Genomic DNA, 57,671 nt, shown 5'->3' on the forward strand with positions numbered 1-57,671 from the left:
CGCATTCTCCGTTTCTAAACGGCCCCAGCCGACTGTCAGCGGCCCACTCTTTCCCTTCCGGGCCAGAAGATTCTTGCCACAGAGTTCACCGAGGCCACAGAGAATTCTCTAGGCACAGTTCCCTAACTTTCTCTTGGTGCCATTTCGCGTTTTTCGTGGCCACCTCTCCTAGCCATTCGGCACAACACTTCGCGATCCGCACTTTCCCCGATTCATCATTCGTCACTCTGCATTTACTTCCCTTCTGCGGTCTCTTCGCCGAGTTCGCGCAGTAGATCGAACGTGTAGATGCCCGTGTCGTGGCCGTCGCTGAATTGGATCGCATAGGCGTAATTCCCCATCGGCTTCATGCTGGCCAACGTCAAAGGCTTGGCCTCGGCCGGCGAGAGAACATTCAGCGATGTCGCCGGCGGTGGCGGAGCCGCCCGTTTCTCACGGCACGTCGCACACGGGCATTCGTCGCGCAGTTGCCGGACCAGATAACGGCGCGTCACGCCGTCACTCCACTCGATGCGCACGGCACCGTCGGCGAGCAAGGAGAGCTTTGTGGGATGCACAGGCATAGGAAACTCGATGATTGCTTTCCGAAATCGACTTGAAACTGATCGCCGTTTGGCGAGGAAGCTCTAATAGTCACGCTCCCTCACCCTGCCCTATCCCGGAGGGAGAGGGGTTTGTGCGCGGCTCCTCTAACACAGCGGGCATTACGCAAGACGCCCCTTCTTATCCTTCTCCCTTTGGGAGAGGTTAGGCGAGGGTCCCCTTAAAAACATCTAACGAAAAAAAGCGAACACCAAACTCTAACTCGTCCTTCGCATTCAACCGAACTCGGCCAACGCGGCCAGCAGCCGATCAACCTCGCCTGCCGTGTTGTAATGCAACAGGCCAATCCGCACGACCCCCTCGGGCTCGAGGCCCAGCGTCTCGGTCAGCGGCAGGGCGTAGAAGTTGCCGTGCCAGACAAAGATGCCCTGCTCGGCGAGTCGCTCGGCAACATCGTGCGCAGTTCGTTCGGCATGCTTGATGGCTACGGTCGGAACACGCTCGTGCAGTCGCGCGGTGCCGGGGATGCCCCAGACCTCGAAGCGTGGCAGCTCGGCCAGTCCGGATAGCAGGCGCGCGGCGAGTTGCGTTTCGTACTCTGTGATCGCCGCGAAGGCGGTCGTTAGCGCAGCACGTCGTGCCGCGCGCGTAGGGTCGGCGGTGCGGCCGAGATCGGCCAGGTATTCCACCGCGGCCAGTGCACCAGCAATCCCTTCGTGGCTCTGCGTGCCGGTCATCCAGCGATCCGGCAGCATGTCGCCGGCTGGACGAAGCTTGTAGGCCGGCAGCGATTCAAGCAATTCGCGCCGTCCCCACAGCACCCCGACGTGCGGGCCAAAGAATTTATAGGCCGAGCAAGCCAGGAAGTCGCAACCCCAGGCATCGACTTCGATCAAGCGATGCGGTGCGTAATGAACGGCATCGAGGAAGACGAGCGCGCCGGCTTCGTGCGCCAGCGCAACGATCTCGGACACCGGATTCACTGTGCCCACGGCGTTCGACGCACAGCCTACGGCCACCAGGCGCGTGCGGGGCGAGAGGAGCGAACGAAATTCATCAAGGTCCAGCGTGCAGTCGTCGCGTCGCACGCCGATATGACGCACGATCACACCGGCATCGCGCGCGGCGAGCACCCAAGGTGTGACATTGGCGTCGTGATCCAGCCGGCTAACGATGATTTCGTCTCCCAATTTCCACGTGCGGGCCAGGGCGCGGCTGAGCGCGAATGTCAGCGTGGTCATATTCGCGCCAAAAGCCACGAGCGATGGATCGCCCGAGCCCAACAGGTCGGTCATCGCCTCGCGGGCCGCGGTAAGCAGGGCATCGCTTTCCCGGCTCGTGGCGAACAGTCCGCCATGATTAGCGTTGCACTCAATCAAGTAGCGGGAGATGGCGTCGATCACGCGCTGCGGCACCTGGCTGCCAGCCGGTCCGTCGAAAAACACAGCCGGTTGACCTGCGATTTCGCGCGCGAGCGCCGGGAATTGACGACGGCAAGCGGCCACATCCAGCGGCGCGAGCTTGCCTTCCGATTTCACATTTTGCAAAACGCTTCCTCCTTCCAATCCGTGACGAACATGTGGCCAGGGCTGTGCGTGATCGCGATCTCGGGCGCGGCGGCCAGCAGCGCCAGTTGTGGCGTAACACCGCACGCCCAAAAGACGGGAATCTCATCCTCGTGAATCGTGACGGCGTCGCCGAAATCGGGGCGCGCCACATCCGTGATACCCAGCGCGGCCGGATCCCCCACGTGCAGCGGGGCACCGTGCATCGTCGGGTAACGGCTCGTGATCTCGATGACTTGTTCGATTTGCTCGGCGCGATAGGGGCGCATGCTGACGACCATCGGTCCGGCAAACCGGCCCGCCGGCTGACAAGCGATCGCGGTGCGATACATCGGCACATTGCGCCGCTCGTGAATGTGGCGCACCGACAGTCCGGCGGCTTCAAGAGCCGCTTCGAAAGTGAACGAGCAGCCCAGCAGAAAACCAACGAAATCATCACGCCATAGCGAGGTCACCTCAGTGGGTTCGACCGGTTCATGATGCCCGTGACGAAAGATTCGATAGCGCGGCACATCGCGTCGCAGATCGGCGCCAAGGGCGCTTTGCACCGGTTCGGGATTGCCCATCTCGGTCTGCTCCAGCAGCGGACAGGGGCGCTCGTTCAAACGGCAGAACTGGGCGAAGTCGTCCGCATCGCGCGCCGGCAGGATCACGAGATTTGCCTGCACATAACCGCGGGCCAATCCGGCCGTCGGCGTCAAGAGTTTTCCGGCGCGTGCGGCGGCGCGAACTTCGCGCGGATGAGCCGTGGATAAATCGGCGGCAGTGGTCATCGGCGATCGATAAAGCGCGAGCCTTTCCCTTCGAAACGGGGCAGCGAGCCCAGCGGGACCGTGCGGACGTCGATCTTCAATCCCAGCCGTAATTGCAATTCTTCGGCGACGCGTTGCGGCTCGTCCAGATGGTCTTCGATCTCGACCGATAACTGGTCCATCTCGGCAACCTTGAAGGCCGTGACGCGATACTCGGGCACTTCCGGAAAGCTGCGTATGATCTGGTCGAGCGCACTGGAAAAAACATTCACGCCGCGAATGATCATCATGTTGTCAGCGCGTCCTAACACGCCGCCGTCGAGCAGCACAAAGCGGATCGGCCGATCGTGCGGCCAGGTCGGGCACACCAGGTCGCCGGTGCGATAACGAATCACGGGACAGCCGGTGCGGCCGAGCGTCGTGAGCACCAACTCCGACAGTTCCCCGTCGTTCGCTGGACCGCCATGTTCGAGCGATAGGAATTCGGCCAGGAACTGCGTTTCGTTGATATAGAGTCCCGTGGCGGCTTCGTCGGCAAAGCCCCACGGACCGATTTCAGTGGCGCCGGCATGATCGAAGACGTGGGCTTGCCAGGCATCTTCGATCCGACGTCGGACCGCGGGAATCGATCCTCCTGGTTCGCCGGCCAGTATCAGCACGCGGACCGGAAAAGCGCCGACGTCGATTTGCCGCTCGCGCGCGACCTCGGCCAGGTGCAAGGCATAGCTCGGCGTGCAAAAGACGACCGTGGCTTGCGTGCTGCGCAGCATTTCCAACCGAGCGATCGTATTCATGCCTCCGCCTGGAACTACCTGGCAGCCCCGCGCCAGTGTCGCGTCGTGCGCACTCCAAAAACCGACAAACGGTCCGAACGAGAAAGCGAAGAAAGCCACGTCCTCGTGAGTCACTCCGGCCGCGTCGAGGATGTACTGCCAACATTCCATCCACCACGCCCAATCGTCGGCCGTGTCGAGCACAGCCAGTGGCCGGCCGCGCGTGCCCGAGGTGTGGTGATAGCGCACATAGCGCTCGCGCGGCCAGGTAAGATTGGCGGCGTATCCGCCCGAGCCTGGCGGGCCGAGCAATTCGTTCTTGAACGTGAAAGGAAATTCAGCCAGCTCGTCGAGTGACGAAAGCGGCAGCTTCACGTTGGCCACCTTGCCGGCGTAGAAGCCGTTCGCGGGCAGGATCTCGGCCAGCAAGGCGTTCAGCCGCTCAAGCTGGTGCGCCGCCAGTTGCTCTGCGGGAAGAGATTCCAAGCGGCGGCGATCTTCGGGCGAAGCAGGCGACATGTCAAAATCATAGAAGGACCCGCCGCGGGTGACCAGCGGTTGCTAAGCGGGCCCGGACTAGGGTAAGGTTGCACACGCCCGGCTCACTACCACCGTTAACTATTGCTCTGCCGCTCCGCTCGAAAATCCACGCCATGTCCGCGCCCCCACGCAAGTCCGCGCTGTTGATCATCTTCCTGACGGTCTTTATCGACCTGTTGGGTTTCGGCATGGTGTTGCCGCTGTTGCCGATCTATGGCGAACACTTCGCCGAGATGCATGGCTTCAGCGAGCAGCAAACCGGCCTGATCGTGGGACTGCTGATGTCCAGCTTTTCGGCGATGCAGTTTTTGTTTCTGCCGATCTGGGGGCGTTTGAGCGATCGTTTCGGCCGACGGCCGGTCGTGATCCTTGGACTGGCTGGCTCGACGTTCTTCTATGCGATGTTCGGATTGGCTACGGCCTGGCGCAGCCTGGCAGGGTTGTTCATCACGCGCATCGGGGCAGGCATCGCCGGCGCCACGATCTCGACCGCGCAGGCCTACATCGCGGATTGCACTGGCAGGCACGAGCGTGCCAAAGGAATGGCACTAATCGGTGCGGCCTTCGCGCTCGGCTTCACTGTGGGGCCGGTACTTGGCGGAGCGGCACTGTTGGCCGGAGGCGAAGCGGCCACGAGCCCCTGGCCCGGCTTTCTGGCCGCGGGCCTATCCGGCGCGGCGCTATTGCTGGCGATCTTTCGCCTGCCGGAATCACTCACGCACGACAGCGAAAGCGCGGGACGCACGCTGTTCGATCGGCGCGGATTACGGGCCGCGCTCTCAAGACCGTCGATCGGCCTGCTGCTCGTGGCCTCGTTCGTAGCGGTGTTTTCGTTCGCGAATTTCGAATCGACGCTGTCGCTGCAAATCAAACAATTGGTGGGGAATGAACGTGACGGCGGTTTCGTCGAGCACATGAAAGATGCGCTCGAACCACTGCCAGACGCCACGGCCGAGACTTCATCGGCGCCAGTGCGCTCGGCGGCGCTTGTGCGAATTCTCGCCTTGGGAAAAAGCCTGGGCTATCGGGACGCCGACAAGCTGACGCTGTTTGTCGTGTTGGCAACGTTCACGTACTTGGGAGTCATTCTGACGCTGGCCCAGGGATTCTTGGTGCGCCGGCTCTCGGGACGCTTGTCCGAAGGGGCGATGGCCACCGGCGGCGCCGTAACGGCCATGGCCGGCTTCGTACTGCTAGCCTTCGCGGCGCAGCGTAACGACTTTACGCTGCTCATCGAGGCCATGGCCCTCGAGGTCATAGGCTTTGCCTTTGTGAACCCATCGCTGCAATCGTTGCTTTCGCGGCGGACCGACCCGCGCGAGCAAGGGAGCATCCTCGGACTGGGTCAAAGCATGACGTCGTTGGCCCGCATCATGGGGCCGGTGTTCGGCGTCAGCCTGTTCGCACGAAGCCGCGACTTTCCCTACTGGGCCGCCACGGGGCTGATGGCCGTAGGGCTGGTGATGATCGTCGCCGCGGCCCGGGGCGGCCGTGATTTCGCCGACACGGGCGAAGGATGAATCGCAAACTATGTTGCATACTGTAGCTGGCCTCTGCGAGGCCGGTCTTCTGCTTTGCTCCTAACCGCCGCTCTACCGCTCCGGGGCCGCAGACCCCGGCTACAAAGGAAGATCGCGCACGACGCACCGCCGACATGCACAACGGCGGGCGCCGCACGCGACGTCTCGCGCCTCGCTACGGTAGCGGTTCGAGCACTTCACCGTCGTTGGCCTTAAAGAGTCGGCCCAGGTTCTTCACGTCTGTTTTGTCCGAGACCAAACGCACACTACCGTCGCAAACCGCGACGTAGAAACCGTGTAGCGCCGGGTTGACCAGCCCACGCATCGGATCGGTCAGATCGATTTCAATATCGTCGGGCTTGGTCCAGATCACGGCGTGATCGTCATCAGCTTCGACCACGGCAACCGTATTGCTAGTTCCATCGGTGATTTCCTTCAGCTGCAACGTCTCTTTACCGGCGAAGACCCCCTTCTCGACCACCGGAACCATGTACGTCGTGCGACCAGCCGGGGCGGACGATAGCGGGCTGCGCAGCGTCTCGGGCATACGTTCGATCAGTTTGCGGTTGTGCTCACTGTCCCACGGCTCGTCGAGGTGGAATTCCTTGTAAAGCTTGGCTTGATCCAGGTACGGTAAGATATGCACGCGCCAGCTCAATAGCGGCTTGCCGTCGGCCGTGTAAGTGGCGCGCGGCGGAAAGGACTGAGGCTTTGCCGCGTCCAGATAGTTGAACATCCCCAGCATGATCTGCTTGAGGTTGTTCATCGAACGCGATCTGCCTGCTTGCAGCCGGGCCGCATCCACCGGCGGCGCCATTAGTGCCGCTAGCGCGGTGAGACTTCCCATTTTAAATGTGAGGCGATCCCCCGCAACGGTCGGTTTGAATTGCTCGACAAGGCCTCCGAATTTGGGCATCGCTTGTTGTACGGCTCCAAACTGGCTGATCGCTTTCAAAATCTGCACGAGACTGACTTCGAACGCCTGGGCCGCCTCGGCATTGGCGGATTGAACCACCAGCCGGGCATCGAGCTTCTTCGGAGCGAGATCGATTCCTAACGCGGCCCACTGCATCCCCTGCGTCAGCACGCGGCTGGCTGCGCCGCCAAGTTCAGCCGGAAGGACAGGCATGATCTCTTCGATGATGCGTCGAGTTTGAGCCGAGGGAATCAGCAGGATCTGCACCGTCCGCCCTTCGATGGATGCAAAGGGGGCCGAAAGATCGGGGCGCTCAGCGTTGAGGAGGTCGAGACCACTTCGGCTAACAAGCGGCGGACCGATCAAGACGTAATCATCCTCGCCGCGCACATCACTCCTTTGACGTGGCGCCGCTGAGTCACTCCCCTTGAGATTAAGGGGACCATAAGTCACGAATCCGTCCAATCCCGGCAGTTGGTCGATACTGACGATGAAAAACAGGTCGCGTGCTCCGTCGCGAGCATATCGCGTCGCGAGCTCGACGAACTTTTCTTGTTGCGCGTTCCATAAGTCTCCGTCTGGGGCTAATTGCAACAATCCGGCCACCTGCTTCATACCTTCGGCGGGCTGCAATTCAGTAAGATCAACGTGTACGACGATCAACGTCCTTTCGTCGGTGTGCCCCCACAGCGTTTCCACCAGGCGCGCGACTTCGGTCTTGGCGGCGACCGCAAGCGCGGGAGAGCCAAGCCCTGTGACTGCCAGGGCCAAAGCGCAAAGGGGATAGAGAAAACGTCGCATGGAATGCTCCTTATTTAGGGCTCGACGCGCGGAAGGGGATGATCTTGATTTCGTAATGCAGACCAAAATGTTCCGGACTTTTACCGTTGAACGCCTCGCTGGTGAGCTTGCCCGTAGTGCCCGACAATGAATAAGCGAAGGGCTGTCCGGTCGACGGGTCGTGAGGAACCGGCACTTCTTTGACATTTTTCAACGCGGCGGGCAGCTTGTGGCCATGCTTCGAGGCGTGAATGCGGAGCGCCTCGACCGCTGTGTGGGCCGCCACCATGCGCTCGATGCGCACCTCGGCCCACGCTGCTGATTGCGCCGCCCCGATGAGCCACACGAAGGGGTACCCTTCGAATCCTTTCTCGGCCGACTTCAACAGGTCGGTCGTCCCCTGCGCGGCCGGTCGCTCCCACTGCGACACGTAATACCATTTGAAAACGTCATCGCGCACGCTCCGATAATCCGTCATCATTCCCCACAGGACGACCTGCGCGATAGGCAACTTCTCGACCTCTTCGGCCGGATGGCCGGCGACAATCATCAAGCTCTTCGCGCGCGGGTAAGCTCGCAGGGCGATCGCCGTTGCCAGCACCTCTGGGGGCCAAACGCTCTGCTCCGGATGGTCGTCGAGCAGATTTTTGCTGACCGCCGCCACATGCACGAGTTGCTCACGCCACTCGTCGGCGGAGTATTGCGCTGTGTCGAAATCTCGCAGCTTGGGAAAGGCAAAATCGATCCAGCATTGCTCTTGTTCCATGCCCAGGCGCAGCGAGACGAGCGGCTGCGGCAATGTGGTTAAGGCCCAGTAAAGATTGGGGGCGGCCGGTGATCGTATAAATTCGGCCACCTCGCTCATCATGAGGTTGGCGATCGCCATTCCCACTAATCCGCTGACCAGCGTAGGCTGTTCAGCGACATGCCGAGCCATGGCGAAACCGGTCTGCAGCGAGTGGATGGCAGCGTCGTGCTTACCGTCGAGGATTTCCAGACGGATGCGCAGCACGAGCAGTCGGGCAACCTGTCGCATTCCTTGAGCTTCAGGAAGCAATACCGCCCACGGTTCGTCACCGCGCACCGGCAATTGCCAATCGCACGATTCCATCCGCGCGGCACGATCGGCTTCGGCCAGGCGCCGTTGGTGCATGCGGAGCACTTCTTCGACTTCGGCACGTGGCAACTGATCGGCCGGCAGGTCCATCCAGTCGGCAACCTTGTTGTATTCCTCATAAGCCGCGTTGGACTGCCCGGAGCCGAATTCAATGGCGATCTTCGTGTAGACAATCGCGGCGTTGCCCGGCGTCAAATCTTGAAACGGCGGGAGCAAGCGGTACCGCAGTGCCGGCGAAGGCTCGCCCATCGCCATAACATCAAACTTGACGATCGGTGCCGGCGGCTGATCCTCGGCCCTCGCCACTGTTGAAGCCGACGCAGTGATGGCAACGAGCGCCAACAAGCGCCCGATGTTCGCGTGCCGTCTGACGCCCGAATGGTGTCTTTGAATCTTCACGATGACCTCGTTGGGTAGCAGGTTATTGCTTCCATGGTTGTCAACGGCCATGGGGAATCACGGTTGAACAAGCCAGCGCAACACCTAAGTCCAAAGTTCTCGCTATTCTTCTCTGCTCCGGCCCCGCGGCAGCGGCCGCGTGATTGGTGTGAGCGACTAGCCACGCGGCACGCTGCCATCGACAGGGGTTTCCAAATACTCGCGACGAAGGTCCTGATACGTCTTTTCCGGCGGTGTAAGGCCGGACGACTTGCTCGCCGGGTGGGCGTACCGCAGCGCTTTCGCCTGGGCGGCCGAAAGTGGGCGGGGCAGACCGGCGCTCGCGACCATGGAATACGTCTCGCCACTTAAGTAGGCGTCGATATCGGCATCGCGACTTGCACGGTTGCCGCGCTCCTCGCCAGGCGCATCGTTGTCGGCCAAGGACGCGGGAGCCACGTCCACCGGCAAGGTGTCGGGGGCGGGCACAAACCGTACGGGTGGCTTTGTCCATGCGACCACCAGCCGGCCCGGTTCGAGCGTGATGTTGAAAAACCGCAGCGACATTGCCAACAACAAGACGGCCGCGATCGCCGCAACGCTAACACCAACGCGCCGCACTGAGCGGCTGTGACGTTCGCGTGCCGCCACGCGCAGGCAAACCGCGGCCAGGTCGAGCTGTGACTGACGCACCGGAGCCTGATCGAGCAGATCACGGGTGCGCTCAAGCGACGCGAGTTCCGCGCGGCAGTCCGCGCACTCGGCCAGATGCTGCCGGCAGGCGGCGGCTTCGCCAACGTCCAGCTCGTCATAGATCAATAGTGGCAACAGGTCCGAAATGCTTTGGCAACTCATCGTGTTATTCCAAGTCAGTTAGTCCGCGGCGTCGCAATTCGCCGCGCAGTTTCTTCAGGGCCGCTTGCAGGCGCGATTTCACCGTGCCCAGCGGCAGATTGGTGGCCACCGCGATTTCGCTGGAGGACATCCGGCCGAAGTGCTTGAGCACCAGGACTTCACGCAACGATTCGGGCAATTCGGCCAGCGCTCGGGCCACGGTGTCAGCCGTCTCGTCGCGGGCCATCGATTCGGCCGCTGGTGGTGCCGACGACGGAACGTCCTGCGACATCGCCACCACCGACGGACGATGCTGTTGTCGGCGGCGGCTGTCGCGCGCCACATTCAAGGCAATGCGATACATCCAAGTGGAGAACGCGTGGCTGGGCTGGTACCGGTCACGTGCCCGCAGCACGCGGACAAAAACCTCCTGGCACAGATCCTCGACATCGGCCTGCGGACCCAGCAATTGCGAAACCAGTCGGCTGACCGGCCCCTGCCACCGCTCGATCAAGGTCGCAAACGCGGCGGGGTCCCCCTGCCGTGAGCGATCCATCAGCTCGTGGTCGGTGGCGGCGGCCACTTGGTTCATTGCTCGGGTGCCGAAGTCAGGCGTGATCGGATGCGTTTCCCTCTATTACACGCAGCCGGGTCACGAACGGACGAGACAAATTGTGGAAAAACCCGCGTCCGGAAGCGATCGGGCGGAGGACGGAAAGCGGCTTCTGGTCCAATCCCGATCTCGTCCGGATCCGAGCGAGGCTTGCGCAGAATCGCAACTCGGGAATCGCTATTTTTCGACAGCCTCGCTGCCACCGTAAACCACTATCTCTAAATCGGTTACCGCCATGAACCTTGGGGTGAAATGCCTGCTCCCTCCCGGTATTACCGATTTCCGTTGTTTTTTCGTTGACGCAATCGGCCTCGAATCATAGACTGACGAAACGTTGCAGGTGCCACGGGCATTTGCAGGATTCTTTTATTTGGCCCATGGGATAGCTAGTGGAAGCCGGTTCGAGTTACTGATTTTCCGTCAGCGGCTCTGTCAATCGATCGGTTTTCAATTGGCTGTAGGGATTCCCGTGGGTCTTCTCGTTTCTGCGTACCGCTCGGCGATTTCGCCACGGTAACGCGGTCCGAAGACCGGCCAAAGCTTCGAAAGCTTTTGATCGTCGACACCGGCTTCCAAGTTCCGTAAGCGCACCGCGAGTGACGATACGTCGCTCGAAATTGCTTTAAACGTTTTCAAAACAACGCCACGAAACCTCCAGCCGCCAGCGGCAACGATCTCAGGAGTGCTAGTGAACACCGACCCAGTTTCCTCTTGCGAACAACTGGTTCTATCTGAGTTCGGTTTTCATCTAGTGAAAGGCACTCCTGTGAAATTCTCTTTGAAAAAAATTCGTTGCGAAAGAGCGCTGTCGTTGGGCATGGTGGCCCTCGCGCTGACCTTGGCTTTCGGTTTTGCCGCCCATGTCGAAGCGGCCACGATCCCCTTGTTCACCACGGGCGTCGATGGCTCGGGCAACGCATTGGCGGCCGGCGCCGTCGATCCGCACTACTCGCTGTCGGCCAGCGATGACGCGAACTTCCCGATCCCCGATGCACATGTCGTCGGTAACCCTCCGGGAACCTGGGTTGCGAACACGGCGTCCGCCCAATGGATCGCGCCGAATCCGCTGCAGGGTGGCGATTCGCCTCCGACGGGCAATTCGGCTGGCACGTACATTTATGAAATCAAGTTCGATCTCGGACTGGCGCCGACCGCTGAGTCGATCGTCGGCGACTGGGCGGTCAACACGATTGGCCTGATTCTGTTGAACGGCCAATATGTCAATGGCACGACGAACCTGTCGGGCCCTGGCAGCTTGACCAGCTTCTCGATTCCCAGCTCGGCGAACTTCGTCGCCGGAGTAAACACGCTGGACTTTGTGGTCGTGAACGCACTGCAGGGTGCAACTGGCTTGTATGTCGGCGACATCCGCGGCAGCTTCACCCCCGGCATCCCCGAACCGTCGAGCGTTGTGCTGGCAGGCTTGGGCGTGTGCGGACTGCTGGTTCATCGCCTGCGTCGCAGCCGTTCGAAGTAAAGATGATTTAGTTGCGGTGTTCGTCCAGCCGTCATGGTCAAGGCAGGCCACGATACGGCAAGGGCTGGCGAAAGTGTCCGATATATGAGTGCCTTCGAAACCCCACGGGTCACAGCCGTGGGGTTTTTTATTGGTATCGGCCAAGTTGCGGTATGCTGCGAGGTGACGCTTGTCGGGGCGCCGACTTCCGCCGAGAATTGGGCGACGCGCCGCCGTGGCGCAAGCGTCTCCCCACGATTCAGGCCGTGAGCCCGACGATCTTCGTTATCAGGCGGGCGAGCCCGAATTGAACTTCTGCCATCGTGGTAATCGATGAACTGCAAAATCATTGTTGCTATCGTCGCGTTGATAGGAATGATGTCGCTCCCCTTAGCGCTGGCTGTAGAAGATGCCACACAGACGGACAAGGCCGCCGATGCTCGACCAGCCGTTGTATTGACCGACGCCGCCCGCGAGTTGCACCGCAGTGCGCTCGTCGTCGATGGGCACAATGACTTGCCTTGGCAGTTGCGCACCAAGGGGGAATCGGGCTTTACGAAGTTCGATATCGCGCAGCCGCAACCGACGCTCGACACCGATCTGCCGCGATTGAAAAAAGGGGGCGTCGGGGCGCAGTTCTGGTCGGCCTACGCCCCGGTCGAGACGATGCGCACCGGGGAATCAGCCAAGGTCACGCTCGAGCAGATCGACTTGATTCGGCGGATGATCGACCGGTATCCCGACGACCTGGAACTGGCGCTAACGGCCGACGACATCGTGCGCATTCACAAGTCCGGCAAAATCGCCTCGTTGATCGGCGTCGAAGGAGGGCACGCGATCGACAATTCGATCGCTTCGCTGCGTAGGCTCTACGACTTGGGTGCCCGTTACATGACGCTGGCCCATAGCGACTCGCTCGATTGGGTCGACTCGGCCACGGATGTGCCACGCTCGGAAGGGCTCAGCCCTTTCGGCGAAGAAGTCGTCACGACGATGAACGACCTGGGAATGTTGGTCGATATTTCGCATATTTCCGCCGATGCAATGCGCGACGTGCTGCGCGTCAGCCGGGCTCCGGTGATTGCTTCGCATTCATCCGCCTTTGCCGTGGCCGGACACCCGCGCAATGTGCCGGACGATGTCCTACGTGGGCTGCCGAAGAATGGGGGCGTGATCATGGTGAATTTCTTTTCGGGATTCATCGTGCCCGAGCGGGCCGAGCTCGGCGCCCGCACGGTGGCCGAACGTATCGCCCGGCGCCAGAAGGATCCGGCCGAGAAAGACGAAGGGGGCGCGAACGCCATCTTTCGCTCGACGGCCGAGCAGCAAAAACTTTCCCCCGGAAGCGTCCACACGCTGGTGGACCATATCGATCACATCGTCAAGGTGGCCGGCATCGACCACGTGGGCTTGGGATCAGACTATGATGGCGTGACCAAGCTGCCGGCGCAGTTGGAGGATGTCTCGACGTACCCTTACATCACGCAGGAGTTGCTGAACCGCGGCTACAAACCGGACGCGATTCGCAAGGTCCTCGGTGAGAATCTGGTGCGGGCGCTACGGCAGGCCGAGCAGGTCAAGAAATAGGTTGCGCGCAGTAATTCGCGAAAGCGACGATGTCCGCGTGCCATCCCGCGGCCAGAGGGCAGGTAAGATTCTACGGTTTGCAGCGAATCCGTAAGTTACGGGACTCTTCAATCCTCGTCCGCAGGTCTCACGAGAAGAGTGCGGGCGCTCAAGTTCACCAGGATATTTGCAATACATTATGCCGCTTGCTATTCGGGCCAGTGATTTGCGCAAGCGGTACGACGGTCGGCCGCCGGTCGATGCTGTGCGCGGGTTGGATCTATCCGTCGAGGTCGGCGAATGTTTTGGCCTGCTTGGTCCCAACGGCGCTGGCAAGACGACAACCATCGAGATCCTGGAGGGGCTGCTTACCGCCACGAGCGGCGAGGTCGAGATTCTGGGGATGCGTTGGGGGCGCGACGACCAGGCCATCAAACAGCGGATCGGCATCTCGCTGCAAGAGACCAAACTGGCCGAAAAACTGTCCGTGCGTGAAACGCTGGAACTATTTCGCAGCTTTTACGATCAGGGAATCGAGCCCGACGCCGCGATGCGCGAAGTCTCGCTCGAGGAAAAGAGCTCCACGTGGGTCTCTAAGCTCTCGGGCGGGCAGAAGCAGCGGTTGGCCGTGGCCTGTGCGCTGGTCGGCGATCCCGATCTATTGTTTCTTGACGAGCCGACGACAGGACTCGACCCGCAATCGCGCCGCCAACTGTGGGAGATCATCCGCGACTTCGGTCGGCAGGGACGCACCGTGTTATTGACCACGCACTACATGGACGAGGCCGAACGGCTCTGCAACCGCGTGGCGATCGTCAACGCCGGGCAGGTGATCGCGCTCGGCACGCCGCGCGAACTGATCGCCAGCCTGGGAGGCGAGCACGTCGTCGAGTTCGAACTCGCCGGTGATGACCAGACGCTGATCGACCCCGAGTCGTTCCTTGGCCTGCCGACCGTAAGCACCGCGCGGCGCGAGACCAGCCATTACTGCCTGTCAGTCAGCGAACCGCACCTGGCGCTACCGGCTCTGCTGGCGCATCTGACAGAGCGCGGCTTGGCGCTCTCGAATCTGACCACACGGCATGCCAGCTTGGAAGATGTGTTCGTGCATTTGGCGGGTCGACATATCAACGAGGACGACGCATCGTGATGAAGCAAACCGCGACCGCCCAGGCTCGCCCTTGGTTGCGCCGACCGTTAGCTCAGATTGTGCTCTCACGGTTGCGCGAGTTTTATCGCGAGCCAGAGGCCGTCTTCTGGGTCTACGGCTTTCCGCTGTTGATGATCGTGGCCTTGGGCATCGCTTTTCGCAATCAGCCCGAGCGACCGATCGTAGTCGATATCGTCGAAGGTCCGCGGGCCGAAGCCGCGGAAGCGGGACTCGCAAAGAACGAGCGCTTTCAGGTGCGGCGCGACACGCTCGAGGCCTGCCGCGTACGGTTGCGGTTGGGAAAGACCGACCTGGTCGTGATCACCGACGAATCGTCCGAGCCACGCTACGACTATTGGTTCGATCCCGGCCGACCCGAAAGTTCGCTAGCGCGCAGCGCCGTGGACGATGCCTTGCAACGTGCCGCCGGCCGAAGTGATCCGATGCCGACGGGTGACCGCGAAATGACCGACCCCGGCGGACGATATATCGACTTCCTCGTCCCCGGCCTTCTAGGGATGAGCTTAATGGGGGGCGGCATGTGGGGCGTGGGATTCGTCACGGTCGACATGCGTATTCGCAAGCTGCTAAAGCGATTATTGGCCACGCCGATGCGCAAGAGCGAATTCCTGGCCGGCATCATGCTCAGCCGATTGCTGTTCATGATCCCCGAGGTGCTGGTGCTGTTGGTATTCGCAAGAATTGCCTTCGGCGTACGCAACCAGGGAAGCATACTGTCGCTGTTAGTGCTGATCGTACTAGGGGCTTTCAGCTTCGCGGGCATTGGGCTATTGGTCGCCAGCCGGGCGAAGACGGTGGAAGCCGTGAGTGGGTTGATGAACCTGGTGATGCTGCCGATGTGGATGCTGTCGGGCATTTTCTTCTCGCCCGAGCGCTTTCCGAAGATGGCGCAGCCGTTTATTCACGCCCTGCCGCTAACGCAGTTGATCGACGCCACGCGGGGCGTAATGCTGGAAGGAGCATCGCTCGCCTCGCAAGGAGCGAACGTCCTGGCACTAGCGGCCTGGGGCGGCATCTCGTTCGTGCTGGCGCTGCGGCTGTTCCGCTGGAGCTGAGGGCGAGAACCGTCGCAGGCACGAACTCTAAGACCGCACCGGTCGTCCTCAAGCTTTCCCACTTACCTACAAATGGCTCCCAACAATCTCTTCACCGGGATCCCCTCCCCTCTGCCCGTTGAACTCATCGAAATCGTGCTCCAATCCCCAGGCGTCCGCGTCGAGCGAATCGTCTCGCAGGGGCACGCTTCGCCGGAAGGCTTTTGGTACGACCAGGACACCGAGGAATGGGTGCTGTTAGTGCAGGGGGCGGCGCGACTTAGGTTCGACAACGAGGTCGTCGAGATGCGACCAGGCGACCATGTGCAGATTCCGGCACACAAACGGCATCGCGTCGAATGGACGGATCCCAACCAGCAGACAACTTGGGTGGCGGTCCACTATCCCCACTCCTAGCGCCGATCAGTGCCGACGGCGGTTAGGAATCGGAACTTCTTGCCCCGAAACGGCTAGGGCTCGCTGCCTTCAAAGGCAGCCATTTGACCACTGAACAACCGTTCTTGACCCTCGCTAGCCAAAGCTATAAACTTCTGCGCTGGAAAACTTTGCGCAGTTTCTCACCCGTGTGGCGGATCGCTCCCCGCACCCCCGTCGCCGCTGGTGCGTATGGAAGCGCCTGGCAGGGATCATTCGCGCCGGATCATACCTATGCAAGTCCTCGAAAGAATCTGGGAAATCATCGGCCTCGTCTTCGGCGGTCTGGGACGCTCGTTCGAGCGCTCGCTGACGTCGTTGTTCGGGTCGTCCAACGCTCGATTTATCAAGCGGTTACAGCCGAAAGTCGACGCCATCAACGCCCTGGAACCGAAGTACCAGGCGATGACCGACGCCGACCTGCGGAATCAGACCGCCGAGTTCCGCCGCCGCCTGACCGCTGGCGAAACGCTCGACGATCTGCTGGTCGAGGCCTTTGCCGTCTGCCGCGAGGCCGGACGCCGCTGGCTGAATATGCGCCATTACGACGTCCAGCTCTTCGGCGGCATGGTGCTGCACTCGGGGGCCATTGCCGAAATGGTGACCGGCGAGGGCAAAACCCTGGTGGCGACACTGCCCGCGTATCTGAACGCGATCGAGGGGAAAAGTGTCCACGTCGTTACCGTGAACCCGTACCTGGCCCGCCGCGACATGGAATGGATGGGCCCGCTGTACATCAACCTCGGGCTCACGGTCGGGGCCATTTACCCGGACATGGATCCGGAGTTGCGGCAACGGTCATACGAGTGCGACATCACTTACGGCACCAATAACGAGTTCGGCTTCGACTACCTGCGCGACAATATGAAGCCGGCCGCCTTCGGCGATAACCGCTATCCGCGCGGCCGGCAGCAATGCCAGCGAAAGCTGCACTACGCGATCATCGACGAGGTCGACAACATTCTGATCGACGAAGCGCGGACGCCGCTGATCATCTCGGGCCCGGCACACGACGACGTAGCCCGTTACGCGCGGGCCGACAAGATCGCGCGGCAGTTGAAGAAGGACACGCACTTCGAGGTGAAGGAGAAGGAGCACTCGGCCTATTTGACTGACGACGGCGTCCGTGAGGCGGAAAAGCTGGCCGGGGTCGAGACGTTCTACACGGCCGGCAACATGGACTGGCCGCACCTGATCGACAATTCGCTCAAGGCGCACTACTTGTACAAGCGCGACGTGAATTACGTCGTTCAAGGGGACGAGGTCATCATCGTCGACGAGTTCACCGGGCGTTTGATGCCCGGGCGTCAATGGAGCGACGGCCTGCATCAGGCGGTCGAGGCGAAGGAGGGCGTACGGGTCAAAGAAGAGACGCAAACCTACGCCACGATTACGCTGCAAAACTTCTTCAAGCTGTACAACAAAATCTCGGGCATGACCGGCACAGCCATGACCGAGGCGTCGGAATTTTGGAAGATCTACAAGCTGGACGTGATCGCCATCCCCACGAACAAGGGGATGCTGCGAGCGAACTTCCCCGACGTAATCTACCGCACCGAGCGCGAAAAGTACGAAGCGATCGTCGAAGAGATCGAGCGCCTTCACAAGTTGGACGTCCTGGAAATGAAGGATCGTACCCACAAGGAAGGCACGATCACGAAAGAGCAGGACGATCATATCGAGATCGAAACCAAAGAGCGCCGCGAGCGCATCAAGGTGCCCAAGAGTGACATTATCACCGTGCATCGGCGCGGGCGGCCTATCCTGGTCGGTACGGTGTCGATCGAGAAAAGCGAGAAACTGAGCACCATGCTCAATCGGCGCGGTGTCAAGCACGAAGTGCTGAACGCCAAGCATCACGAGCGCGAGGCCGAGATCGTGTCGCAGGCTGGCCGCAAAGGCGCCGTCACAATCGCCACGAACATGGCCGGCCGCGGTACGGACATCATCCTGGGTGGCAATCCCGAGACCATGGCCTGGGCCTTGCTGCAAAGCAAGTACGAAACCCGGCTCGACGTCCCTCAGGAGGAATGGAACAAGCTGGTCCACGAGATCGAGCAGCGCGAGAAGATGAAAATCGAGGGCGCCGAGGTGAAAACGCTCGGCGGCCTGCACATCGTCGGCACCGAGCGCCACGAGGCACGCCGTATCGACCTGCAGTTGCGCGGCCGTTGCGGACGCCAAGGCGATCCGGGCAGCAGCCGCTTCTTCCTGTCGCTCGAAGACGACTTGATGCGCATCTTCGCCGGCGAGTGGGTAAAGAACATGCTTACCCGCCTGGGCATGCAGGACGGCGAGGCGATCGAGAGCAAGATGGTCAGCCGCCGAATCGAGGGCGCGCAGAAGAAAGTCGAAGAGCGCAACTTCGACATTCGCAAGAACCTGCTCGAGTATGACGAAGTGATGGACGAGCAGCGGAAGCGAGTCTACGGCTTTCGGCAAGCGATTCTGGACGGCGACAATTGCAAGCCGAAGATTCTGGATATGATCGATCGGCAGATCGATACGTATCTCGCCGATTTTCTCGATAAGGATTACGGCGCATCGACCTTTGCGAAGGCGGCCGGCGGAGAGTTGGGCATCGAGCTCGAACCGCGCGATTTCCGCGGGCTCGATTTCCAAGCGGCCGACACCCGTGCCAAGGAAGAAGCGGCCCGCATGGCCGAAGGGCAGATCCTGGACGCGATCGAGGAGAACCTGCCCGAGGAGGCCGATGAAACAGAATGGAATTGGGAGGCGTTGGCCAAGTTCGCCAACACACGCTGGAAGCTGAACCTGCGCGATCGCGATCTGAAGAAGGTCGGCCGCAAGGGATTGGACGAGATGCTGGTAATCAAGGCGCGCGAAGCCATCGACGCCACCGATCTATCGCAATACTCGCGCGTGCTGGAAGACGGCTTCGGCATTCGCTCGGCCTGTGGCTGGGTGCAGTTCAAGTTCGGTATCCCACTCGATCCTGAGGAAATGAAGTCGCTCGACGCCAAGCCGTTTACGGAAATGGTGCGCGAGCGTGCCAGATCGGCTTACGACGTGAAAGAGGCCGAATTTCCGGTCCGCGCGGCCTTGTCGCACTTCACGGCCCGCGATGCTCAAGGGCAAAAGCGATACGACCGTGATCAGCTCGTGGCCTGGGCCCGGCAGCGTTTCCAGATTGAACTGGACGTCGACGACCTGCGCAACATGCAGCGCGAAGAAGTACAGCAGATGCTGGTCGAGTACAGCAAAAAGGCACTCGTGCAAGCGGATCAGACGCTGGCCGAGGCGCATCAGCAAGTCGGCAAGATCTTCGGCGAGGGGACCGATTCGCACACCACGGTTCGCATGGCGACCGGCGGCAACGGGGCCATGAGCTCGCTGACGGCCTGGCTGCGCGAGCGGATGGAATATGAGATCACGCCCGAGGCGATCGCCGAGTTGGATCGCGAAGAGCTGGAGAAGAAACTGAACGTGGCGGTCGAAGACCGCTACCGCCCCGAGATTCGCCGGCTGGAACGCGACGTCGTCCTGTACGTACTGGACACGATGTGGAAGGACCACCTGCTAGCCATGGACCATCTGCGCTCCAGCGTCAGTCTGCGTGGCTATGCTCAGGTCGACCCGAAGGTCGAATACAAACGCGAAGGCATGCGCACCTTCGAGCAGATGTGGAACACGATGGGCGAGCGGGTCACGGACATGATCTTCCGCATGGAAGAGCTGGACGAAGGTTTTGTCGGCTCGACCTGGACCGAGAGCCAGGCCACGCACGATTCGCCGGGCCCCAGCACCGCGACCATGACCAGCGATCAAGAGACGGCCATCGATAATTCGGACTCGCCGGCCAAGATCGAGCCGATCCGCAATCGCGGCGAGCACGTGGGCCGCAACGACCCCTGCACCTGCGGCAGCGGCAAAAAGTTCAAGAACTGCTGCATGCGAAAGAGCGGCCGGTAAACATCGGCGTTGGGAAAGGATTCCCGCGTGCCCTATCTTTTTAATCTCCTTTACCTCGCGTTGATCGTCGTGGCTGCGCCATGGCTTGCCTATCAGGCGCTGCGCCGTGGTAAGTACCGCGCTGGCTTAGCCGAAAAGTTTCTGGGACGAGTGCCCGTTCGCGCTGGTAACCGTCCCTGCCTGTGGCTGCACGCGGTAAGCGTGGGCGAGGTGAATCTGCTGGCTCCGTTATTGGCCGAGATTCGCCGCACGCGGCCGGACTGGGAATGCGTGATCTCGGCCACGAGCGTCACGGGCTACACACTGGCGCAAAAGAAATACGCCGACTACTCGGTCTTCTACTGCCCACTCGACTTCAGTTGGGGCGTCCGCATGGCAATGGCCCGAGTGCGACCTGACTGCCTGGTACTGGCCGAACTCGAACTATGGCCGAACCTGATCCGCGCGGCCCACGACCGCGGCGCCCGCGTGGCGATCATCAATGGCCGCTTGAGCGAGCATAGTTTCCGCGGCTACCGTCGGGCACGGCTCGTCGTGCGCCCGATCTTGAAGACAATCGATCTTGTCGCCGTGCAAAACGAAGAGTTCGCCGCACGGTTCCGTGCCTTGGGAGTTCGCGAAGAGTCGCTGTGCGTGACGGGCTCGATCAAGTTCGACGGCGCGCAGACCAATCGCCAGAATCCAGCCACGGTGGCGCTGGCCCGGGCCGCCGGCATTGCCGCGGACGACGTCGTATTCCTGGCCGGCAGCACGCAACATCCCGAGGAATCTCTGGCACTGTCGGCATACGAGTTCCTGCGCAGCCGGTTTCCGCGCTTGCGACTGGTGTTAGTACCGCGGCATCCCGAACGATTCGAGGAAGTGGCAGACATGCTCTCCGCCTCGGGCGTGCGCTGGCAGCGCCGCAGCAAGCTCGGCGAAGGCGCCGATCCCGCGGCACGTGTGCTGCTGGTCGACACGATCGGCGAGTTGGGAGCCTGGTGGGGAACGGCGCACATCGCCTTCGTCGGCGGCAGCATTCATAGGCGGGGCGGGCAGAACATGATCGAGCCCGCGGCGTACGGGGCTGCCATCTCGTTCGGGCCAAACACGCGCAATTTTCGCGATATCGTGGCGCAACTGCTCATGGCCGACGCGGCCGTGGTCGTACGCGACGGCGCCGAGATGACGGCGTTCGTCGAATACGTGCTCGACGATGCCGATTACGCCACCACGCTCGGAAGAAATGCCCGCGAGCTGGTAGCCCGGCAATTGGGTGCTACAGCCCGCACGCTAGCCGGGCTCGACGTGTTGATGCAACACGCCGGGCAGGAAACTTCCGCCAGGCGCTCGGCTGCTTAACGCGGCGCCGGTCTTTCGTCCTATTCGCGGTCAAAAACTCCTCTTAGTTGGCCGCATGCCTCGTGATGTCTGGCTTCGGCTGTACAATACGCCATCGATGCCGGTGCCGCTGCGCCCTGGTGTCCCAGCCTTGCAACAGCTTCCAGTCAACGTTCCGCCGTAGCACCGAGGTCGATTGATGGGTTCGAATTTCACACGAGGACGCGTGCTGCAAGGTGTGGCACTATTGTTCGAAGGGGACATTTGGGTCGAGGATGATACGGCCAAGGCCGGGGCTGTGCCGTGGAAGGCCGGCTATTTCTCGCCCAAAACCACCGCGGTTATTTCCGGCGATTGCCGTTTGGAACTGGGCGACGGTCGCACCGGCACAATGACCTGCATGAAAAGCCAGCCGGGCATGAGCGGTGGATCCAGCCTCCAATTTCACGGCGTCGGCCCCTTATCTGGGCCAGGCAACAAAGGCACCGAAGAATTCCTGCCCGAGCGCGTCGACCTGCGACTGACGCGTGTCGAAATGGAGCTTTACCAGCGTGCCGCGCAAGCAGACGGCTTAAGTCTCACGATCTGGATCCGCAATCGGCTGCGCGCATCGCTGAAAGGCTAGCGGTAGGAACGACGGGCAACCGACAATCTCAGAGAGTCATGTGGCCGGTGGCGTTTTGCTTTTGCGATCAGCCGTGTGGCGGTCGAGCGCCTCTTTGAGAATCCGCATCACGTCGGGAAGCTGTTGCATACGCGACAGTTCCGCTTGTTGATCCTGGCCTTGTTGCGCGTCGCGGCGGCGAGCGGTCTGGTATCGTTCAGCGTACTGTCCATTGAGTTGCAGGCCGTTCAGCTTGTTTTGCTCGTCGCTCAAATCCATCTCCTCGACCGTCAACTTGGCCCAGGTGTTGGCGTGTCGTTTAGCGGTCGCCACATCCTTAATCCTGCGCGAGACGGCCAGCCGGTCTTCGCTCACGGCGATCGACCGCTCGATAAGCGTAATAAACTGCTCCTGACGCGCGACCGCTTCTGGATCGACCGGACTCGTGGCTGCGTCGGCCGTCATGATTGTCTTTTGACGCCGCCATTCGTTGGCCAAGGGGCCACCTGGGTCGCGGGCCACCTCGACATCGAGCGAGGCCCGAAACATCGGTCGCACTTCAGGCACGTTCAAGAAACGATTCAGCTCGGCTTGCCATTGGGCGGCCTTCTCTTGTAGCGGCGCCTCGAGCGATTTGAATTCATCCGCTTCCAGAGTCGTCGACCAGATAATTGCGTCCGGTTGCAGAGCGTGCAGCTTTTCCTGTTCGGCCAATGAGCCGGTTACCTCGGACATATAGCGCTGCGCGGTTGCAAAATCGGTGACCTGGCGCGTTGCCTCGATCAGTTTTTGCAGACTACCGATCGTCTGGCGGCGCAGCGACAGGCGGTCGACCGCCATAACGTCGACGACAAATACTCCCTGCTCGCGTAGACGCTTTGTGATCCGCCCCTTCGGCATGCTAGCCATGCGCGCCTCGAGAGCCTGATGCAGGATCGGCAGCACCCCGGAAAGCTTGCGAACGCGGGTGAGTTCGGCGGTGTATTCCTTGCGCTGCTCGTCAACGCGTGGTTTGAATCCCTTATCGCGATCAATGTCCGCCGCGGCAAGCCAGATGTTGCGCGAGCGTTTCTCGATCTGCGTCGAGAATTCCGCCAGCTTGTCGGCCCATTGCTGCCCTATCTGGCGCGCCGTGGCCTCGTTGGTTACCTTTTTCAGAATCGACGCCAGCTCGCCCTGCAAGCCGATCAGGGCTTCCATCGAATCGAAGTACGCTTTGACTTGTGCGGGGGACGACGGCCCGGCAGGCATCTGCTGCGGCTGGTTTTCGTCCTTTTCATCGCCCTCGTCGTCATCGGGGATGTTGTTCGGAGTAACCGTGGCCGCAGTGGGGGGCGCCGGCGTGGCGGCCGGCGGTATCGTCGCTGGCGGCGTTGCCGGAGCCCCAGCGGTTGCCGGCGGGGTTGCTACCGCGGGGGGCGTCACCGGCGCAGCGGTAGGTTGTGGTGGTGCCGTTGGCGCGGGAGCAGCGGCTACTTGCTGTTGTGGTGGTATGACCGGCGGAACACTCTTTGCCGGCCCTCGCATGAGCATCACGGCGATCCCAATCGCAAGCATGATGACCAATACGCCGCCGCCGAGCGCGGCGTATAGCAGCCAGGCCGGGCGCTTCGATCGAGGCTTTGCCAATGCAGACGACAACGGCGCCTGCGACGCCCCGTCGAATCCGGAAGCCATGCCGGCCGCAACGCCGCTGAGCAAATCGTCCGAAAACGCATCCGCCGCACTTGGCGGCGAAACGGACGACGCCGGCGCAGACGCCGGTTTCTGTGTCGCAGCGGCGACCGAGCCTACGCTACGTGCGGGCTCGCCCGGCACGCGCAGTTTGGCACCGCAACCGGGACATGCGACTTGCCGCCCGGCGGCGGCCGCCGGCGCACGGATCTTCTTCTGGCAGCCCTCGCACGAAAAGTCGATGGTGGTTGACTTGGAACCAGCAGCGCGTACACCCGATCGCGCATCGGGATTGATAGCCCCCGCTGAAGCGCGCTCCGCTGCGGAAACGCCGGAATTCGCCGCGACCTGTGGGACCGTGATCTTCGCCTGGCACTGCGGACACTGGCCCTGGCGGCCGGCGTACTGGTCCTTCAGGCGCAGTGTGGCCTGGCAACTCGGACATGAAAATTGAATGGCCATACACTGCGATTCAACGGCCCTAGCTCGCCGCTCGTATAACCCAAGCGGCGGACGCTACGACAAGCCGATGACTTAAAGAGTCGATTGCCTGGTCCGGCCCCAGAAGTATTATGTTCTGCGGCTGCAGGCCGGGCAAAAACTACGTACGGTACAATATGCCCGTTCGTGGCACAGGCGCACCGTTTTGCCGTCGCGGATCGCCTCCGGTAGGTTGCCGGTAATGCCCCCGCGTGGCTATAATAGCTCGATTCTGGGCCGGCTGGCCCTTTTCGCGTGCGCGCTCCCAACATCCGCTATCAAGTTTCGAGGAGACTCATCCGTGGCATCCGGAAAATACCTGTTCACGAGCGAATCGGTCAGCATGGGGCACCCTGATAAGCTGGCTGACCAGATTTCGGACGGGGTACTGGACGCGCTCCTGGCCGGCGACCCGATGAGCCGCGTGGCCTGCGAAACCATGGTCACGACCGGTATCGCGATCGTGGCGGGTGAGATCACCACCAAGGCCAAGGTCGATTTCTCGGACATTGTCCGCCACGTGATCAACGAGGTGGGTTACACCGATGATCGGATGGGCATTTGCGGCGATACCTGTGCCGTGATGGTGGCCATCGACAAGCAAAGCCCCGACATCGCGATGGGGGTCAACGAGAATGCCGCGGCAGGCAAGGAAACCGGCGCCGGCGACCAGGGCCTGATGTTCGGCTATGCCTGCAATGACACGCCCGAACTGATGCCGCTGCCGATCGCCTTGGCACATCGCATTACGAACGAACTGACGGCCGCTCGGCGTCGTGGTGACGTCGATTGGCTTCGTCCGGACAGCAAGAGCCAAGTCACGATCGAATACGACGGCAATCGCGCGTTGCGAATCGACACGGTCGTGGTCTCGACCCAGCATGGCCCGAAGGTCAGCCAGGACGAGATTCGCGATTACGTGATCAACAAGGTCGTAAAGCCGGTCCTTCCGCGCGACTTGGCGAGCGACGAGATTACCTATCACATCAATCCGACGGGCCGCTTCGAAGTCGGTGGCCCACAAGGGGACTGCGGCCTGACCGGACGCAAGATCATTGTCGATACGTACGGCGGCTGGGGTCGCCACGGCGGCGGAGCATTCAGCGGCAAGGACCCGACCAAGGTCGATCGCAGCGCGGCCTACATGGCGCGTCACGTCGCCAAGAATATCGTGGCCGCCAAGTTGGCTGAGCGTTGCGAAGTGCAGTTGGCTTACGCCATCGGCGTGGCTGATCCGGTTAGCGTACACGTCGACACGGCTGGCACGGGCCGCCTGGACGACTCGCGAATCTGCGAGTTGGTCCGTGAATTGTTCCCGCTGAAGCCGGGCAAGATCATTGAATACCTCGATCTGCGTCGGCCCATCTATCGTTTGACGGCTGCCGGCGGTCACTTTGGCCGCAGCGAGCCGGAATTCACCTGGGAAAACACCCGCCGCGCTTCGGAACTGGCCTCGGCCGCGGGCAGCACCGCGGCGGCTCGCTAGCGTCGAGAAGCACGAACGAACCGAGAAATCGACCGCATGGATCGGCAGTCGAGCATCGAAGGGCGCGCGGCCATTGTACGGTCGCTTGCGCCGTTCGGCGAGTTGCTGCCCGGACTGATCGCGATTCTGCTCGCCCTGCAAGTCGGTATGGCGCTCGTGCTGGTGACGCGCCGTTTGCAGGGCGCCATAACGCCAGCGTCTTCGCCCGGCTGGCCGGTCGCTTGGATGGTGTTGGCGGCACTCGTCGCCGCCGCAACGCGGGGCGTGTGGTGGAATTATGATCGCCTAGCAAAAGGTCCTGGGCATGCGATAGGATGGTTTGTGCCGGTCGCGGCCCTCGTGTTAACGGCGTTGGCCCTCACCTCTTTGCGGATGTCGATCGCCGCTGACCTCGTGCTGTGGGGAATCGTCGCAATCGAGGAAGTGGCGACGACCCTATGGCTAGACGGACCGGGATACCGGCGCGCGATGGCATTCGTCGGTCGGCATTGGCCTGGCAATGGCCCCCTGGCTGAACGGCTGCGGTCACGAATCGGGATTCCAGATCAGCCATCGGCCGAGATCCGTCCGCCGTCGTCCGGGCGTTCGCGTTTGGCGGCCGACGCCGGTAGCTCGATCGACGAGTTGTTGACTGCGTCGGCGCAAATGGCGCAGCGCTTCGAACGTCTGCAATCCGCCGACGGGCGCGACGTGCTGGCCGGCATGACCACGATGCAGTTCACGGCCGGTCAAGTCACGGCGCACGTTCACCTGGCCTTCTGTCCGCCATTTGCCCATGTGCCGCGGATCGATTATCGACAAATCGCGGGACCAGCGGCACGGCTGAAGCTGGGACAGGTTTTACCTCACGGCGTCCGCATTGACGTTAAGTTGGCGGCGCCCGCGGCGGAACGGACGCAGTTGCGTCTGGAACTTCGGGCCTCGCAAGAGCCGCAGCAAACTGCGGAGACCGCGAAGCATATAACAGAATTGGAACGCGGCGCCGATGCCGCACGATCGTGATCGAAGGCGGGAGTGGAGTACATTGAACCAGGTCAGCCTGCGTGTGCGGGAACGCGGTCTGGCCGACTGCTTTTGATCTGACATCCTCGGTTAATTTCAAGGGAGACACTGCGTGGATCTGATCTATCGATACGACCCGTTTCAGCCGATCGTCGTCAATCGTCCGACGAATGCCGACGAGGCGATCCAGGCGCTGGTGGAAGGAAACCGCCGGCTGGTCGAACTGGTCGGGCACATGCAGAACGCCACGTTGGGCGATCCGGTCACCGGTGAGATCGTCGTGCCGATCAGCCCGATCTCGATGGGCCTACCCTTCTTTTCCGGGGGCGTGCTTGACCAGGAACCCTTTGCCATGTTCCTGGGCTGTTCCGACGCCCGTGTGCCGATCGAATCGATCTTCGATACCAGCTTCAACGAGCTGTTCGTGGTACGCATGGCGGGTAACGGACTCAGCACCGAAGGCATCGGCAGCTTCACCTACGGGGTCCGCAATTTCACGAAATCCGTGAAGGTTCTGACCGTGCTGGGGCATACCGGCTGTGGCGCGGTGACCGCGGCAGTGAACACGTACCTAGCGCCGAATGAATACGCCAACATCGGCTTCACGCACGCGCTGCGAACGCTGGTCGACCGGATCATGATCGGCGTGCGCGGGGCCGCCAAATCGATCGAACGCAGCTGCGGCCGAGACGTCACGAAGCATCCGAATTATCGTGCTGTACTTTTAGACGTGTCGGTGTACTTGAACGCAGCAATCACAGCCCTCGACCTGCAGCGAGAATTGGGCGCGATCTCGAACGATACGCCGCCTGTCTATTACGGCGTGTGCGATCTAAAGACATTGCTCGTGACCTCGGCGCCGGTGCATGGAACATCCAGGGTGCCAGACCTGCGTCGGGCGCCGCACGATGCGACCGCGTTCGTGGAATTGGGCAAGGAACTGGTCGAAGTGCTGGTGGCCAACGGCGCGCTGGCTTAGCAGGCGCAAAGCACCTTCCCCCTCGCTCGCGGCCCAATCGGTCCTTGCGCCGAGGCTACCCGCGAGGGAGGGCATCGCAACGATGTTGACCACGGCTTGCCGAAGTCGCCGCAGGCCGCATAATTGGGCACTCGACGTTCCTCATTCGTAAACTCTCGTAGATTTTGGACGCGACGTAAAAATGGCCCGCTGGCCGCGACATACCTGGACCACGCTCTACACGTACCTGGCCGTGTTCATCCTCTTTCCAGTGTGCTGCGCGCTGGCGTACGCCTGGGTGCGCGGCTGGCATTTTTGAACGTGCAGGACCGTCGAACAATCATTGCACCGGTTGAAACCTGTTTGTGCCGTTGGCCATGTCGTCGTTGACCCAACGTTGAAAGTCAACGAACGGGACGGTTGCCGCATGACCGTCCGCGTATAAGTAATTCGCACAGTCGTAATGCTGCTGAGGATTAACTTCGGACAAGATATTAGGCCAGGCCTGGCCACGCACGATCGCGCTGTTGGCGTACCAGGTTGAACAATGTGCATGGTCGTCGTTATAGGGATCGGCACGGCTGCTTGCGCCCTCGAAGAGTATGACAAGGCTATGGGTGTCACGCATCTGATTGATATTCAGAAGCGTGCCAACCCGCGGCCCTCCAGCCTCGGGGGGTACTGCTACGTACTCGTTGATAACGTAGCTAGTTCCGCGGACGCCACTGGCGTTGGGATCGACTCGTGCTTCTTCCAACGGGTCGTCGGGGCAAAGCCGCATGTCATCGACGTTCTCGCAGTACAAGCCGACGGTTACGATCCACGACGCGCTGTTCGCCGTTGCTGATTGCGCCGCGCTGGCGTCGGAATGGTACGTAAACGGGAGATGTCCGTTGTTATTGTTGATGTACATATGGATGCCCAATCCCAATTGATGGAGATTGTTGAGGCATTTCATACGCCTGGCACTTTCCCGTGCGTATTGCACCGCCGGCAATAGCATGGCGATGAGCACGCCAATAATTGCCACGACGACCAATAGCTCAACGAGCGTAAAGGCTCGTACTCTCGCGCGGTCAAAACGGCGGACGTACATGGCGAGGTTCCGAATGCTTGAAAGCGATTAAATACAGCAAGCCTATGAACGGGCAGGCGAGCCGAAGCGACGCGAGATGTGCATGGCCGCGCGGGCGAGCATGACGCTTGCCGCCGAGAGCACGAGCAGAATCGTGGTGGGCTCGGGAACAGCGACGTTCGCGCTAAGACTAAGCCCTGGTTCCCAATTGGAGGAGATCAGCGCCAGGTCCTGGACGTTGACGATTCCATCGCGATTGGCGTCTCCGGGCAGCTGTCCGATTCCCCCCTTTGCGAGCCAATTCGAAGAGATGAGTGCGAGGTCCTGCGCATTGATCACGCCGTCGAAATTCACGTCAGCCATTGCAGCGCGGTAAAGAGCAGCAGTTGCATTGTCTTGCTGCGCGACAGAGGCATTGGTAGCGAAGGCGCCGGTATTTGGATCAGACGTTGCAAAGACATCAACTAGCGGAGACGTGGTCAGCGTGATGCCATTGGCAAAATGCACGGTGATGTTAAAGGCGAACGCATATTCGCCGTTGGTCGGACCGGAACCGATATACAAATCCTTTTCCAATTCGTGCGCGTCAAACAGCGAAACACCGTAGCCCTGATAAAACGAAGTCTTGCCATTGACGAAGACGTCGCCAAGCGCGGCCCCAGGATGCCCGACGGTGTCGCCTGCCCAACGATCCCAAACGTCCAGGTACGTGCCGGCAGGCGCTGTCGCTGCCGTGACACTGCTGCCGTCGGCAAAATACAGCGGCGAAAGGACGTTGTAGGTGGCCGTGTACGAAGGCCACGGGCCCGCGGTTTGCGCGAAACCATGGATCACTGAATAGTAAGTGCCGCTGCTATCCGAAAAAGGAGTGCCGCTGAATTGCTCAAGGAAGAGATTGCTCGGTGCAGCCGTGACATTCTGGTCGTCAAAGTAAGCGGATTGCGAGGCCGCGACGATCGAGGTGGGATTACCACTGTTTTCAAACGTAAGGGAAAGATTGAATCCGTGGCCGTAAGCACTCGTTGCACAGAGCGCCGCAAGCGCGATGCAGCTGAGAATGGCGAAAGCCTTCATGTGCTAATCTCCCGTTTTGCGAATCGGAAAGGCGAGTTTGATCCGGCTGAGGCCGCGATCGCCCGGCCGCACTCGAGTGCGGCCGGGCGGCGGGCGTTTGATTCACGGCTGATCCCTGTCGTACGTCCGGCAACGGGACCGAAATCCGGCGGTCGCGACCGCTGCGATTCCAGCAGCTCCCAACAGGATGCCAGACGATGGCTCGGGCACGCCGACCGCGGCGTTGTAAAGGGCTTGCGTCGCCAGGTCTTGTTGCGCGAAAGGCGCGAAGGTGGCAAAGCCGCCCGGGTTTGCTGGATCAGTCGTGATATCGAGTGCAAAGACGTCGACGAGTGGGCCGCTATTGACCGTCTGCCCCCCCGCGAAATGGACCGTCACGTCAAAGGCGAAGCCATATTCGCCATACGTTTGCGTCGAATTCGCGGCGAGATAGACGTCCTTCTCGAGTTCGTGCGCATCGTAGAGCGAAACTCCGAAGCCGGGATAGAACGCCGCCGCACCGTCAACGTAAAGATCCCCTAGGGACGCCCCAGGGTGCGGATCGGTCAGAGGAGCGGGATTGCCGGCCCACAGGTCGAAGATGTGCAGCTGCGTTCCGGCCGACGCGAAAACCGCTGGGCCCGTTCCGTCCGAAAAGTAAAGCGGGCTGATGATGTTGAAGGTCACGCTTGTATATGCCGGAAATGGTCCCGACGTTTGCGCGAAGCCTTCGTCGGTCGGATAGCTGCCATCGGCGTTGGGAGAACTGTCAAACTGATCCAGAAACAGATTTGACGGACCGGGTGTTGGACTCACCGAGTCATTATCGAGAACGGGCTGTGCCGAGCCGATCAGGAACGCCGAAGGATTTGCGTAGGAGTTCACCGACAAATCGAAGCCGTGGCCCCAGGAAATGTTTGGGAAAAGCAGGCCTAAACCCGCCAAGCTGAGAAGAAATCTAAATCGCATGATCGTTGACTCCAAGTGTTCTTGTCAGAGCGGCTAGCCGCCGCAGCGCGCGGCGGCTAGCACGCCGAAGGTCAGGTGTTAAACGGACGCCGTGGTTCGACGGAGACGTCGAACTACCAATAGGAAGATGCCCATCGCAGCGAGGATCACTGCCGACGGTTCCGGCACCGACGCCTGGTAGATTGCCAACGTCGCAGCATCTTGAACGGCCAGCGACGCATTGGTGAAGCTGCCACCCGACAAAGTCGTATCGGTCAAGGCGAAGACGTCCACCATGGGAGCCGAAGTCAACGTCGTCCCGTTGTGGTAGTGAACGGTGACCGTATATGCAAAACCGTATTCGCCGGTTGCCGTCGAGCCGCCGAGGAACAGATCCTTGGCAAACTCGTGCGTGTCTGCCAACGAGAATTGAAATCCAGGCAAAACCCCGGTGTTTCCACTAATCGTGAGCAGGCCGGCGGCAGTACTCGCCGCGCCAGGATGATTTGTCGAATTGCTGGCGCCGTTGGGAGCGTTGCCGGGAAAACGCTCGACGATATTCAGCGAGACTCCCGACGCCGCCGGTTCGGCCGAACCACCGTTTGAGAACAATAGAGGACTGATCACCGTGAACGTTGCGCTGTCGTAAACACTGAAAGGTCCCGATGTCGAAGCGCCGCCGTCGTTCGTCGGATAGTAGGCGCCCGGCGATGAGCGGGGTGTGCTTACCAAAGAGCCTTCGGTGAATAGCGAGTCAGGGCCTTTTGCAGCAGGAAACTTGTCCCAGAACAAGTTCGCATACGGAGACGCCGTATTGCCACTGTCGAGGACGTTCGACTGCGATGCTACATGGAGGGCAATCGGCACTCCGCTCGAATCCAACTCACTGATGAGATAACCGTGGCCGCTAGCTACGGCGGTTGCGGCCAAATAAACGATAGTCGTGACTAAGAATTTCAGACGCATTTTTACTCCGTGAATTCATGCCCCAGCTGATAGGGCGCAGGGCATTCGTTAATTGGGTTAAGTGAGCTCACGGCATCCGCAATTCGCGGAGGGAAGCAATCGATCCCGAACGCATCACTGCCCGCCGTGGCGCGATAGCGTGTCGCAGTATGGAAAGCCGCGCAACGCTGCTCGAGAAACCTGCACAGCGCACCGAAACACCTGCGCCCCTGCGGTCAGCCGACGAGGCCGAATCGGCAAGGCATATCGCTTGTGGATCGTGCGTCGCGAGGTTTTTTAGATCACTAGCGTTTCCAGATTGATGGAAAGTCTGCCGAAGAATCGAATTTGCCGTTGAGTGCAATCCCGGATGACGCACCTGCGCGCCCACGCCTCCCCAGGGATATCCCCTGCGATGAGGAACGTGCCGTGGGGGGTGGCGTGAGCGCGCAGGGCGCCATCCGGACGCAGCGAAGCGCAAGGACAATCTGACCGACCTCGCAGCGCTATTGACGCAACGAGACGATGTCAGCGGCAGGCGCGCTCATGGCGCGATGTGCGGGTCCGATCGAAGCGATCAGGATTTGGGAGGAGGCGGATCGACCGCCTGCGGAATGGAGAACGTCTTGCAATCGCGAAGCACGACCCATTCCCCGGGGACTTGATCGGCGCCCCAGTTCAATGTCTGGGGTAATGGCGCCGTTGCCGCAAGAGTTAGCCATAGTGGAGAATTGCCCTGGCAACGATAGGCGTGCATGGCGACGACCGAGTTTCGGCCGGATGTTCGCCCTGGAGTGGACGCGGCGTCTTGCGAGCAATTCTTGGCACGCCGGCTGCAGCAGCCCGCTAGTTGCTTTTGTTCGCACGCGTCGTGGGAAGCGCCACACGCATGTTCGTCATGGTCGTGCCTGTCGTCGCTGCTAGCCAGCAACTCGTCGGGCGGCGCGACGTCATGTTCATGGGCCCAGGTCAGCTTTTCCTCGCGAGTAAAGCAACAGCAATGCTTCCAGCACTGATCAGCGTCGGCGCAGCCGCAACGGTGGTGCTGGCAGGGAAATGGCCGCGATAGATCCTTAACAGCGGGCGCAGGCAAAGGTATGCCGACCAGCAGCGCAAGATAATTCGCCAATGAGAAAGCGGCGATAATACGCCGCGGCCGAGCACGCACGCAAAACTCCGAGCTGGTCCGTTGGACCGTTCCAACGACCCGCTCCTCATCGCAGGCTAGCAATATTGTCAGTACTCGGACGGGAAGTCAAGGGTTTCAAAGAACTTTGCCGGGACTGGGCAGATAATCCGCAGGCAAGAGACCTCGCCCGGCTTGGCTGAAAGTGCATCTTTCAGCGATCGACCAATGGCAATTTCTGCCGAGGGCAGGAAGGGCGCCCGACGAAGGGTGGTAAAAAAAAAGGCTCGCGCCGGCATACGGCGCGAGCCTGGATTACGGTTGATCATGCTTTGACGGGATGCGCCCCGATTGAGCGCGACGGAAATCCTTTTTGACTTAGTTCGCTTTAGCCAGGCGGGTCAGTTGCAGCAGGTCGACCGTGATCGCCAGAATTTCGCGATTGTAGAAATTCTCGGGATCGAAAACCGGCTTATCCCCCTTGGCCAGCTCCTCGAGCTCCTTCTCTTCTTCCTTGTCGGCGTTGATCTCGTCACGCTCGGCCTGGAATTTCTGCTCGTTCAGCGGAACCGTCTTGCGATTTTTTTGCGCCTCGTAGCGGGTGATATTTCGCACGACGCCTTGGAACTCGGTCGAGTCCTTGCGGCGGTCGGTTGAAAGCTTGCTCAGTTGGTTGATCAAGTGCGTATCAATGTACGGCGCTCGACGGTACGGAACTTCATCCACCTTGTCGAAGTTCAGGGCGTAATCCAAGTCCGCCTCGCCCATCGCAGCCTGGCTGGTAAGCGATGGCAACTCGATGTCGGAAACCACACCACGATTCTGCGTGCTGTCGCCATCGGGACGATAGAACTGCTGCATCGTGATCTTCAAGGCACCCAGTTGCGGCGCGTTGGGGATGCGTCCGAAGAACTGCCGCGACAGGTCAAGCAGGCTTTGCACCGTCCCCTTACCGTGCGTGGACTTGTCGCCCACGACCAGTCCGCGGTGATAGTCCTGAATCGCCCCCGCGAAGATCTCGCTGGCGCTAGCGCTGAACTTGCTGGTGAGCACGAGCAGCGGGCCATCCCAGGCAACTCCACGCTCCAGATCATCGTATTGCTGCACACGTCCTTCGGCATCCTTCACCTGCACAACCGGGCCTTCGTCGATGAACAAACCGGTCAGGCTAATCGCCTCGGGAAGGCTGCCACCACCATTCATGCGCAGATCAAGGACCACGGCTTGTACGCCTTTGGCCTTGAACTCGTCGAGAATACGCCGGACGTCGCGAGTCGTGCTCTTGAAGTCGGGCAGATCACGGCGGGCACCTTCCATGTCCATGTAGAAACTGGGGAGGTCGATGACGCCGATCTTGTAGGTCTGGCCCCCCTTGGTCTCGTCGATGATCCGGGCACGGGCCTCACTGTCAGTCAGCTTGATTTCGTCGCGTGTGATGTCGTAAATGCGCTTGTCGTTAGCGCCGTTGGGAATCACTTCCAGGCGGACGACCGTACCGCGGCGTCCGCGGATTTTCTGCACGACGTCGGAGAGCTTCATATTGACGATGTCTTCGATCGGGCCTTCGGTTCCTTGCCCGACGCCGATCACCTTGTCGTCAGCCTTCAAACGGCCGTCCTTATCGGCGGCTCCGCCTGGCACGACCTTGGTAACGACGGTGTAGCCATCGTCACCGGCCATTAGCGCTGCGCCGATACCGTCGAGCTGCAGCCGCATCTCGATTTCGAAGTTCTCGAGCGTGTGCTTCGACATATATGACGTGTGCGGGTCGAATGACGTCGAGAGGGCCGTCAGGTAGACCTCCAACAACTCGTCGCTGTCGTACTGATGCATACGACGGGCGAAATTGTGATAGCGCTTCGAAAGCTTTTCGCGAGGGTCCTCCGCCGCCTTGGCCGCTTCGGCCGGGGTCGTGTCGTCTTTCGGCGACTTCTCGGTTGCTGCAGGCTTCTTGTTCTTGCCGGCCTTCAACACCAGCAAATCGTACTTAATGCGCTTGCGCCAGAAGTCGCGCGCCTCGGCGTTGTTGCGGGCGTAGTGCGTCGATTCCGGGTCAGTGATCATCTCTTCGTCGACGGTGAAATCGAGCGGTTCCTTCAGGATATCGTCCGCCAGCTTCACACTTTCGTCGACGCGCTGCAGGAAGACGCTGAAGACCTGGTAGGCAAAGCTGACATCTCCTTTGCGGGTCAGATCGTCCAGATCGTCCTGGCGGAGCTTGAAGCCATCAATGTCGTTCTGCTGGAAATAAAGCTTCATCGGATCGAGCATCTTCAGATACCGGTCCAAAAAGCGATGCGAGATTTCGTTGTCCAAGGGGTGCTTCGACATGTGCTGACTACGCAGCAACTGCACCACCGCCTTGGTCACGTTGTGATCGTCATCGGTCGGGCCCACCGGATCCGCCCCGGCGATCCCCGGAGCCGTGGCCGCCATGGCGAGCATTGCCACGGATATGCGATAGAGCGAAAGAGGGCGCACGTAAGGGATAAGATGACGCATCGCAAATCCTTTTCTGCTCGTTAACTGGAAAAAGGCCAGAACCAAGGGGTGCGCGGTAGAGCCCTGCTCGTCAGAGATGCATTGCCGATAACTCTTCCATCGACGTCCACCGCTCGTCTGATGACTTGCGCTTCCCCGATGCCTTCACGACCATCCATGGGTCGTCCAGGTTGATCGCCAAATAAGACCGGCAATCGAACCCGACAATCGATATCCGCGTCCCTCTGCGATCGCACCAGAATCGATGCACTGTTCGCGGCGAGAATAGCTAAGTCTATCGAAGGCAACAAGTTAGAGGATACTATACGCTCGCCACTCGAAAAGCAATATCAACCGTGCCCCTCGGGCACGCCTGTGTTTTTACGGTTCGCAGGGCCATTCGGTTTCTTTGCAGCGGGGCTTTTGACCTGGATATGTCGTTAGATTTTGGCTGCTGCGCGATCAAGATGCCTCGGACGTGGGGATTTCTGCGAGTTCGAGGATAGCCCGCGCGAGCGCTGGATCGGGCCCCAGGCGGTCAACGACGACGAACTCGCGTTCCAGCCACTGTGCAGTGGCGCTCGCGACCATCGAACGGACACGATCCAATAGCTCGCCTTGGAAAAGCAAATGCGGCTCGACGACTACGCGGCGAAATGGCAAGCCGGGCAGTAACTGCAAGCCGCGCTCGAGCGAAGGTTCGGTCATGGCCAGAAAGCACGTTTCCAGCCAGCCGGCGCCGGTTTGCTCCTGTCGCTGGCGGGCGAAGCCGCACAGCGCGATGTTCGCGGCCGGATCCTTCGTGCCGCGCCCAACGACCAGGTGCAGCGTCTCATTGGCCGCGACAGTCCGCAAACCCTCAATCGCCGCGGCGTACCGTCGTTGGGCGAGTTCCCGCACTGCCGAATGCGAGCCAAGATGCGGCATCTGTTCGATCCCGACGGTCGGGTGTTTGTCGGCCGCCGCCGCCACCAACTGCGGAATGTCGCGATTGGCATGTCCGGCCGACACCAACAGCAGTGGCACCACAGCAAGGCACGATGCGCCGCGCTCGATGGCGCGATCGACGGCACGCGGCAGATCGGGCTCGACCAGTTCGAGGAAGCAGCCCTCAACGATCGTTCGTGGCGCCCGCAGGATCACCTGCTGGACCAACTCGGCGAACTCGGCACAGCCGCGCTCGTCGCGCGTACCGTGGCCGACGATGATCAACCCGTCTGGAGGAAGGGGCTGCCGATTTGATTCGCCCGTCAGTGGCATATTCGTTCGCCCTATTTCGACCACTAGGTACGCCGATCAGCTCCATCATGACTCGGCCCGCAACCATTTTATGCTGTCAGCGGAATAGATTCCGAATCCGTATTTGAATTACGCGGCCAGCCCCCGATCGGAAGCTGGCCACGGCCAGCACTGGCAGCGGGCCACCGAGCGTCCCCCTCCATCCCCCGAACAGGAGCCGGTGTGTTATAGTGGGCGCTGTTGGCTTGTCCCAGGTGCTGAGCCCGCCGCCCCATGCCCCCGCTGTACACCTATCTGACCATGATGATCGGGCCGCAGGCAGGAATGAATTTCCTGCTGAACGAAGCCCGCGAGTTCCGCATCGGGCGTGGCGAGGAATGCACGATCACGCTGTTGGACCCTATCTGCTCTCGCGTGCATGCGGTGCTTTTCTGCCGTGACCGCACGTGGCGGGTGCGTGACGCGGGGAGCCGCAACGGGACCTTCGTCAACGACCAGAAGGTCGACGAAGCCGTGTTGGCCGAAGGGCATTCGGTACGCATCGGCGCTTGCGAGTTCGCCTTTCACCAGACCGAGCAGCCCCCCACCGCCGGATCGGTCGTCTCGGAAAAGGGAAAAGAGACGATCGTTCGCGACACCGTGATGGGGAGCTTCCTGGGGGAAGAGCTCGCGCTATCGGCCATCCAGGATTCGGAACAAGCGCAGGATTTGCTGCTGCTCTACCAATTGAGCATTAAGCTGCTGGGCTGCGCCGATCCGCAAGAGGTGATTCGCGAATCGCTCGATCTGCTGCGCACGCGGACGAACGCCACAATCGTCGGCTTCCTCTGGGTCAGCGACGATGGGCATCTGAAGCCGAAGCTAATGATCCCCGAATCAGCAGCGAAGCAAGTTTCGCTGAGCGAGTCGTTGACGCGTCTGGTCTCGGACGAGGGTCACGCCGTGTGGACGGCCAATCAGCGCTCGGCCGGCGAAGACGAGCGGCCGCAAGATTTCGCCGACGCGTTCTGCGTACCCTTGGTGCAAACCGGCACCGTGCTGGGGGCGATGCACGTTTACCTGGATCACGGGCGCTTTCGGCAATCGGAATTCGAGTTCGCTATCTCGGTCGCCAACATCACGGCCGTGGCGCTTGCGCGAGCGCGGCACGAAAAATCGTTGACCAGCGACCTAGCTCGGTTGAAAGCGGCTTCGCCCGGCTACGACGATCTGGTCGGCGCCTCACCCGGCATGCGCGATCTCAAATCCAAGTTGTGCCGCATGGCGAGGGCCAGCGGCTGCGTGCTAGTGCGAGGCGAAAGCGGCACCGGCAAGGAGCTCGTCGCGCGGGCCATCCATCGCGCCAGTCCGCGCGCCGACCGGCCGATGTTGACGGTGAACTGCGCTGCGATTCCGGCCGACATCATGGAGAGCCAGCTTTTCGGGCATAAGGCGGGCTCGTTCACCGGCGCGGCCAGCGACCATGCTGGATATTTTCGCCAGGCCGATCTGGGAACCCTGTTTCTCGACGAGATCGGCGAGCTGACCTTGGCGGGCCAGTCAAAGCTACTGCGCATTCTGGAAGGACATCCGTTCCTACCCGTGGGTTCGAGCCAGGAAGTCAGTGTCGACGTCCGCGTGATCGCGGCTACGAATCGCGACCTGCTGTCGTACGTACGCGAGAAGAAATTCCGCGAGGATTTGTACTACCGATTAAGCGTGTTCGAGGTCGTAATCCCGCCGCTGCGCGAGCGCGGCGGCGATATCAGCCTGTTGATTGATTTCTTTCTCGAGCACTTCTGCGCGCAACATGGTCGGCCAGGCCTCGAGCTATCGAGTGGCGCCCGGGCGAAGCTGCTCGCTTATCAATGGCCCGGCAATGTCCGACAACTTCGCAATGTCATCGATAGCGCCGTCGTATTAGCGATGGGCAAAGCGATCGACGAGCAGGATCTGGGGCTGCAGGATGCCGGCACGACCGGCGAGCTCGATTCATTGCGGATGGACGTTTGGGAGCAGCGGTTGATCGTCGAAGCGCTCAAGCGCACGGCCGGCAACGTGCCTGAGGCCGCGAAGCTATTAGGCGTGGGCCGGGCCACGATCTATCGCAAGATCGAAGAGTACGGAATCGTGCGGCGGTAGCCACATTAAGGGGCCGTCAGTTAGATGGTCTCGATTCCGGCACGGCTACGTGTAGCCGGAAATGCCCTTCCAGCGGCATGCCATGCTGCTGGTTTCATGATATGGCGGTCGCTAAGATGGCGCGTACTTGTCAACTCCGCCGCATTGCGCCGTCACGCCTCACTGCGATTTCTCACGCACTTTGAAGTTATAGGAGCTGATGCATGACTTTCATTATCGCGCGAGGAATAGCGGTCATTTGCATCCCCGTTGGATTCCTGGTTTTTGGGACCGGCGCGTTCTCGCAAGACTGGACTCGCTTTCGCGGTCCCAACGGCACCGGCATCAGTGCAGCCAAATCCGTTCCCACGGAGTGGACCGAAAAGGATTACAACTGGCGAGTCGAGCTACCAGGCATAGGGCACTCCTCGCCAGTGCTGTGGGGGAACCGGATTTTCTTGACTAGCGCCGTCGAAGACACCGCCGAGCGGATCCTGCTCTGCCTGGATGCCGCGGATGGCCATATCTTGTGGGAGCGGCGTTATCCGTCCGAAGTGCACACCAAGCATCTGCGCAACAGTTTCGCAACGCCCAGCCCGGCATGCGACGAAGAGCACGTTTACTTTGCATGGTCGACGCCGGATGAGTACACACTGGTCGCCTTGAGCCATGACGGCGTGGAGAAATGGAAGCTGAATCTCGGGCCGTACAGCAGCCAGCACAGCGCCGGACCATCGCCGATCGTCTATGAAGACCTGCTGGTACTGGGGAACGATCAAGACGGCGATAGTTCGCTCTTGGCTTTCGATCGACACACAGGCAAACTGCGCTGGCAGACGCCGCGGCAAAAGGAGTTTGTTTCCTATGCCACGCCTTGCGTGTTGGCGCGTGAGGGATTGCCCGACGAACTGATCTTTCTGTCCGGAGCGCACGGCGTCTCGGGCATCGATCCCAAGTCGGGCAAGACGAACTGGGAACTCGACGCCTTCGATAAGCGGACCTGTGCGTCGCCAGTGCTGTGCGACGGCATGATCTGGGGAAGCTGCGGCTCAGGGGGTGGTGGGAACTATGTCGCGGCCATTCGGCCGGGCACACCCGACGGCGCCATTAAGCCGCAAGAGGTGTGGAAGATCACCGACTCGGCGCCGTACGTGCCCACGATGATCGGCAAAGGGGACTTTGTATTCATGTGGAGCGATAAGGGAGTCGCCGCCTGTGTGAAGGCGGCAACGGGGCAGATTCTGTGGAAGCAACGCGTGGGCGGAAACTTCTCCGGCTCGCCGGTGTGCGTCAACGATCGCTTGTATTGCATCGCTGAGGACGGTGAAGTCGTCGTGCTCTCGGCCACGGACCAGTACGAGCTACTAGCGCGCAATCCGCTGGGTGAAGACAGCCGCAGCACCCCGAGCGTGGCCAACGGCCGAATGTACCTGCGCACGTATTCGCACCTGATCTCAATCGGCGGAAAGAAGTAGCGCAATCGTTGAAAACGAGCGCGATAAAAAAGCCGCCCTCCCCAATAAAGGGAGAGCGGCCTTAGTTCCTGACACATCCGTCTACGGCAAGCTCGTACTACGTCAAACTCACCGTAACCGTCTTCGTTTCGGTATAGGCGTCGAGCCCCTTCTCGCCCAGTTCGCGTCCCATGCCAGACATCTTGAAGCCGCCGAACGGAGCGGCCGTGTCGAAGACGTCGTAACAGTTAATCCACACCGTACCGGCCCGCAGCTTGGCCGCGATGTGATGCGCCTTGGCAATGTCGCGCGTCCAGACCGCGGCCGCCAAGCCGTAGAACGTATTGTTGCCGCGCTCGATAATCTCTTCGACGTCCTTGAACTTCAGCACGGATAGCACGGGGCCAAAGATCTCGTCCTTGGCGATCGACATCTCGTCGTTGACGTTGCCGAAGAGTGTCGGCTCGATGAAGTAGCCGCGGTCGCCATGGCGCTTGCCGCCAGTCAGGCAGTCGGCCCCTTCTTTCTTGCCCAGATCGATGTAGTGCATGATCTTGTCGAACTGCGCCTGATCGATCTGTGGGCCTTGCTCGGTGGCAGGATCGAGCGGATCGCCGACTTGCCGCGTCTTGTTCATCGCCACGATCTTGTCGACCACCTTGTCGTACACCTTTTCCTGCACGAACAGTCGGCTGCCGGCACAGCAGCATTGCCCTTGGTTGAAGTACAAGCCCATGTGCGCGCCCGCGGCCGCCGCGTCCAAATCGGCGTCGGCGAAGACGATGTTCGGGCTCTTACCGCCCAGTTCGAAAGTCAATCGCTTTAATGTTTGGGCGGCCTCGGTCATGATGATCTGCGCCGTGCGATGCTCACCAGTGAAGGCCACCTTATCCACGCCGCGATGCTTGACGATCGAAGCGCCCGCGGTTGGTCCATAGCCCGGCACGACGTTGATCACACCATCGGGGATACCGGCCTCTTGCGCGAGCTTTGCCATCCGCAAGCAAGTGAGCGGCGTCTGCTCGGCCGGCTTCATCACAATCGTGCAACCGGCGGCCAAGGCCGGCCCCCACTTCCAGGCCACCATCAACATGGGGAAGTTCCATGGGATGATCTGTCCGACAACTCCCACCGGCTCGCGCCGCGTGTAGGTGAAGTAGTTGCCACGGACCGGAATCGTCTGACCGTGAATTTTGTCGGCGTAGCCGGCGTAATAACGCAGGCAATCAATCGTCAAAGGCAAGTCAGCGGCGCGCGAGTCGCGAATCGGCTTGCCGTTGTCCAATGTTTCGAGCGCCGCCAGATCGTGGAGTTCTTCTTCGATCAGATCCGCCAGTTTGTACATCAATCGGCCACGATCGCGGGCGTCCATCTTGCTCCACGGGCCATTTTCGAGCGCGTTGCGCGCCGCGAGCACGGCCAGATCGACATCGGCCGCGTCTCCTTCGGCCACGTTCGCAATCACCTGCTCGGTCGCAGGATTCACGGTTTCGAACGTCTTGCCACTTTTGGCCGGCTGCCATTTACCACCGATGAAACATTCGGTCTGACGAATTTTTGGCTGCTTGATTGTTTCCGTTGTCGTGGCCATGATCGACCTCCAGGGCGTGGGCGATGATTGGATGGTTGCGACGTGCGATTCGTGTGCGTCTGACGAATTGTATCCCTCGGCGCTAACGGCAACTAGCCAAAAGGGATAGCACCCTGCCGCCGATTCCGCCACGAGCTTGACAGCCGGCGGCCGCCGCCGTCAAATTTCCTTGGGGAGTGATTGGGAGTTCGGGAAATCTGTTGGAGACCGAATACCTTTGAAAGAAATAGAATACGCGGCCGCTCACAGCGTGGACGAGGCCGTAGGCCTGCTGGCCGCACGTGGGGAAAAGGCCCGAATCCTGGCCGGCGGGACGGATATCCTGGTCCAGCTTCGTGAGGGACTTCGTGATGCCGACCTGATTGTCGACATCAAGAAAATCCCTGAGTTGATGAACCTCTCGTTCAGCGCGGCGCAGGGCCTGCACCTGGGGGCCAGCGTCCCCTGTTACCGAATCTACCGCGATCCGGCTGTTGCATCCGCTTATCCGGCACTGGCCGACGCCGCACGAATTATTGGCGGCTGGCAGATTCAAAGCCGTGGCTCGATCGGTGGCAACCTGTGCAATTCCTCGCCCGCCGCGGATTCAATCCCAGCGCTAATCGCCCTGGATGCGAAATGTTTAATCGCCGGCCCGGACGGTCGTCGTAGCGTGCCGGTGGCCGAGTTCTGCACCAGCCCGGGCCGCAACGTGCTCAAGCGCGGCGAGCTGCTGGTGGCACTTGAGTTTGCCGCGCCAACGAAGCACGAAGGGTCGCGCTATCTGCGGTTCATTCCTCGCAATGAGATGGATATCGCCGTCGTGGGGGCTGGAGCCTGGCTAAGGCTCAACGCCAAAGGCGACACGATCGAGGCCGCGCGATTAGGACTAGCAGCCGTGGCCCCTAAACCGCTGGCGGCGATTGACGTGGCCTCATGGCTCGTTGGAAAGCCGGCAACGGCCGAAACTTTTACCGAGGCAGGCAACCGCGCCCGCTTGCTCGCCAAGCCGATCAGCGACATGCGTGCTCCGGCCGAATATCGGCTGCACATCGTGGGAGTCATGACCGCCCGCGCGCTCACCGGAGCCGCCGAGCGCGCTCGGGGCGTGCATGTCGGCCACTCGCCCAACGGAAAGAAGTATTAGCTGACGTCGCTCGGAACGTTGGGAAAGAGGACTCCGTTGACTGACACCTTCAAGGAACGACTGCCGTGGTGAAGAAAGCGCACGTCTCGACGACGATTAACGGCGAAGCCGTGGAATTTCTCTGCGAACCGCGACAGAGCCTGCTGGAAGTTCTGCGCGACACGCTGGAACTCACCGGCTCGAAAGAAGGTTGCAATAACGGCAACTGTGGCGCGTGTACCGTCATGCTGGACGGCGTACCAGTCAATAGTTGCCTGGTACTGGCCGTCGAGGCCGAAGGCGCCCAGATCGGTACCATCGAAGGGATGGCCGATACGGCCCATCTGCACCCGTTGCAGCAGTGCTTTTTGGAAGGAGCCGCGTTGCAGTGTGGCATCTGCACGCCCGGTTTTCTCGTCGCAGCCAAAGCACTGCTCGACCGCAATCCGCGCCCCTCGGAACAAGATATTCGCTTCGAATTGGCTGGCAATCTCTGCCGCTGCACGGGCTACGACAAAATCGTTCGCGCCGTGCAGGATGCCGCCGTTGCCTTGCAGGAGACTTCTCGCTGATGGCTACTGATACTCCGCCAAAGGGCAAAGCTAAAGAGCCGGCCGCAACCAAAGAGGCGGCGGTGAAGTATAAAGTTATCGGCACCCGGCCTGTCCGTCATGACGGTGTCGACAAGGTCACCGGCCGCGCCATCTACGGCGCTGACGTGCAGATGGCTGGCCTCGTGCATGGGCGCGTCCTGCGCAGCCCGCATCCGCACGCCACGATCAAATCGATCGACACGAGCGCTGCCGAAAAGCTACCTGGCGTGCTGGCCGTGGTAACGAGCCACGACTTTCCGAATCTCAAGGACAAAATGGCTGACCTTGGCGAAGGCATGGTGAACCTGGCGCACTTGGGCGCCAATTGCCTGGCGCATGACAAGGTTCTGTACAAGGGACACGCCGTCGCGGCTGTTGCCGCCACCAGCCCACACGTCGCCGAAGAGGCGATCAAACTGATCAAGGTTGACTACGAACCGCTGCCGGCAGTGACCTGGGTTTTGGACGCGATGCGGGACGACGCACCACTGTGTCACGATAACGTGTTCACGAACGAGATGGGCAAGATCGGAACGAAACCCACGAATGTCTCGGTTCACCTCCACTTCGAAAAAGGGAACGTCGAGCAAGGTTTCGCCGAGGCCGATCTGGTCATTGATCGCGAGTTCAAGACCGCCAGTGTCCATCAAGGCTACATCGAACCACACGTTTCCACGGCGCTTTGGAACCATGACGGCCACATAACGATTTGGACGTCAACTCAAGGGGCCTTCACGGCGCGGGCTCAGACGGCCGAGTTGTTGCAGGTGCCCGTCTCGCAGGTGACGATCGTGCCGTGTGAAATCGGCGGCGGCTTCGGCGGCAAGATCACGGTCTATCTCGAACCGGTGGCCGCGATCCTCAGCCGGAAATGTGGTCGCCCCGTAAAGATGACCATGACGCGCGCCGACGTTTTCGAAGGAACCGGCCCGACCCCCGGCTCGTTCATGCGCGTCAAGATCGGCGCCAAGAAGGACGGTCGATTGACGGCCGGCGAGGCATGGCTGGCCTACGATGCCGGCGCCTATCCCGGCGGCATGATCGGCCCGGGCTGCATGTGCGTCTTCAGTTGTTACGATTTTCCAAACGCCCGTGTCGATGGCTACGACGTCTTGTTGAACAAGCCGAAGACCGCGGCCTACCGTGCTCCAGGCGCGACGCAAGCGGCGTTTGCCTGCGAGTCGGTCATTGACGAGCTTGCGGAAAAGTTGCAGATCGACCCACTCGAGTTCCGTCTGCAAAACGCTGTCAAGGAAGGTTCGCGCCGCGTCGACGGTCCGGTCTATCCGCGTATTGGCTTCATCGAAACGCTCGAGGCGGCTAAGAACAGCGACCACTGGCGCTCGCCGCTCACCGGCCCCTATCGTGGTCGTGGCATTGCCAGCGGATTCTGGTTCAACATCGGCTTGAAAAGTAGCGTCGCGGCAAACGTCAATTCCGACGGCACCGTGACTCTGATCGAAGGTTCGACCGATATCGGCGGTACGCGTACGAGCATCGCCATGCAGTTGGCCGAGACATTGGGCATCAGGGCCGAGGACGTGCATCCTCAGGTCGCCGACACCGACAGCGTCGGCTATACCGACGTCACCGGCGGCAGCCGCACCACGTTCGCCACCGGACTGGCCGCCTATCATGCCGGGCTCGATCTTCGCGAGCAGATGGCCGCCCGCGCTGCAGTATTGTGGGAATGCAAGCCGGCGGACGTGAAATGGGACGACGGCAGCTTCTACGCCGCCGGCAAATCGATCTCGTTCAAGGAACTAGCCGGCAAGCTCAATCAAACCGGTGGCCCAATCGTTGGTCGTGCCGCGGTCGATCCTGAGGGCCCTTCGAACGGCTTCGGCACCCATATCGTCGACGTCGAGGTCGATCCTGATACGGGCAAGGTCACGATCCTGCGATACACCGCCATTCAGGATGCCGGCAAGGCAATTCATCCCAGTTATGTTGAGGGACAATTGCAGGGAGGAAGCGTGCAGGGAATCGGCTGGGCGCTGAACGAAGAATACTTCTACGACGATCAGGGCCGGATGCGCAACGCCAGCTATCTCGACTATCGTATGCCCACGGCGTTCGACCTGCCGATGATCGATACGATCATCGTCGAGGTGCCCAACCCCGCGCACCCGTATGGCGTGCGCGGCGTCGGCGAAACGCCCATCGTGGCCCCGCCGGCCGCCGTGGCCAACGCAATCTACCATGCGACCGGCGTCCGGCACGGCGAACTGCCCATGTCGCCGCCGCGAGTTTGGAAAGCAATGCAAGAAAAGCAGTAGGCAGTCGCTGGCCGTCAGTAATCAGAGACATCACGCGTTCTGGTCTTTCGCCGCTTACTGGCTTCCGATTACTGGTTACAGCTTCCTTCCATGGCCACCGTCTTCTTTCCACCTCAGATGCGCGATCTCACAGGCGGCGTCTCGCAAATGACGGCCACAGGCGCGACGTTGCGTGACCTCCTGCGACAGCTCGACGGCGAATGCCCTGGGCTCTTCGCGCGCGTCGTTATGGGGGACACGATCGCCCCGGGTCTGGCCGTGTCAATCGATGGGTCGATGACCACACGATTGTTGACGCCGATCCGTCCGAACAGCGAAATACATTTTCTGCCGGCTATCGGTGGCGGTTAACGGAGCCACGCCATGCCTTTTAGTTCCTCCTTAGCTGATCGAGTGCGAACCGTGGTCGGACGCGAACGGGGCATCACTGAGAAAAAAATGTTCGGCACGACGTGCTTCATGTTGCGAGGCAACGTGTGCGTTGGCATCTGGCAAGATTCGCTGATCGCGCGTGTCGGAAAAGATGCTTATCGTGCGGCACTGCGTCTCCCGCATGCATGCGAGTTCGATTTTACCGGGCGGCCGATGACCGGCTGGATCGTCGTCGCGGCGGAGGGGATCGATACCGAACGAGACTTGCGCGCGTGGATCGACCGCAGTCTCGAGTTTGTCGGTTCGTTGGCAGCTAAGACAAAAACCTAGGCGCTTCGATACATGAGCCAAGCGACCACGACCAACGGCATGCGGCGTTTGGAACCGTCCGATTTCCCTCGCGCGAAAGCACTGCTCGGCTGCGCCTTCTACGACTACAACCTGATGGTCTATTCCCAACCGAAAGACCATCGTCGCCTGCGCGCCGTGGCGGATTTGTACGGCGCCATGCTGTGGGATTGCATGTGTCGCGGCCAGGCGTACGCGACGCTCGATTTTTCCGGCATCACGGCCTGGCTACGGCCCGGCACCGATATTCCGAGTTTCTGGCAACAAGTGCGATCAGGCATGTTGCGGCTGCTACCCGGCTTTGGCCTGCGCGGGTTTCGGCGGCTCATCGATTACGACGAAGTTGGCCGCCGCATGCATCATCAGTACGCACACAAATCCCATTGGTATCTGGCGGCGATCGCCGTCGATCCCGATCATCAGGGTCGTGGCATTGGCAGCAACTTGATGACGCCGATCCTGGAGCGGGCCGACGCTGAGGGTGTTCCCTGCTGGCTTGACACGCATCAAGAGCAAAACGTCCGCCTCTACCAGCGGCACGGCTTTCAAGTCGCTGAATGCACGGCGCCGCGCGGCCACCAGATTCCGGTCTATGGCATGGTCCGCCCGCCCCGGTCGCGGTCCTGAGTCGCGTCCATCCGGTCTATAGCTCGTACATGATCCGCCCGCGCTGTTGCGAGCGCGAGATGCGGTCCGTGGCGTACAGGCCAGCCAACACAAACTCGACGCAAGAGGCGCGCACTGCCGGATCGGTCGAGGCATTCACTTCGAACGCCTTGTCCCAGGCCGGCGGAACGCGCTCAAGCCGCTGCGCGTACGCTTCCGAAGGGAGCATGTCGCCAACTTCGATCTTTACGCCGCCACCAAAGATATGGCCGATTTCTTCCAGGCCGTGGCGATCGACGTACAGCTCGAACACATTGCGAATCGCCTCGGCGACAATGGCATCCAGCACCTGCCGCTCGGACATCTGATGGCTCCCCATCATGTCCAGTTCGAGCTTACCCAGGGACGACGAATAGATGTGTCCCAGGTCGCTGATGCGAGGAACCGCCGGACGCTCGCCGAGCCGGGCCCCGCGTTGCCGGGCGCTGGCGATCAGGGTGCGATAGTTGGCGATGCTGAATCGCGCGCTCACGCCCGACTGATGATCAACGTATTTTGAGCGGCGGGCGACAATGCTGATCTCCTCGATGATTTCACGCATGAAGTACGGCACAACGACGGGAAAATCCCCGTCTAGTTCGATGCCCGCCTCTTGCTGCATGATCTGGATGCCCAGGTCGCGCTCCAGCGGATAGTGCGTGTGAATGACCGAACCGATGCGGTCCTTCAACTGCGGTATCACCTTGCCACTGCGGTTATACGTCGAGGGATTCGCCGAAAAAAGGATCAGCACGTCGATATCAAACTTCACGGGAAAGCCGCGAATCTGCACGTCGCGCTCTTCCAGGATGTTGAACAGGCCGACTTGCACCAGTTCGTCCAGTTCGGGCAGCTCGTTCATCGCGAAGATACCGCGATGCATGCGCGGAATGAGGCCGAAGTGCAAAGCTTCTTCGGCTGACATGCTGGTGCCGCCGGCCAACTTGGCCGGATCGATCTCGCCAATGATGTCGGCGAATTTTGTGCCCGGCGCTAATCGCTCGGCATAGCGCTCGCTGCGCGGCCACCAGCCGATCGGCACCCGGCCTTCCGGCGTTTCGGCGAGGAATCGTTTACACGCACCGCTGATCGGCTGAAAGGGATCGTCGTGCAGCGGCGCCTCGGGGATGTCGATAAACGGAATCTCGTCGTCCAAAAACCGCACGAGCGACCGCATCAACCGACTCTTCGCCTGCCCCTTCTCGCCTAAGAACAGCATGTCGTGCTGGGCGATCAGGGCCAGATTGATCTCGGGGATCACAGTATTCTCATATCCGACGATACCTGGATAAAGCTCTTCATCCTCAACCAGCCGGGCCATGAAATTGTCGTAGATTTCGCGCTTGACGGTTTTCGAGACCCAGCCGCTCTCGCGCAGCTCGTGCAAATTGGCAGGACGGACAGTCGAGGTCGTCATAGGTCGTTACTCGTGAAGCATCGTATGCGGGAAACTCTGCGGAGAATTCTCGAACGGCGTATCATGCCGCGAGCGATGGATCGCTGCGCCACGACCATCGCTTCGTCATCACTTGCTGTGGGCGGCCTTGTAGAGATTGTGCGTGATATGTGCCTGCCCCTGGTGGTGCGGCTCGTGCCAGGCGATGACTTGCAGCGCCGTGCGCAACGACCAGCCGCGGTCTTTCAACAGCCCTTCGGGGATTTCGTCTAAGCGTTGTTCGTCGAGCTGATTGACCGTTGCCAGCAATCGCTCGCGAGTTTCAGTAAGAATCCGTCGAATCAACTCCGGCGCAGGCACATCATCGTCAGGCGTGCTGCCGCCGCGAAATCGGTCAAACAACTCGGCGAACGCAGGTGGTTTCTTCAGGCCCAGGCGGTCGCTGGCGAACAGTTCCTCGGTAATGCCGATGTGCGTCAACTGCCAGCCGATGTGGGTCCGGCCAGGTCCGGGGCGCCAGCCCAGCACGGCACGCGGGTTCGACTCGGCCTCGATCGTCGAGAGCGTTTTCAACGTACGATCGCGATTGAATTTGAATGTATCAACGAGCGCTAACAGCGTACTCATACGGTTCTCCAGGGCTATGCGATGCGAGCGCAGCAATAATACCGCGACAGGCAAGTGCGGGCGAGCAGGTTTTCGCCGGCGCGAAAGCGCCGCATCCGCCAAACGACGGCGAATCTGTCGAAAATGGCATCACGGCGCGCAGCCGGGTATGCTGGGCATGCATTGCTCCATGCTCCCAAGAAATCACGGAATCCCGACGATGACACGCTGCGCCAAGAAATTGTTGCCGTGCCTGCTGTTCGTGGGCCTGCTAGGCTCAACCGTCCACGCGGCCGAGCCAGTTTCCCTGTTCGACGGCAAGACACTCGCCGGTTGGGAAGGAAACACCGACGTGTTTCGCGTCCAGGACGGTGCGATCGTCGGCGGCAGCCTCGAGAAACCGGTCGCACGAAACGAGTTCCTCTGCACCACCCGTGAGTATGGGGACTTCGAACTGAACGCGAAGTTCAAAGTCGTGGGTAAAGGGGCCAACGCCGGCATCCAATTCCGCAGCAAGCGCATTCCCAACCACCACGAAGTGTCGGGGTATCAGGCCGACCTGGGAGACGGTTGGTGGGGCGCGCTGTACGACGAGTCCCGCCGCAACAAGATTCTCGTAAAATCCGACCTGACAGCGGTGAACAAAGTCCTGCGGCGAGACGACTGGAACGACTATCGCATTCTGGCGGTCGGCAAACGGATTCAACTGTGGATCAACGGTCTGCAAACCGTCGACTACACCGAGCCGGACGACGGCATCGCGCAAACCGGGCTGATCGGCGTCCAAATCCACGGCGGCCCACCGAGTGAAGCCTGGTACAAGGACATCACGATCGTCGAGAAGTGACGAGCCAGAGGGTGCTCTCAGCCGTTCACTTTACAGCGTCCGAGACGCGCGGCGAGAACGCAAAGGCGTAGCTCACGACAAACAGCGTGCTGATCGCGGCCGGCCAGAAATTGCCGCTGTGCATTCCACGATGCAGTTGCCACGTTATCAAGGTGACGACAAAGCCGATCGCGGCCACGAAAGCGATCGAATGATACTTCTCGACTATGTTTACCGCCCCTTGGCAGGCGGCGTCTTGGCCGGGACGCCCTTGGTTGGCGCACCTTTCGTCGGCGCGGGGGGCGCAGTGCCTTGAATCTTCGAGAGCGAATCGGCCGCCGTTCGACGCACCTCTTCGTTGGGATCGTCGAGCAGTTTCTTGAGCGCCGGCACGGCGTCACGCGCCTCGGGCCCTAAGTCGCCGAGTGCGCCGGCCGCCTGCACGCGCAAGATTTCATCTTTCGCCGTGACGAGCTTATTCAACACCGGCACCGCGGCCGGGGCGAGTGAACGATTCGCCGGATCGATGCGTTTGATCGCCCAGACGCTGGCGATCGATAGCATCGGCTCCTTGCCAATCTGCTTCTGCAAAGCCGGGACCGCACTCTTACTCGCGGCGCCAATGCGCCCCAATGCCAAGGCCGCCGCGTAGCGACAGCCCGCGTCGGGCTTGGCAAGTAATCCGGATAGGGCCGGCACAGCCTTCGCCGCGTCCGGGCCGATCGCGGCCAGTGCCAGCGCGGCATCACTCACCAGTTGATCGTCTTTATCGGCCAGAATCGCAGTCAGACCCGGAGCGGCCGCTTTCGCAGGCGGCCCGATTCGTCCCAGCGCACGCACCGCTGCGCCGCGTGCCTTTTCGTCATCCAGGGCCGCGGTCAACACCGGAACCGCCTCGCCGCCGACGTCGGCAAGCGCCTCCATGATGTGCTCGATTACGGTGGGATCCATCTCGTCGAGCGCCGCCTTGATGGCCGGCGTCAGCGAAGCACTCGACCCGTCAATCTCGGCCAACGCCCGAGCCGCGGTACGGCTCAACTGCGGATCTTCGCTGCGAATCGCCGCGGTAATCGCCTCCATCGCGTTGCGAATCGCAACAGGATCGTCCGGATGAATACGCGCCACGGCCCACACGGCGATTAGCTTCAACGTCGCGTCGTCGGACTTGGTCAACTTGCCTAGTGCGTCGGCGGCCTCTTGTGCTCGTAATTTGCCAAGCGCAAAGGCAGCGCCATAACGCACGGCCGGTTCGCTATCCGCCAGAGCATCAACCATCTCGGGCACGGCCGATTTCGCCGGCGGTCCGATCTGTCCCAACGCGATCAGCGCTTGCATGCGAACTTCGGGCTCCTCGTCCTTGACCAGCTTGGCCAGGGCCGGCGCAGCAGCCGCCGCCTTCGGGCCGATCTCGGCCAGCACCACGGCGGACCAATGACGCGATCCCTTGTTATCGAGCGCCTCGACCAGTGCCGGTACCGCCGCTTCCCCCATGTCCGAGAGCGCCGCCATAGCGGGCATCGCCACCTGGGGCTGAGCGTCGTGGACGACTTGCAGCAAAATTGGAATCAAGACCTTGGGGTCAGTCTTCATGCGCTGCAATGCCTGAATCGCGGCGCGCCGCACGTGTGGCTCTTCGTCGACAACGCTCTTGCTGATCGCGGCGACGGTCTTATCGTCGGCAGCCCCGATCTTCCCGAGCGCGGCCACGCATTGCGTCCGCATCGCGGCGTCTAAATCGCTGAGGTGCGCGACCAGGGCTGAAACGGCCGGAGACGCGTCTTTGCCGACGGCACCCAGGGCCCGCGCCGCGCGCCAGCTGGCGTCGTCGCTCTTGCCGTCTAAAGCCTTAATGAGCGCCGGCACCGCAGGTTTTGCGCGTGGTCCTAACCGCGCCAGGCTGTCGGCGGCCTGCGCCGCCTCATCACCGGAAAGCGCTGCTGTCAGCTTCGCAACATCTACCTCTTGAGCCGTGGCGGGGCATGTTCCCAGCGCGAGGGCGCAGAGGCACGCCAGTATCAAACCCAGACGGCGCATACGTGAAACTCCGGAAGGCAGTTGCGAGATTTCGAAGAGGGCCAATCGCAGGGCGGCGGGTAGCGACGACGAAGCTTGCTGCACCCGATTTTCGAGTATAAACTTGGCTATTTAGGAAGTCTATTGGAATGGCCGGCGCCGCGAGCCGGCTTTTCGACCAGAATTCTGCGCGCGGCGGATGAGCAACTTTGCCGCGAACAGGTACATTTAAGTAGAGACGCACAGCTTTCCGCTTGCCGGGCAGTTTTCTCTCTTCGCCGGAAAAGGATCACACATGCGACTGCCGATTAACACGATCCTAGGGATGATGCTGATCGTCGCGGCCCTTCGAAGTAGCGCCGCCCACGCGCAGAACCAACCGGTGGCGAACCCTGCAGCAACGAACATTAATGTGCGCAACGGCGGCGGAGGCTTCGGCGGCGGTTTCATGCCCTACGGGGGAATGGGTGGTTACGGCGGCTTCGGCATGGTCGGCACCGCACAGTCGTCCGCCGAGTTCGGCTTGGCCAGCGTGATTGCCGCATCGGGCTACGCTAACTTGCAGAACTCGATGGCAACGCAGAATTATCTCGCGGCGCGCAGCCAGGACATCAGCAATCGGATTCAATGGACCAACGCCTACTACCAGATGCGACAAGCGCATCGTGCTTACATCGCGGACCACACCCGGCTCTCGATGGACGAGATCACGAAGATCGCGCACGACGCGGCGCCCAAACGCCTCGACGCTGAACAACTCGATCCGACGACGGGCAAGATTCATTGGCCGATCATTATGCAAGATCCCAAGTACGTCGAAGCCTGTGACGAATTGGACGATCTTTACAAGTCGCGAGCCACGATCTCGGGCTTCATCGGCGCCGAGAGCTATCGTGACATCAATAAGGCTTGCGACCGGCTAATGGGCATGCTGAAGAGCAACATCAGCGAGTACAGCCCCAACGACTTCGAGCAAGCCAAGCACTTTGTCGACAGCTTGCGTTACGAGTCGAAGTTTCCCGCCTCGGGCTGATCCACGACCTACGTCGCATACGGGCGTCTGGCGTTACTTGATACGTGCGAGCTAGTTCACGCCTCGACGGTGAATACTCACCGACCAGGGACTATTCGCGGACCGGCGCCGGTATCAACTGCTGGATCACGCTTTCCAGAAATTTTGCCAGCCGATCCGACGCCACGAGGGCGTCTTCCCTAAGGCGCAGCATGTCTTTGATGCTTGACGGACGGCGAAACAGCGTACCTGCCGCCGCCCCCAGGCGCCCCGCCGTTGTGCGTTGCATGATCAAACGGTCTAGATCCTCGGGCAGTTCATCATCAACTGTATCGCTGATTACGCGAATCGCCAGGAAGCGGACTTTGTCTTGCCGGCAGACCTCGCCCACTGCCCACGACTCCATGTCGACCGCCAGGGCGTTGTGCGTCGCGCCAAGCGCGGCCTTTTCCGCGGGCTCGCGAATGATCCGATTCACCGTCAGCAGTCGTCCCACGTGAACCGCTGAAGTTGATTCAGACTTCAAGTCGATCGACAAGCGCCGCCCGGAGATGTCGACGATCTCGTTTCCCATCACGATATCGCCGCGGCGCAACTCGGGGCGCAGCCCGCCCGCGAATCCAGCCGAGATGATCCAGCGCGGTTTATGTCCCCGGATCAGCGCCTGGGTACCGCGCATCGCGGCCTCGCGTCCCGCGCCAGCGAGCAGGATGGTCACGTGGCGACCGTCGAGCGAACCCGTATGCGCGACGAAGCCGTCTCCTTTGGTCGTGAGCGTGCCGGAAAGCAAATCCTCAGTTCCGCCCGACTCGGCCGATAAGGCGAAGACGATTCCCACGTCACATGACGCAGACGGTGACGGTGTGGTGTTTTGCGTCGCTGCTTGCCCTGCCAATTCGTCTTCGACCGTTTGCCGAACCTTATCGCGCAGATTGGCCTGGGCTTGTTGCGCCAACCAGCCTCGCAGGAGCCAACCCAGATTCACCGTGCGATTCCCCTTGCAAACACATCGCAAACACGATTGATACGACCAAAAAATCGTACCATACCCTCAGGCAGCGCGCACGCGGGCCGAGGTGTGAATGGAAGTTCCATGCTTTTTCGCCCCAGGCGAATAAGCATGCAAAAGCGCTCATCGAGCGCTTTTAGCCGGCATATAGCACGCAGGAATGGCGCCGTTACGATACGGGCGCGGTGCCCCTTCGACCGTCAGGTCAATTGCCAGAGGGCCATTTTCAAGGCGTCCCCCAGCCGCTTGTTGACGCCCAGCACGGCGGCCGGTTCGAAGCCGCAGTGGACCATGCAATGCTCGCAGCGCGGATCGTTGCCGCGGCCGAGCTTACTCCAATCGGTCAACTGCACAAGATCGTCGTAGGTCTTGTGGTGCGTGTCCGTGATCAAATAACAGGGACCTTTCCAGCCGCGGATATTGCGGGTCGGGTTGGCCCAGGCCGCGCATTGCAGATCACGCTCGCCCCGGAGGAACTCCAGATAAATCGGCGACGTGTTGAGCTTGAATTTCTTCAACAGGGGCTTCGCCTCGCGGAACTTCTCGTGTACGTCGTCCCTCGTCATGAAGATCTGCTGTGCGCCCAGCGGATTCGTCTGTTGCACCGCGTCGTAGCCGTAGGCGGGGGACATCATGAAGCCGTCGACTCCCAACTCGGTCAGGTACGCCAACAGAACGGCAATCTCGTTCATGTTGGTTTCCTTGTAGACGGTCGTATTGGTGCATACGAGGAAGCCGTGTTCCTTGGCGACCTTGATCCCGTCGACCGCCTCTTCGAACACGCCTTTGCGTTCGACGGCCAGGTCGTGGCTCTCTTCCATGCCGTCCAGGTGGACGTTGAAGAAGAATCGCGGCGTCGGCTTGAAGCCGGCGATCTTCTTGCGAATGAACATGCCGTTGGTACACAGATAGACGTGCTTTTTGCGTTCCAGGATCTTCGCTACCAGCTCTTCGATGGCTGGGTAGATCATCGGTTCGCCGCCGCAGATACTGACGATCGGCGCGCCGCATTCGTCGACGCTGGCCAGGCATTCTTCGACCGTCAGCTTGTCCTTGATCGTGCTGACGTATTCGCGAATACGGCCGCAGCCTGTGCAGGTCAGGTTGCAGGCGTGCAGCGGCTCGAGCATCAGCACCAGCGGAAACTTGTCCGCGCCGGCCAATCGCTTGCGCAGCAAGTAAGACGCCATCGTGCGTGTCAGAGAAATCGGGAACCGCATGGCACACTCCTAGTCCAAGGACGAAATTTACGTTTCTGGCGCGCCCCTAAGCGGCGGCTGTCGCGTCGAGCGACGGCACTGTAGCGGGGATGCTTTCGCCCGCCGCCTTGGCCCATTGCGCCATCGCCATCAGCGGGAAGTAGATCGGGTACCAGTGGTACCTTAGGTAGAAGACTTGCGGAAAACCGGTGCCTGTGAACTCGGATTCGTCCCAGGTGCCGTCCGTGCGTTGTGATTCGACGAGGAAGCGCACGCCGCGTAGCGTAGCCGGATGATTGTGCAATCCGGCCGCGACCAGTCCGGCCACGGCCCAGGCTGTTTGCGAAGCCGTCGGGTTCCCCTGACCACGCAGCGAGGGTTCGGCGTAGCTGTCCGGGGATTCGCCCCAACCACCATTTTCCTGTTGGTAGATGAGCAACCATTTGGCGCCCGCGGCCATAGCCGGGTCGTCCGCCGGGACGCCGACGGCCGCCATTCCGGAAAGCACCTGCCAGGTGCCGTAGATGTAGTTCACGCCCCAGCGGCCAAACCAACTGCCGTCCTGCTCTTGCGTGCTCCGCAAATAAGCCACGGCACGATCGATGGCCGGTTGTCCAACGCGATGCCCAAGCTGGCCCAGCGACTCGAGCACGCGTGCGCTCAGGTCCGGCGTACTAGGGTCGATCATGGCGTTGTGATCGGCGAACGGAACGTAGCAGAGGAACTCACGATCGTTATCCCGATCGAAAGCGCCCCAGCCACCGTCGCGATTCTGCATCGCCAGCACCCATTGGCTGCCGCGCTCGATTGCAGCGGCCGTTTCTTCCAGCATCGGGTCGGCATCGTCCGCGCGTCGTTGTGCATCCGCGGAATAGCGAGACAGCCGCGGCTCACCCGCCGGAACCGGTAGCGACGCGAACTGCTCTTCGAGCGCCATCAGCGCCATCGCCGTGTCGTCAAGGTCCGGATAGAACGCGTTGGCGTGCTCGAAGCACCAGCCCCCGGGTTCGGCCTTGGTGGTGTGGGACCAATCTCCGGGACGCGTTATTTGGCGATCCAACAGCCAACGCACGCCCGCGGTAAACGCCTCGTGCTGGGCCGGCAATCCGCTAGCCGCCAGCGCGCGGAGCGTGATCGAAGTGTCCCAAACCGGCGACTTGCAGGGCTGCAAGCGAATCGTGTCCTCTTCCTCGATCAGCAATCCGTCGAGCCGCTCGTAGCAGTAACGCAACTCGGGCGAGTCATCGGCGTAGCCCAGGCATCGCAAAGCGACGATGCTCCAGATCATCGGCGGGAAGATCGCTCCCAGGCCGTCGCTCCCCTCGAAACGTTCGATCATCCAATGCCGGGCTGCCTCGAGCGCGCGTTTACGGCGAGGAAGCAAGTTCCATCGCTGGCAGAAGTGCATCGCCTTGTCCGTCACGCGGAAGAAGCGGTCCCAACTGAACAGGCCGGTTCCCCCTTTTAGACCCGGACAACGCAGCGGCGGGAGGTTCTTTGGGCCATTCAAGAACAGCTCACCGATGCCCAAATCGGGATCGAGCGCAGCGACGGGCTGACAGGCCGACATCACCGACAAGGGAACCAGGATTGTTCGCGACCAGGCGCTGACCGAATACAAGTTGATCGGGAACCAACGCGGCAGCAGCATGACCTCGGGCGGAACGGCCGGACATTCGTCGTAAGAGATCTGTCCCAGCAGAGCCAAATAAAACCGCGTGTAACTGTTGACGGCCTCGGCGCCGCCGGCCGCGCGAATCCGGTTCCGGGCGCGCACCATGTATTCGGCACTGGTGTCATGGCCGGTCAGCTTCAAGGCGAAATACGCCTTCACGGTGCCGCTGATATCGAGCCCACCGCCGGGATACAGCGTCCAACCGCCGCAGGGCATTTGCTTTGAAAGGAGATATTGTGCCGCTTTGCGCGCAATCGATGTACGGTGCTTGCCCAGGTAGGCCAGCAAACAGATGTATTCGCTCTCGAGGATCGTATCTCCCTCGAGCTCGGCGACCCAATGGCCATCCTCCTGCTGCTGTTGCAGCAGCCATTGCTGCGTACGCGAGACGCTTTCGCGCAACTCGTCGCCGAAGTTGCCTGCGGCGGGCGACTCCGCGCAATGGCTCGATGCCGGTCGCTTACCATTCCCTGCCGAAGGGCCTTTTCGGACGTTGACGCGCGCTTCCATTCGATGCTGCTCTCGCTACCGGACGATGCTTCCATGATCCGCCGGACCGCTGTTGCGGCTGAGGGGGCAGTTTACGTCACTGGAAAGCTCCGGACAATATCAGTGATGAGAGCGTCCTGGCGCTACGGGCAGGTACGGTTGCTACTCGCCCACGGTGCTAGCACCAGGCACCGGAAAGATTTGGTAGCGTCGACCTGCTTCCTCATCGTCCGCTAGCACCAATGCCGGAGCGAGCACGCCGGTCTTCACTAAATTATCAAACAGCGCGGGCTGAATGTAATCTGTAAAACCGTAATTCCCCGGCGAGCGGTAGCGATCGACCTCACTCCAACTCACCGCGACATAGGTCACACCCAGATCCGCAAGTGCTTGCTTGCGCTCGTCCGAGGTGCGATTGACCATTAACGTCTCGAACCGCTCACGATCGAACACCGTGTTGTAAAGAACCGGCATGCGAAGATCGAATACCTCGGCATCCCCCACGGTCAGCACGGTGTCCTTTGGGGAAAGATGGGCATTCAGGTATTGGTGTCCCGCGTTTACGCGGAGCGGATCGCGATTCAATGACGCAAGACTGACGAAGTAGCTGATGTCGCCTCCCCCTCCACCCACGATCAACAG

48 protein-coding genes (1 of these 48 running past the window's edge) are annotated in these 57,671 nt (G+C 60.9%); 23 read left to right on the forward strand and 25 right to left on the reverse strand.

The window, feature by feature from the left end; genetic code table 11:
* Window positions 1-233: 233 nt before the first annotated feature.
* The 4 genes from VGN12_28430 to VGN12_28445 form a co-directional block, all read right to left on the reverse strand.
* The gene (locus tag VGN12_28430; GenBank protein HEY4313411.1) at window positions 234-563 is read right to left on the reverse strand and encodes a DUF971 domain-containing protein; all 330 of its coding nucleotides are present in this window, start codon (window positions 561-563) and stop codon (window positions 234-236) included.
* 255 nt (window positions 564-818) lie between these two features.
* On the reverse strand, window positions 819-2,081 hold the full coding sequence (locus tag VGN12_28435; protein ID HEY4313412.1) for a cysteine desulfurase-like protein: 1,263 nt from the start codon (window positions 2,079-2,081) through the stop codon (window positions 819-821).
* The gene (locus VGN12_28440; protein ID HEY4313413.1) at window positions 2,078-2,881 is read right to left on the reverse strand and encodes a putative hydro-lyase; all 804 of its coding nucleotides are present in this window, start codon (window positions 2,879-2,881) and stop codon (window positions 2,078-2,080) included. The genes VGN12_28435 and VGN12_28440 overlap by 4 nt, the downstream gene beginning before the upstream one ends.
* Window positions 2,878-4,152 carry an AMP-binding protein gene (locus VGN12_28445; GenBank protein ID HEY4313414.1) on the reverse strand — a complete coding sequence of 425 codons (1,275 nt, stop codon included), beginning with the start codon at window positions 4,150-4,152 and terminating at the stop codon, window positions 2,878-2,880. Before VGN12_28445 ends, VGN12_28440 begins: the two co-directional genes overlap by 4 nt.
* 134 nt (window positions 4,153-4,286) lie before the next feature.
* On the opposite strand from VGN12_28445, the gene VGN12_28450 reads away from it, so the two are divergent.
* Entirely contained in the window at window positions 4,287-5,693 is a 1,407-nt protein-coding gene (locus tag VGN12_28450; GenBank protein ID HEY4313415.1) for an MFS transporter, read from the forward strand.
* Between the two features lie 175 nt (window positions 5,694-5,868).
* Here VGN12_28450 and VGN12_28455 read toward each other — a convergent pair whose 3' ends face one another.
* The 4 genes from VGN12_28455 to VGN12_28470 all read right to left on the reverse strand — a co-directional run bounded on the left by VGN12_28455 (window position 5,869) and on the right by VGN12_28470 (window position 10,310).
* Window positions 5,869-7,410: a DUF1559 domain-containing protein gene (locus VGN12_28455; GenBank protein HEY4313416.1), complete on the reverse strand. Its 1,542-nt coding sequence runs from the start codon at window positions 7,408-7,410 to the stop codon at window positions 5,869-5,871.
* A gap of 10 nt (window positions 7,411-7,420) precedes the next feature.
* The gene (locus VGN12_28460; protein ID HEY4313417.1) at window positions 7,421-8,956 is read right to left on the reverse strand and encodes a hypothetical protein; all 1,536 of its coding nucleotides are present in this window, start codon (window positions 8,954-8,956) and stop codon (window positions 7,421-7,423) included.
* A 105-nt stretch (window positions 8,957-9,061) separates the two neighbouring features.
* Complete coding sequence (locus VGN12_28465) at window positions 9,062-9,739, reverse strand: zf-HC2 domain-containing protein (GenBank protein HEY4313418.1); 678 nt, start codon at window positions 9,737-9,739, stop codon at window positions 9,062-9,064.
* 4 nt (window positions 9,740-9,743) lie between these two features.
* Window positions 9,744-10,310 carry a sigma-70 family RNA polymerase sigma factor gene (locus tag VGN12_28470; protein ID HEY4313419.1) on the reverse strand — a complete coding sequence of 189 codons (567 nt, stop codon included), beginning with the start codon at window positions 10,308-10,310 and terminating at the stop codon, window positions 9,744-9,746.
* A 787-nt stretch (window positions 10,311-11,097) separates the two neighbouring features.
* Here VGN12_28470 and VGN12_28475 point away from each other — a divergent pair.
* The 8 genes from VGN12_28475 to VGN12_28510 all read left to right on the forward strand — a co-directional run bounded on the left by VGN12_28475 (window position 11,098) and on the right by VGN12_28510 (window position 21,871).
* Window positions 11,098-11,808, forward strand: a complete 711-nt coding sequence (locus VGN12_28475; protein ID HEY4313420.1) for a PEP-CTERM sorting domain-containing protein — start codon at window positions 11,098-11,100, stop codon at window positions 11,806-11,808.
* 312 nt (window positions 11,809-12,120) lie between these two features.
* Window positions 12,121-13,374 (forward strand): dipeptidase, encoded by a 1,254-nt coding sequence (locus VGN12_28480; GenBank protein ID HEY4313421.1) that lies wholly within the window; start codon window positions 12,121-12,123, stop codon window positions 13,372-13,374.
* A 178-nt stretch (window positions 13,375-13,552) separates the two neighbouring features.
* Window positions 13,553-14,503, forward strand: coding sequence for an ABC transporter ATP-binding protein (locus VGN12_28485; protein HEY4313422.1), 951 nt, complete (start codon window positions 13,553-13,555; stop codon window positions 14,501-14,503).
* Entirely contained in the window at window positions 14,503-15,579 is a 1,077-nt protein-coding gene (locus tag VGN12_28490) for an ABC transporter permease (protein ID HEY4313423.1), read from the forward strand. Before VGN12_28485 ends, VGN12_28490 begins: the two co-directional genes overlap by 1 nt.
* A 135-nt stretch (window positions 15,580-15,714) precedes the next feature.
* Window positions 15,715-15,975, forward strand: coding sequence for a cupin domain-containing protein (locus VGN12_28495; GenBank protein HEY4313424.1), 261 nt, complete (start codon window positions 15,715-15,717; stop codon window positions 15,973-15,975).
* Window positions 15,976-16,227: 252 nt separating this feature from the next.
* Window positions 16,228-19,926 carry an SEC-C metal-binding domain-containing protein gene (locus tag VGN12_28500; protein ID HEY4313425.1) on the forward strand — a complete coding sequence of 1,233 codons (3,699 nt, stop codon included), beginning with the start codon at window positions 16,228-16,230 and terminating at the stop codon, window positions 19,924-19,926.
* A 27-nt stretch (window positions 19,927-19,953) separates the two neighbouring features.
* The gene (locus VGN12_28505; protein ID HEY4313426.1) at window positions 19,954-21,267 is read left to right on the forward strand and encodes a 3-deoxy-D-manno-octulosonic acid transferase; all 1,314 of its coding nucleotides are present in this window, start codon (window positions 19,954-19,956) and stop codon (window positions 21,265-21,267) included.
* Window positions 21,268-21,445: 178 nt separating this feature from the next.
* Window positions 21,446-21,871 carry a hypothetical protein gene (locus VGN12_28510; GenBank protein ID HEY4313427.1) on the forward strand — a complete coding sequence of 142 codons (426 nt, stop codon included), beginning with the start codon at window positions 21,446-21,448 and terminating at the stop codon, window positions 21,869-21,871.
* A 36-nt stretch (window positions 21,872-21,907) separates the two neighbouring features.
* On the opposite strand, the gene VGN12_28515 is transcribed toward VGN12_28510, so the two are convergent.
* Window positions 21,908-23,986 (reverse strand): hypothetical protein, encoded by a 2,079-nt coding sequence (locus VGN12_28515; protein ID HEY4313428.1) that lies wholly within the window; start codon window positions 23,984-23,986, stop codon window positions 21,908-21,910.
* Window positions 23,987-24,305: 319 nt separating this feature from the next.
* Between VGN12_28515 and metK the strand changes: the two genes are divergently transcribed.
* The 3 genes from metK (at window position 24,306) to VGN12_28530 (ending at window position 27,471) form a co-directional block, all read left to right on the forward strand.
* On the forward strand, window positions 24,306-25,490 hold the full coding sequence (gene metK, locus VGN12_28520) for a methionine adenosyltransferase (GenBank protein ID HEY4313429.1): 1,185 nt from the start codon (window positions 24,306-24,308) through the stop codon (window positions 25,488-25,490).
* 36 nt (window positions 25,491-25,526) lie between these two features.
* A complete protein-coding gene (locus VGN12_28525) occupies window positions 25,527-26,492 on the forward strand; it encodes a hypothetical protein (GenBank protein HEY4313430.1) in 966 nt (321 codons plus the stop codon).
* A gap of 112 nt (window positions 26,493-26,604) precedes the next feature.
* Complete coding sequence (locus tag VGN12_28530) at window positions 26,605-27,471, forward strand: carbonic anhydrase (protein ID HEY4313431.1); 867 nt, start codon at window positions 26,605-26,607, stop codon at window positions 27,469-27,471.
* A 319-nt stretch (window positions 27,472-27,790) separates the two neighbouring features.
* On the opposite strand, the gene VGN12_28535 is transcribed toward VGN12_28530, so the two are convergent.
* The 4 genes from VGN12_28535 to VGN12_28550 form a co-directional block, all read right to left on the reverse strand.
* Window positions 27,791-28,546 (reverse strand): type II secretion system protein, encoded by a 756-nt coding sequence (locus tag VGN12_28535; GenBank protein HEY4313432.1) that lies wholly within the window; start codon window positions 28,544-28,546, stop codon window positions 27,791-27,793.
* A 42-nt stretch (window positions 28,547-28,588) separates the two neighbouring features.
* Window positions 28,589-29,599, reverse strand: a complete 1,011-nt coding sequence (locus VGN12_28540; GenBank protein ID HEY4313433.1) for a dockerin type I domain-containing protein — start codon at window positions 29,597-29,599, stop codon at window positions 28,589-28,591.
* 102 nt (window positions 29,600-29,701) lie between these two features.
* Entirely contained in the window at window positions 29,702-30,547 is an 846-nt protein-coding gene (locus VGN12_28545) for a PEP-CTERM sorting domain-containing protein (protein HEY4313434.1), read from the reverse strand.
* A 78-nt stretch (window positions 30,548-30,625) separates the two neighbouring features.
* Window positions 30,626-31,492 carry a hypothetical protein gene (locus VGN12_28550; GenBank protein HEY4313435.1) on the reverse strand — a complete coding sequence of 289 codons (867 nt, stop codon included), beginning with the start codon at window positions 31,490-31,492 and terminating at the stop codon, window positions 30,626-30,628.
* 829 nt (window positions 31,493-32,321) lie between these two features.
* Between VGN12_28550 and VGN12_28555 the strand changes: the two genes are divergently transcribed.
* Window positions 32,322-32,540 (forward strand): hypothetical protein, encoded by a 219-nt coding sequence (locus VGN12_28555; protein ID HEY4313436.1) that lies wholly within the window; start codon window positions 32,322-32,324, stop codon window positions 32,538-32,540.
* 167 nt (window positions 32,541-32,707) lie between these two features.
* Here VGN12_28555 and VGN12_28560 read toward each other — a convergent pair whose 3' ends face one another.
* From VGN12_28560 to VGN12_28570, 3 genes are all read right to left on the reverse strand, one after another.
* The gene (locus VGN12_28560) at window positions 32,708-32,926 is read right to left on the reverse strand and encodes a hypothetical protein (protein ID HEY4313437.1); all 219 of its coding nucleotides are present in this window, start codon (window positions 32,924-32,926) and stop codon (window positions 32,708-32,710) included.
* Between the two features lie 49 nt (window positions 32,927-32,975).
* Entirely contained in the window at window positions 32,976-35,099 is a 2,124-nt protein-coding gene (locus VGN12_28565) for a carboxy terminal-processing peptidase (protein HEY4313438.1), read from the reverse strand.
* A 441-nt stretch (window positions 35,100-35,540) separates the two neighbouring features.
* Complete coding sequence (locus VGN12_28570; GenBank protein HEY4313439.1) at window positions 35,541-36,338, reverse strand: sirohydrochlorin chelatase; 798 nt, start codon at window positions 36,336-36,338, stop codon at window positions 35,541-35,543.
* Window positions 36,339-36,590: 252 nt separating this feature from the next.
* Between VGN12_28570 and VGN12_28575 the strand changes: the two genes are divergently transcribed.
* Together VGN12_28575 and VGN12_28580 are read left to right on the forward strand one after the other, a co-directional pair.
* Window positions 36,591-38,438, forward strand: a complete 1,848-nt coding sequence (locus VGN12_28575) for a sigma 54-interacting transcriptional regulator (protein HEY4313440.1) — start codon at window positions 36,591-36,593, stop codon at window positions 38,436-38,438.
* Window positions 38,439-38,641: 203 nt separating this feature from the next.
* Window positions 38,642-39,892, forward strand: a complete 1,251-nt coding sequence (locus VGN12_28580; protein HEY4313441.1) for a PQQ-binding-like beta-propeller repeat protein — start codon at window positions 38,642-38,644, stop codon at window positions 39,890-39,892.
* 97 nt (window positions 39,893-39,989) lie between these two features.
* Here the strand turns inward: VGN12_28580 and VGN12_28585 are convergent, their stop codons facing one another.
* A complete protein-coding gene (locus VGN12_28585) occupies window positions 39,990-41,462 on the reverse strand; it encodes an aldehyde dehydrogenase family protein (GenBank protein ID HEY4313442.1) in 1,473 nt (490 codons plus the stop codon).
* 217 nt (window positions 41,463-41,679) lie between these two features.
* On the opposite strand from VGN12_28585, the gene VGN12_28590 reads away from it, so the two are divergent.
* The 6 genes from VGN12_28590 (at window position 41,680) to VGN12_28615 (ending at window position 46,786) form a co-directional block, all read left to right on the forward strand.
* Entirely contained in the window at window positions 41,680-42,588 is a 909-nt protein-coding gene (locus tag VGN12_28590) for a xanthine dehydrogenase family protein subunit M (protein ID HEY4313443.1), read from the forward strand.
* A gap of 65 nt (window positions 42,589-42,653) precedes the next feature.
* On the forward strand, window positions 42,654-43,139 hold the full coding sequence (locus VGN12_28595) for a (2Fe-2S)-binding protein (protein ID HEY4313444.1): 486 nt from the start codon (window positions 42,654-42,656) through the stop codon (window positions 43,137-43,139).
* Window positions 43,139-45,439: a xanthine dehydrogenase family protein molybdopterin-binding subunit gene (locus VGN12_28600; protein HEY4313445.1), complete on the forward strand. Its 2,301-nt coding sequence runs from the start codon at window positions 43,139-43,141 to the stop codon at window positions 45,437-45,439. Before VGN12_28595 ends, VGN12_28600 begins: the two co-directional genes overlap by 1 nt.
* A gap of 90 nt (window positions 45,440-45,529) precedes the next feature.
* A complete protein-coding gene (locus tag VGN12_28605) occupies window positions 45,530-45,790 on the forward strand; it encodes a MoaD/ThiS family protein (protein HEY4313446.1) in 261 nt (86 codons plus the stop codon).
* A gap of 12 nt (window positions 45,791-45,802) precedes the next feature.
* Window positions 45,803-46,141 carry a TfoX/Sxy family protein gene (locus VGN12_28610; GenBank protein ID HEY4313447.1) on the forward strand — a complete coding sequence of 113 codons (339 nt, stop codon included), beginning with the start codon at window positions 45,803-45,805 and terminating at the stop codon, window positions 46,139-46,141.
* A 12-nt stretch (window positions 46,142-46,153) separates the two neighbouring features.
* On the forward strand, window positions 46,154-46,786 hold the full coding sequence (locus tag VGN12_28615; protein HEY4313448.1) for a GNAT family N-acetyltransferase: 633 nt from the start codon (window positions 46,154-46,156) through the stop codon (window positions 46,784-46,786).
* 16 nt (window positions 46,787-46,802) lie between these two features.
* Here the strand turns inward: VGN12_28615 and VGN12_28620 are convergent, their stop codons facing one another.
* Both VGN12_28620 and VGN12_28625 read right to left on the reverse strand, forming a co-directional pair.
* A complete protein-coding gene (locus tag VGN12_28620) occupies window positions 46,803-48,221 on the reverse strand; it encodes a magnesium chelatase (GenBank protein ID HEY4313449.1) in 1,419 nt (472 codons plus the stop codon).
* 108 nt (window positions 48,222-48,329) lie between these two features.
* Window positions 48,330-48,827: a DinB family protein gene (locus VGN12_28625; GenBank protein HEY4313450.1), complete on the reverse strand. Its 498-nt coding sequence runs from the start codon at window positions 48,825-48,827 to the stop codon at window positions 48,330-48,332.
* A gap of 199 nt (window positions 48,828-49,026) precedes the next feature.
* Between VGN12_28625 and VGN12_28630 the strand changes: the two genes are divergently transcribed.
* Window positions 49,027-49,653: a DUF1080 domain-containing protein gene (locus tag VGN12_28630; protein HEY4313451.1), complete on the forward strand. Its 627-nt coding sequence runs from the start codon at window positions 49,027-49,029 to the stop codon at window positions 49,651-49,653.
* Window positions 49,654-49,678: 25 nt separating this feature from the next.
* Here VGN12_28630 and VGN12_28635 read toward each other — a convergent pair whose 3' ends face one another.
* Window positions 49,679-49,831 (reverse strand): hypothetical protein, encoded by a 153-nt coding sequence (locus VGN12_28635; protein HEY4313452.1) that lies wholly within the window; start codon window positions 49,829-49,831, stop codon window positions 49,679-49,681.
* A 32-nt stretch (window positions 49,832-49,863) separates the two neighbouring features.
* Complete coding sequence (locus VGN12_28640) at window positions 49,864-51,666, reverse strand: HEAT repeat domain-containing protein (protein HEY4313453.1); 1,803 nt, start codon at window positions 51,664-51,666, stop codon at window positions 49,864-49,866.
* A gap of 274 nt (window positions 51,667-51,940) precedes the next feature.
* On the opposite strand from VGN12_28640, the gene VGN12_28645 reads away from it, so the two are divergent.
* Window positions 51,941-52,678: a hypothetical protein gene (locus VGN12_28645; GenBank protein HEY4313454.1), complete on the forward strand. Its 738-nt coding sequence runs from the start codon at window positions 51,941-51,943 to the stop codon at window positions 52,676-52,678.
* Window positions 52,679-52,769: 91 nt separating this feature from the next.
* On the opposite strand, the gene VGN12_28650 is transcribed toward VGN12_28645, so the two are convergent.
* From VGN12_28650 to VGN12_28665, 4 genes are all read right to left on the reverse strand, one after another.
* The gene (locus VGN12_28650) at window positions 52,770-53,642 is read right to left on the reverse strand and encodes a hypothetical protein (protein HEY4313455.1); all 873 of its coding nucleotides are present in this window, start codon (window positions 53,640-53,642) and stop codon (window positions 52,770-52,772) included.
* Window positions 53,643-53,866: 224 nt separating this feature from the next.
* Complete coding sequence (gene hpnH, locus VGN12_28655; protein HEY4313456.1) at window positions 53,867-54,886, reverse strand: adenosyl-hopene transferase HpnH; 1,020 nt, start codon at window positions 54,884-54,886, stop codon at window positions 53,867-53,869.
* Between the two features lie 46 nt (window positions 54,887-54,932).
* Window positions 54,933-57,050 (reverse strand): prenyltransferase/squalene oxidase repeat-containing protein, encoded by a 2,118-nt coding sequence (locus VGN12_28660; GenBank protein ID HEY4313457.1) that lies wholly within the window; start codon window positions 57,048-57,050, stop codon window positions 54,933-54,935.
* A 141-nt stretch (window positions 57,051-57,191) separates the two neighbouring features.
* A protein-coding gene (locus VGN12_28665) for a hypothetical protein (GenBank protein ID HEY4313458.1) crosses the window boundary here: on the reverse strand, window positions 57,192-57,671 show its end. Its footprint extends 1,533 nt past the window's final position; only the last 480 of its 2,013 coding nucleotides appear in the window; its start codon lies beyond the right edge, outside the window; the stop codon is at window positions 57,192-57,194.

It is taken from the genome of Pirellulales bacterium, assembly GCA_036499395.1.
In the GTDB taxonomy this organism is placed as follows: Bacteria; Planctomycetota; Planctomycetia; order Pirellulales; family JACPPG01; genus JACPPG01.

Bases quoted from the DNA above. Each gene is read 5' to 3' on its own strand.
- VGN12_28560 (HEY4313437.1), bottom strand. From the start codon at position 32,926: ATGATCAACCGTAATCCAGGCTCGCGCCGTATGCCGGCGCGAGCCTTT.
- VGN12_28550 (HEY4313435.1), bottom strand. From the start codon at position 31,492: ATGCGTCTGAAATTCTTAGTCACGACTATCGTTTATTTGGCCGCAACC.
- VGN12_28600 (HEY4313445.1), top strand. From the start codon at position 43,139: ATGGCTACTGATACTCCGCCAAAGGGCAAAGCTAAAGAGCCGGCCGCA.
- VGN12_28570 (HEY4313439.1), bottom strand. From the start codon at position 36,338: ATGCCACTGACGGGCGAATCAAATCGGCAGCCCCTTCCTCCAGACGGG.
- VGN12_28545 (HEY4313434.1), bottom strand. From the start codon at position 30,547: ATGCGATTTAGATTTCTTCTCAGCTTGGCGGGTTTAGGCCTGCTTTTC.
- VGN12_28500 (HEY4313425.1), top strand. From the start codon at position 16,228: ATGCAAGTCCTCGAAAGAATCTGGGAAATCATCGGCCTCGTCTTCGGC.
- VGN12_28515 (HEY4313428.1), bottom strand. From the start codon at position 23,986: ATGGCCATTCAATTTTCATGTCCGAGTTGCCAGGCCACACTGCGCCTG.
- VGN12_28485 (HEY4313422.1), top strand. From the start codon at position 13,553: ATGCCGCTTGCTATTCGGGCCAGTGATTTGCGCAAGCGGTACGACGGT.
- VGN12_28440 (HEY4313413.1), bottom strand. From the start codon at position 2,881: ATGACCACTGCCGCCGATTTATCCACGGCTCATCCGCGCGAAGTTCGC.
- VGN12_28620 (HEY4313449.1), bottom strand. From the start codon at position 48,221: ATGACGACCTCGACTGTCCGTCCTGCCAATTTGCACGAGCTGCGCGAG.
- VGN12_28580 (HEY4313441.1), top strand. From the start codon at position 38,642: ATGACTTTCATTATCGCGCGAGGAATAGCGGTCATTTGCATCCCCGTT.
- VGN12_28565 (HEY4313438.1), bottom strand. From the start codon at position 35,099: ATGCGTCATCTTATCCCTTACGTGCGCCCTCTTTCGCTCTATCGCATA.
- VGN12_28615 (HEY4313448.1), top strand. From the start codon at position 46,154: ATGAGCCAAGCGACCACGACCAACGGCATGCGGCGTTTGGAACCGTCC.
- VGN12_28430 (HEY4313411.1), bottom strand. From the start codon at position 563: ATGCCTGTGCATCCCACAAAGCTCTCCTTGCTCGCCGACGGTGCCGTG.
- VGN12_28585 (HEY4313442.1), bottom strand. From the start codon at position 41,462: ATGGCCACGACAACGGAAACAATCAAGCAGCCAAAAATTCGTCAGACC.
- VGN12_28470 (HEY4313419.1), bottom strand. From the start codon at position 10,310: ATGAACCAAGTGGCCGCCGCCACCGACCACGAGCTGATGGATCGCTCA.
- VGN12_28645 (HEY4313454.1), top strand. From the start codon at position 51,941: ATGCGACTGCCGATTAACACGATCCTAGGGATGATGCTGATCGTCGCG.
- VGN12_28540 (HEY4313433.1), bottom strand. From the start codon at position 29,599: ATGAAGGCTTTCGCCATTCTCAGCTGCATCGCGCTTGCGGCGCTCTGT.
- VGN12_28535 (HEY4313432.1), bottom strand. From the start codon at position 28,546: ATGTACGTCCGCCGTTTTGACCGCGCGAGAGTACGAGCCTTTACGCTC.
- VGN12_28525 (HEY4313430.1), top strand. From the start codon at position 25,527: ATGGATCGGCAGTCGAGCATCGAAGGGCGCGCGGCCATTGTACGGTCG.
- VGN12_28450 (HEY4313415.1), top strand. From the start codon at position 4,287: ATGTCCGCGCCCCCACGCAAGTCCGCGCTGTTGATCATCTTCCTGACG.
- VGN12_28480 (HEY4313421.1), top strand. From the start codon at position 12,121: ATGAACTGCAAAATCATTGTTGCTATCGTCGCGTTGATAGGAATGATG.
- hpnH (HEY4313456.1), bottom strand. From the start codon at position 54,886: ATGCGGTTCCCGATTTCTCTGACACGCACGATGGCGTCTTACTTGCTG.
- VGN12_28445 (HEY4313414.1), bottom strand. From the start codon at position 4,152: ATGTCGCCTGCTTCGCCCGAAGATCGCCGCCGCTTGGAATCTCTTCCC.
- VGN12_28640 (HEY4313453.1), bottom strand. From the start codon at position 51,666: ATGCGCCGTCTGGGTTTGATACTGGCGTGCCTCTGCGCCCTCGCGCTG.
- VGN12_28610 (HEY4313447.1), top strand. From the start codon at position 45,803: ATGCCTTTTAGTTCCTCCTTAGCTGATCGAGTGCGAACCGTGGTCGGA.
- VGN12_28660 (HEY4313457.1), bottom strand. From the start codon at position 57,050: ATGGAAGCGCGCGTCAACGTCCGAAAAGGCCCTTCGGCAGGGAATGGT.
- VGN12_28625 (HEY4313450.1), bottom strand. From the start codon at position 48,827: ATGAGTACGCTGTTAGCGCTCGTTGATACATTCAAATTCAATCGCGAT.
- VGN12_28575 (HEY4313440.1), top strand. From the start codon at position 36,591: ATGCCCCCGCTGTACACCTATCTGACCATGATGATCGGGCCGCAGGCA.
- VGN12_28510 (HEY4313427.1), top strand. From the start codon at position 21,446: ATGGGTTCGAATTTCACACGAGGACGCGTGCTGCAAGGTGTGGCACTA.
- VGN12_28460 (HEY4313417.1), bottom strand. From the start codon at position 8,956: ATGGCCGTTGACAACCATGGAAGCAATAACCTGCTACCCAACGAGGTC.
- VGN12_28605 (HEY4313446.1), top strand. From the start codon at position 45,530: ATGGCCACCGTCTTCTTTCCACCTCAGATGCGCGATCTCACAGGCGGC.
- VGN12_28465 (HEY4313418.1), bottom strand. From the start codon at position 9,739: ATGAGTTGCCAAAGCATTTCGGACCTGTTGCCACTATTGATCTATGAC.
- VGN12_28490 (HEY4313423.1), top strand. From the start codon at position 14,503: ATGAAGCAAACCGCGACCGCCCAGGCTCGCCCTTGGTTGCGCCGACCG.
- VGN12_28630 (HEY4313451.1), top strand. From the start codon at position 49,027: ATGACACGCTGCGCCAAGAAATTGTTGCCGTGCCTGCTGTTCGTGGGC.
- VGN12_28455 (HEY4313416.1), bottom strand. From the start codon at position 7,410: ATGCGACGTTTTCTCTATCCCCTTTGCGCTTTGGCCCTGGCAGTCACA.